General features: G+C 57.3%; 57 protein-coding genes and 1 tRNA gene (1 of these 58 running past the window's edge). 47 read left to right on the top strand and 11 right to left on the bottom strand.

From position 1 onward, the window contains the following. The 6 genes from EL26_RS15750 to EL26_RS15725 all read left to right on the top strand — a co-directional run. Positions 1 to 151: the end of a methionine ABC transporter permease gene (locus EL26_RS15750; protein WP_038090965.1), read on the top strand. The gene continues 521 nt to the left of window position 1, outside the view; the window shows 151 of its 672 coding nt (coding positions 522-672); the start codon falls outside the window, past its left edge; the stop codon is at positions 149 to 151. A 48-nt stretch (positions 152 to 199) separates the two neighbouring features. Beyond that, positions 200 to 1,039 (top strand): MetQ/NlpA family ABC transporter substrate-binding protein, encoded by an 840-nt coding sequence (locus tag EL26_RS15745; protein WP_038090963.1) that lies wholly within the window; start codon positions 200 to 202, stop codon positions 1,037 to 1,039. Between the two features lie 102 nt (positions 1,040 to 1,141). Then, entirely contained in the window at positions 1,142 to 2,014 is an 873-nt protein-coding gene (locus tag EL26_RS15740; RefSeq protein WP_038090960.1) for a DUF4097 family beta strand repeat-containing protein, read from the top strand. Positions 2,015 to 2,086: 72 nt separating this feature from the next. Next, positions 2,087 to 4,762, top strand: coding sequence for a DUF4855 domain-containing protein (locus tag EL26_RS15735; protein ID WP_038090958.1), 2,676 nt, complete (start codon positions 2,087 to 2,089; stop codon positions 4,760 to 4,762). 96 nt (positions 4,763 to 4,858) lie between these two features. Further along, positions 4,859 to 5,647, top strand: a complete 789-nt coding sequence (locus EL26_RS15730; protein ID WP_038090956.1) for an SDR family oxidoreductase — start codon at positions 4,859 to 4,861, stop codon at positions 5,645 to 5,647. Between the two features lie 95 nt (positions 5,648 to 5,742). Continuing rightward, positions 5,743 to 6,357 (top strand): TVP38/TMEM64 family protein, encoded by a 615-nt coding sequence (locus tag EL26_RS15725; RefSeq protein ID WP_038090954.1) that lies wholly within the window; start codon positions 5,743 to 5,745, stop codon positions 6,355 to 6,357. Here EL26_RS15725 and EL26_RS15720 read toward each other — a convergent pair. Then, positions 6,350 to 7,612 carry an MDR family MFS transporter gene (locus EL26_RS15720; protein WP_038090953.1) on the bottom strand — a complete coding sequence of 421 codons (1,263 nt, stop codon included), beginning with the start codon at positions 7,610 to 7,612 and terminating at the stop codon, positions 6,350 to 6,352. The two genes, EL26_RS15725 and EL26_RS15720, sit on opposite strands and share 8 nt — an antisense overlap. Positions 7,613 to 7,773: 161 nt before the next feature. On the opposite strand from EL26_RS15720, the gene EL26_RS15715 reads away from it, so the two are divergent. Next, the gene (locus EL26_RS15715; protein ID WP_038090951.1) at positions 7,774 to 8,838 is read left to right on the top strand and encodes a LysM peptidoglycan-binding domain-containing protein; all 1,065 of its coding nucleotides are present in this window, start codon (positions 7,774 to 7,776) and stop codon (positions 8,836 to 8,838) included. A 79-nt stretch (positions 8,839 to 8,917) separates the two neighbouring features. Continuing rightward, positions 8,918 to 9,844, top strand: coding sequence for a phosphotransferase (locus EL26_RS15710; RefSeq protein WP_038090946.1), 927 nt, complete (start codon positions 8,918 to 8,920; stop codon positions 9,842 to 9,844). Between the two features lie 295 nt (positions 9,845 to 10,139). On the opposite strand, the gene EL26_RS25560 is transcribed toward EL26_RS15710, so the two are convergent. Then, positions 10,140 to 10,316 (bottom strand): hypothetical protein, encoded by a 177-nt coding sequence (locus EL26_RS25560; RefSeq protein ID WP_161780742.1) that lies wholly within the window; start codon positions 10,314 to 10,316, stop codon positions 10,140 to 10,142. A gap of 103 nt (positions 10,317 to 10,419) precedes the next feature. Here EL26_RS25560 and EL26_RS15705 point away from each other — a divergent pair, with 103 nt between their 5' ends. The 7 genes from EL26_RS15705 (at position 10,420) to EL26_RS15675 (ending at position 18,381) form a co-directional block, all read left to right on the top strand. Continuing rightward, a complete protein-coding gene (locus EL26_RS15705; protein ID WP_161780741.1) occupies positions 10,420 to 11,457 on the top strand; it encodes a CobW family GTP-binding protein in 1,038 nt (345 codons plus the stop codon). A 147-nt stretch (positions 11,458 to 11,604) separates the two neighbouring features. Then, positions 11,605 to 12,108, top strand: coding sequence for a crossover junction endodeoxyribonuclease RuvC (gene ruvC / locus EL26_RS15700; RefSeq protein ID WP_038090933.1), 504 nt, complete (start codon positions 11,605 to 11,607; stop codon positions 12,106 to 12,108). Next, entirely contained in the window at positions 12,105 to 12,722 is a 618-nt protein-coding gene (ruvA, locus tag EL26_RS15695) for a Holliday junction branch migration protein RuvA (protein WP_038090927.1), read from the top strand. Before ruvC ends, ruvA begins: the two co-directional genes overlap by 4 nt. Positions 12,723 to 12,735: 13 nt before the next feature. Then, the gene (gene ruvB / locus EL26_RS15690; RefSeq protein WP_038090926.1) at positions 12,736 to 13,734 is read left to right on the top strand and encodes a Holliday junction branch migration DNA helicase RuvB; all 999 of its coding nucleotides are present in this window, start codon (positions 12,736 to 12,738) and stop codon (positions 13,732 to 13,734) included. Positions 13,735 to 13,819: 85 nt separating this feature from the next. Further along, positions 13,820 to 14,563 (top strand): RNA polymerase sigma factor SigI, encoded by a 744-nt coding sequence (sigI, locus tag EL26_RS15685; RefSeq protein WP_038090925.1) that lies wholly within the window; start codon positions 13,820 to 13,822, stop codon positions 14,561 to 14,563. Positions 14,564 to 14,595: 32 nt separating this feature from the next. Then, the gene (locus tag EL26_RS15680; protein WP_038090923.1) at positions 14,596 to 15,939 is read left to right on the top strand and encodes an anti-sigma factor domain-containing protein; all 1,344 of its coding nucleotides are present in this window, start codon (positions 14,596 to 14,598) and stop codon (positions 15,937 to 15,939) included. Positions 15,940 to 16,074: 135 nt separating this feature from the next. Next, on the top strand, positions 16,075 to 18,381 hold the full coding sequence (locus EL26_RS15675; RefSeq protein WP_038090919.1) for an extracellular catalytic domain type 1 short-chain-length polyhydroxyalkanoate depolymerase: 2,307 nt from the start codon (positions 16,075 to 16,077) through the stop codon (positions 18,379 to 18,381). 52 nt (positions 18,382 to 18,433) lie between these two features. On the opposite strand, the gene EL26_RS15670 is transcribed toward EL26_RS15675, so the two are convergent. Beyond that, positions 18,434 to 19,519 (bottom strand): HD-GYP domain-containing protein, encoded by a 1,086-nt coding sequence (locus EL26_RS15670; RefSeq protein ID WP_038090917.1) that lies wholly within the window; start codon positions 19,517 to 19,519, stop codon positions 18,434 to 18,436. Between the two features lie 220 nt (positions 19,520 to 19,739). Here EL26_RS15670 and EL26_RS15665 point away from each other — a divergent pair, with 220 nt between their 5' ends. The 4 genes from EL26_RS15665 to yajC are packed head-to-tail and all read left to right on the top strand — an operon-like array spanning position 19,740 to position 24,339. Then, entirely contained in the window at positions 19,740 to 21,848 is a 2,109-nt protein-coding gene (locus tag EL26_RS15665; RefSeq protein ID WP_038090915.1) for a SpoIID/LytB domain-containing protein, read from the top strand. Between the two features lie 30 nt (positions 21,849 to 21,878). Then, positions 21,879 to 22,907: a tRNA preQ1(34) S-adenosylmethionine ribosyltransferase-isomerase QueA gene (gene queA / locus EL26_RS15660; RefSeq protein ID WP_038090913.1), complete on the top strand. Its 1,029-nt coding sequence runs from the start codon at positions 21,879 to 21,881 to the stop codon at positions 22,905 to 22,907. Between the two features lie 19 nt (positions 22,908 to 22,926). Continuing rightward, positions 22,927 to 24,045 carry a tRNA guanosine(34) transglycosylase Tgt gene (gene tgt / locus EL26_RS15655; RefSeq protein ID WP_038090912.1) on the top strand — a complete coding sequence of 373 codons (1,119 nt, stop codon included), beginning with the start codon at positions 22,927 to 22,929 and terminating at the stop codon, positions 24,043 to 24,045. Positions 24,046 to 24,078: 33 nt separating this feature from the next. Then, positions 24,079 to 24,339: a preprotein translocase subunit YajC gene (gene yajC / locus EL26_RS15650; protein WP_038090910.1), complete on the top strand. Its 261-nt coding sequence runs from the start codon at positions 24,079 to 24,081 to the stop codon at positions 24,337 to 24,339. 64 nt (positions 24,340 to 24,403) lie between these two features. Here yajC and EL26_RS15645 read toward each other — a convergent pair whose 3' ends face one another. Further along, positions 24,404 to 24,802, bottom strand: a complete 399-nt coding sequence (locus tag EL26_RS15645; RefSeq protein WP_052036455.1) for a TIGR04086 family membrane protein — start codon at positions 24,800 to 24,802, stop codon at positions 24,404 to 24,406. A 315-nt stretch (positions 24,803 to 25,117) separates the two neighbouring features. On the opposite strand from EL26_RS15645, the gene EL26_RS15640 reads away from it, so the two are divergent. Continuing rightward, a complete protein-coding gene (locus tag EL26_RS15640; RefSeq protein ID WP_038090908.1) occupies positions 25,118 to 27,301 on the top strand; it encodes a diguanylate cyclase in 2,184 nt (727 codons plus the stop codon). 79 nt (positions 27,302 to 27,380) lie between these two features. Next, positions 27,381 to 28,067 carry a DUF421 domain-containing protein gene (locus tag EL26_RS15635; RefSeq protein WP_038090906.1) on the top strand — a complete coding sequence of 229 codons (687 nt, stop codon included), beginning with the start codon at positions 27,381 to 27,383 and terminating at the stop codon, positions 28,065 to 28,067. Between the two features lie 38 nt (positions 28,068 to 28,105). On the opposite strand, the gene spoVB is transcribed toward EL26_RS15635, so the two are convergent. After that, entirely contained in the window at positions 28,106 to 29,695 is a 1,590-nt protein-coding gene (spoVB, locus tag EL26_RS15630; protein WP_038090904.1) for a stage V sporulation protein B, read from the bottom strand. Positions 29,696 to 29,839: 144 nt separating this feature from the next. Between spoVB and EL26_RS15625 the strand changes: the two genes are divergently transcribed. The 16 genes from EL26_RS15625 to EL26_RS23935 all read left to right on the top strand — a co-directional run bounded on the left by EL26_RS15625 (position 29,840) and on the right by EL26_RS23935 (position 44,212). Continuing rightward, positions 29,840 to 30,250 carry a post-transcriptional regulator gene (locus EL26_RS15625; RefSeq protein WP_338010863.1) on the top strand — a complete coding sequence of 137 codons (411 nt, stop codon included), beginning with the start codon at positions 29,840 to 29,842 and terminating at the stop codon, positions 30,248 to 30,250. Positions 30,251 to 30,322: 72 nt separating this feature from the next. Continuing rightward, positions 30,323 to 31,006 carry an HD domain-containing protein gene (locus tag EL26_RS15620; protein WP_038090897.1) on the top strand — a complete coding sequence of 228 codons (684 nt, stop codon included), beginning with the start codon at positions 30,323 to 30,325 and terminating at the stop codon, positions 31,004 to 31,006. Between the two features lie 91 nt (positions 31,007 to 31,097). Next, entirely contained in the window at positions 31,098 to 32,354 is a 1,257-nt protein-coding gene (gene secD / locus EL26_RS15615) for a protein translocase subunit SecD (protein WP_038090896.1), read from the top strand. After that, entirely contained in the window at positions 32,351 to 33,253 is a 903-nt protein-coding gene (gene secF / locus EL26_RS15610) for a protein translocase subunit SecF (RefSeq protein ID WP_038090893.1), read from the top strand. The genes secD and secF overlap by 4 nt, the downstream gene beginning before the upstream one ends. 126 nt (positions 33,254 to 33,379) lie before the next feature. Beyond that, a complete protein-coding gene (recJ, locus tag EL26_RS15605; protein ID WP_038090886.1) occupies positions 33,380 to 35,764 on the top strand; it encodes a single-stranded-DNA-specific exonuclease RecJ in 2,385 nt (794 codons plus the stop codon). A gap of 20 nt (positions 35,765 to 35,784) precedes the next feature. Next, positions 35,785 to 36,297: an adenine phosphoribosyltransferase gene (locus EL26_RS15600; protein ID WP_038090994.1), complete on the top strand. Its 513-nt coding sequence runs from the start codon at positions 35,785 to 35,787 to the stop codon at positions 36,295 to 36,297. Between the two features lie 61 nt (positions 36,298 to 36,358). Next, complete coding sequence (locus EL26_RS15595) at positions 36,359 to 38,575, top strand: RelA/SpoT family protein (protein ID WP_238546131.1); 2,217 nt, start codon at positions 36,359 to 36,361, stop codon at positions 38,573 to 38,575. Positions 38,576 to 38,599: 24 nt separating this feature from the next. After that, complete coding sequence (gene dtd / locus EL26_RS15590) at positions 38,600 to 39,049, top strand: D-aminoacyl-tRNA deacylase (RefSeq protein ID WP_038090884.1); 450 nt, start codon at positions 38,600 to 38,602, stop codon at positions 39,047 to 39,049. Between the two features lie 102 nt (positions 39,050 to 39,151). Then, entirely contained in the window at positions 39,152 to 39,397 is a 246-nt protein-coding gene (locus tag EL26_RS15585; protein ID WP_038090883.1) for a hypothetical protein, read from the top strand. A gap of 218 nt (positions 39,398 to 39,615) precedes the next feature. Then, positions 39,616 to 40,041 carry a 3-hydroxyacyl-ACP dehydratase FabZ gene (gene fabZ, locus EL26_RS15580; RefSeq protein ID WP_038090881.1) on the top strand — a complete coding sequence of 142 codons (426 nt, stop codon included), beginning with the start codon at positions 39,616 to 39,618 and terminating at the stop codon, positions 40,039 to 40,041. Beyond that, positions 40,038 to 41,174 (top strand): beta-ketoacyl-[acyl-carrier-protein] synthase family protein, encoded by a 1,137-nt coding sequence (locus EL26_RS15575; protein WP_038090878.1) that lies wholly within the window; start codon positions 40,038 to 40,040, stop codon positions 41,172 to 41,174. Before fabZ ends, EL26_RS15575 begins: the two co-directional genes overlap by 4 nt. Positions 41,175 to 41,192: 18 nt before the next feature. Continuing rightward, positions 41,193 to 41,939, top strand: coding sequence for a 3-oxoacyl-ACP reductase family protein (locus EL26_RS15570; protein ID WP_038090876.1), 747 nt, complete (start codon positions 41,193 to 41,195; stop codon positions 41,937 to 41,939). 30 nt (positions 41,940 to 41,969) lie between these two features. Beyond that, positions 41,970 to 42,230 (top strand): phosphopantetheine-binding protein, encoded by a 261-nt coding sequence (locus EL26_RS15565; protein WP_038090875.1) that lies wholly within the window; start codon positions 41,970 to 41,972, stop codon positions 42,228 to 42,230. A gap of 15 nt (positions 42,231 to 42,245) precedes the next feature. After that, a complete protein-coding gene (locus tag EL26_RS15560) occupies positions 42,246 to 42,503 on the top strand; it encodes a phosphopantetheine-binding protein (RefSeq protein ID WP_038090873.1) in 258 nt (85 codons plus the stop codon). An 18-nt stretch (positions 42,504 to 42,521) separates the two neighbouring features. Beyond that, positions 42,522 to 43,730, top strand: a complete 1,209-nt coding sequence (locus tag EL26_RS15555) for a beta-ketoacyl-[acyl-carrier-protein] synthase family protein (protein ID WP_038090866.1) — start codon at positions 42,522 to 42,524, stop codon at positions 43,728 to 43,730. Continuing rightward, on the top strand, positions 43,730 to 44,212 hold the full coding sequence (locus tag EL26_RS23935; RefSeq protein ID WP_052036454.1) for an acyl-CoA thioesterase: 483 nt from the start codon (positions 43,730 to 43,732) through the stop codon (positions 44,210 to 44,212). The genes EL26_RS15555 and EL26_RS23935 overlap by 1 nt, the downstream gene beginning before the upstream one ends. A 64-nt stretch (positions 44,213 to 44,276) precedes the next feature. On the opposite strand, the gene EL26_RS15545 is transcribed toward EL26_RS23935, so the two are convergent. Genes EL26_RS15545 through phnD form a run of 3 tightly spaced genes read right to left on the bottom strand, consistent with a single transcriptional unit; the run spans position 44,277 to position 46,392 of the window. Further along, complete coding sequence (locus EL26_RS15545) at positions 44,277 to 44,678, bottom strand: DUF2203 domain-containing protein (RefSeq protein WP_038090864.1); 402 nt, start codon at positions 44,676 to 44,678, stop codon at positions 44,277 to 44,279. A 15-nt stretch (positions 44,679 to 44,693) separates the two neighbouring features. Beyond that, complete coding sequence (gene phnE, locus EL26_RS15540) at positions 44,694 to 45,464, bottom strand: phosphonate ABC transporter, permease protein PhnE (protein ID WP_038090862.1); 771 nt, start codon at positions 45,462 to 45,464, stop codon at positions 44,694 to 44,696. Between the two features lie 13 nt (positions 45,465 to 45,477). Then, positions 45,478 to 46,392 (bottom strand): phosphate/phosphite/phosphonate ABC transporter substrate-binding protein, encoded by a 915-nt coding sequence (gene phnD, locus EL26_RS15535; RefSeq protein ID WP_038090860.1) that lies wholly within the window; start codon positions 46,390 to 46,392, stop codon positions 45,478 to 45,480. A gap of 103 nt (positions 46,393 to 46,495) precedes the next feature. Between phnD and EL26_RS26255 the strand changes: the two genes are divergently transcribed. Continuing rightward, positions 46,496 to 46,678, top strand: a complete 183-nt coding sequence (locus tag EL26_RS26255) for a hypothetical protein (protein WP_038090854.1) — start codon at positions 46,496 to 46,498, stop codon at positions 46,676 to 46,678. 122 nt (positions 46,679 to 46,800) lie between these two features. Beyond that, positions 46,801 to 47,493 carry a TerC family protein gene (locus EL26_RS15525; RefSeq protein WP_038090848.1) on the top strand — a complete coding sequence of 231 codons (693 nt, stop codon included), beginning with the start codon at positions 46,801 to 46,803 and terminating at the stop codon, positions 47,491 to 47,493. Between the two features lie 4 nt (positions 47,494 to 47,497). Here the strand turns inward: EL26_RS15525 and EL26_RS15520 are convergent, their stop codons facing one another. After that, entirely contained in the window at positions 47,498 to 52,135 is a 4,638-nt protein-coding gene (locus EL26_RS15520; protein ID WP_038090839.1) for a cation-translocating P-type ATPase, read from the bottom strand. A gap of 123 nt (positions 52,136 to 52,258) precedes the next feature. On the opposite strand from EL26_RS15520, the gene EL26_RS15515 reads away from it, so the two are divergent. After that, positions 52,259 to 52,609 carry a hypothetical protein gene (locus tag EL26_RS15515; RefSeq protein ID WP_238546130.1) on the top strand — a complete coding sequence of 117 codons (351 nt, stop codon included), beginning with the start codon at positions 52,259 to 52,261 and terminating at the stop codon, positions 52,607 to 52,609. A 71-nt stretch (positions 52,610 to 52,680) separates the two neighbouring features. On the opposite strand, the gene EL26_RS15510 is transcribed toward EL26_RS15515, so the two are convergent. Further along, a complete protein-coding gene (locus EL26_RS15510) occupies positions 52,681 to 52,977 on the bottom strand; it encodes a YtxH domain-containing protein (RefSeq protein ID WP_052036453.1) in 297 nt (98 codons plus the stop codon). A gap of 138 nt (positions 52,978 to 53,115) precedes the next feature. On the opposite strand from EL26_RS15510, the gene EL26_RS15505 reads away from it, so the two are divergent. After that, positions 53,116 to 53,379, top strand: a complete 264-nt coding sequence (locus tag EL26_RS15505; RefSeq protein WP_038090838.1) for a hypothetical protein — start codon at positions 53,116 to 53,118, stop codon at positions 53,377 to 53,379. After that, positions 53,376 to 53,603 carry a hypothetical protein gene (locus EL26_RS15500; RefSeq protein ID WP_038090837.1) on the top strand — a complete coding sequence of 76 codons (228 nt, stop codon included), beginning with the start codon at positions 53,376 to 53,378 and terminating at the stop codon, positions 53,601 to 53,603. The genes EL26_RS15505 and EL26_RS15500 overlap by 4 nt, the downstream gene beginning before the upstream one ends. Before the next feature lie 102 nt (positions 53,604 to 53,705). On the opposite strand, the gene EL26_RS15495 is transcribed toward EL26_RS15500, so the two are convergent. Continuing rightward, positions 53,706 to 53,888 carry a hypothetical protein gene (locus tag EL26_RS15495; RefSeq protein ID WP_038090836.1) on the bottom strand — a complete coding sequence of 61 codons (183 nt, stop codon included), beginning with the start codon at positions 53,886 to 53,888 and terminating at the stop codon, positions 53,706 to 53,708. A gap of 78 nt (positions 53,889 to 53,966) precedes the next feature. On the opposite strand from EL26_RS15495, the gene EL26_RS25555 reads away from it, so the two are divergent. From EL26_RS25555 to EL26_RS15480, 5 genes are all read left to right on the top strand, one after another. Beyond that, positions 53,967 to 54,137 (top strand): hypothetical protein, encoded by a 171-nt coding sequence (locus EL26_RS25555; RefSeq protein WP_161780740.1) that lies wholly within the window; start codon positions 53,967 to 53,969, stop codon positions 54,135 to 54,137. Positions 54,138 to 54,228: 91 nt separating this feature from the next. Then, positions 54,229 to 54,325: transfer RNA gene (locus tag EL26_RS25015), tRNA-Sec, on the top strand. A gap of 198 nt (positions 54,326 to 54,523) precedes the next feature. Continuing rightward, positions 54,524 to 54,841 carry a phage integrase SAM-like domain-containing protein gene (locus EL26_RS15490; protein ID WP_038090835.1) on the top strand — a complete coding sequence of 106 codons (318 nt, stop codon included), beginning with the start codon at positions 54,524 to 54,526 and terminating at the stop codon, positions 54,839 to 54,841. 711 nt (positions 54,842 to 55,552) lie between these two features. Continuing rightward, complete coding sequence (locus EL26_RS23930) at positions 55,553 to 57,178, top strand: deaminase domain-containing protein (protein ID WP_081857246.1); 1,626 nt, start codon at positions 55,553 to 55,555, stop codon at positions 57,176 to 57,178. 18 nt (positions 57,179 to 57,196) lie between these two features. Beyond that, complete coding sequence (locus EL26_RS15480) at positions 57,197 to 57,556, top strand: Imm3 family immunity protein (RefSeq protein WP_038090832.1); 360 nt, start codon at positions 57,197 to 57,199, stop codon at positions 57,554 to 57,556. The last annotated feature ends 115 nt before the right edge of the window (positions 57,557 to 57,671 follow it).

The raw sequence follows: 57,671 nt of genomic DNA, 5'->3' as shown, positions 1-57,671 counted from the left end.
CGGCGGCGGTCTCGGAGACCTCGCGATCCGCTTCGGCTACCAACGCTTCCAAACGGATGTGATGATCGTGACCACCGTGATCATGATCGTGCTCGTCCAAGTGTTCCAAACGCTCGGCGACAAACTCGTTCGCCGCTTCAACCGCAAGTAAGGCAATCCAAACCATAGAATCCACCTACCGAAAGGAATGATCTTCATCATGAAAAAACTGATCCTTGGCGCTGCTTCGCTTCTGCTCTCCGTCTCCCTGATCGGGTGCGGTTCTTCTTCCACCAAAAACGAATCGGCAGGTTCCACCACCACCGAAGGCGGCAATAAAGTCGTCACCTTGAAAGTCGGCGCCTCTCCGGTTCCGCACGAAGAGATCCTCAAAGCGATCGAACCGCAACTGGAAAAAGAAGGCGTGAAGCTCGACATCGTGACCTTCAACGACTATGTACAACCGAACTTGAAACTGGCGGACGGCACGCTCGACGCGAACTTCTTCCAACACGTTCCGTACATGGAGAGCTTCGCCAAGGACCACAAGCTGGACCTGACCGCGCTGACGGCGGTGCATGTGGAACCGATCGGCGGCTACTCCAAGAAATACAAAAGCGTAGACGAACTTCCGGACGGGGCAACCATCGCGGTTCCGAACGACGTCACCAACGAAGGCCGCGTCCTCGTCCTGCTCCAGAAAAAAGGCCTGATCAAGCTCAAGGACGGCGTCGGCATCAACGGCACCCTGAAAGACATCACCGAAAACAAGAAAAACTTCAAGTTCAAAGAGCTGGAAGCGGCGATGCTTCCGCGCGTGCTGCCGGAAGTCGACCTCGACATGATCAACACGAACTACGCGCTGGAAGCAAAACTCGTTCCGACCAAAGACGCGCTGATCCTGGAAGACAAAGACTCCCCGTACGCAAACGTCCTGACCGTCAACACCAAGGACAAAGACAACGAAGCTCTGAAGAAGCTTGCGCAAGCGCTCAACTCTCCGGAAGCGAAGAAGTTTATTGAAGACAAATACCAAGGCTCGATCATCCCGGCGTTCTAAGCCTCGGGTAGAAGAAAGGTTCCGTCCCTGGACGGAGCCTTTTTTATTTGCCCGTTGGTACAATGAGGACAACAAGAACAGAACACGAAGGAGGCAACACACATGTTAAAAGCACTGCTCGGACTCGGCACCGCCCTTGATGAAACCAAAACCGTAGATTTCACGCCGGAGGGGGAAGTTTCCCGCCTGCAAGTCAAAGTTCACAGCGGCGACGTAACCGTTCGCCACTGGGATCAACCGCACGTGCAAGCGGACGTTCACGTTCGGGTGCGCGGCGATGAAAACAAGCCGATGGAAGCGTACTGGAACCTGCGCCAAGTCGGAACGGAAGTGCAATTTGAACAGGCGCCTCTGCACAATTGGATTTTCGGCCCGCATGTCTGCGTGGATGTCGTCCTGTACGTACCGGAGGCGATCACGAAGGGGAACTTGAAATCGAGCAACGGGTTTTTGGAAGTCGAAGGGTTTAACGGCGCGATCAACGCCCACACGTCGAACGGCGGGATTCGCGTCGTCGACGTCGAAGGCGATGTGCACGCGCATACGCACAACGGTCATGTGGAAATATCGCAGATCGACGGTGCGGTCGACGCCACGTCGCACAACGGGATTCTTGACGTGGGGAAAGTCACCTCCAACGTCAAAGCGCACACGCACAACGGCCAGATTCACTTGCAGGACTGCGGGGCGATCGTCAACATCTCCACGCACAACGGCAAGATCAAAATCCACCAAACCGTGCCGCTGCAAGGCGCTTGGTCGGTGGAGACCAGCAACGGCGGCATCGACCTGTTCGTACCGTCGAACACCGATGCGACGTACAACTTGCACACCAGCGCCGGGCGGATCACCGGCAGCGCGATTCCCGTGAAAACGTCCGGCTTCTCCCAGCATCTCAGCGTGACGACGGGGCAAGGCACGCATCCGGTCCACATCCGCACCAGCGCCGGCGGCATCGTGATCAACCACAACTGATCCAGCAGGAAACCTGACAAAAAACGTCGAAATCATCCCCAAGACATTTTGCAGAAATGCGGGGGATTCCACGTGCGATTGAAAACGAAAACCTGTCTGCCGCTCCTCCTCTCCGCAGCCCTGCTCTGGCCGATGTCTTCCGCGTCGGCCAGCGGGGCTTTTACCATCACCGGAATCGACATCGTGACCCGCCAAGGAAACGGATTCTACCACCCGCAGCAAGTGGCGCTGGAACGCTCGCTAGCATCCGGCGAGAAGCGCCCGGAGCGGATTCGCTATACCGATTTGTCGGCACAGAGCGTGTTTGGCATGGCACCCGTCGCGGGAACGAACCGCGTCTATGTCACCGACCGCGCGGACGGCACGATCTGGGAAGTGGACCCGGACAGCGGGCGCGAAGTGCGCCACTTTGCGCCGAGTTCGAAGCCGTCGAACAACCTCCAAGGCATTGCGACCGGAGCCGGCGACGATCTGTTTGTCTATTACAACGGAGAAGGACGCATCCAGCGTTTGCACAAGGACGGCACCGTCGTCGACAGTTGGGCAGCGCCGACGATCTACGGCCACAACATGACGTATGTGGACGGCTATCTGTACCTCTTGACCGACCGAGGCGAAATTTATGTGATCAACGCCGCGAATCACGGCACGGCGCGTCAAGTTCAGTTGAAAAAACCGGACGGCAGCGCGTTCTCCGTGAACGACACGTTTGGGATCATGTACGACGGGGCGTATTGGAACATCGTCGCCGCGGGCGACAACGACCTCGTGTACCGCTATGACGCAAATTGGAACTTCCACGACAAAGTCGATCTCAAGATGTGGACGATGACCGGTCTGGTTTGGAACGGGCGCGAGTATTACGCGCTGAACTTCGACAAGCGGGCGATCTTCACGATTCGCGTCCAAGACGACGATGTGAGCCCCGTCGAACAAGCAGAGACCGATCACTACCAATATCTCGGCAACCTGATGACGACGAAGCGCGCGTCGGAAGCGTATCCGCAGTACGACGACCGCAACGTCCTGCTCCTGTACAACGACCCGTTGAAAGTGACGGCCGACTACTTGAAACCGTACGCTTCTTACCTCGACAAATCCGGCAAGCGGGCCGGCAATTTGTTTGATTCGTTCCTCTTCCTGCCGAGCGGCCCGCGTTCGGAAGAACTCTCCGCTCACGTTGACCAATGGGGCGCGTACTTGAGCAAGTCGATCACCGACATGAAGGCGCTTGAACAGGAGTGGGGTAATCACAACGCTGATTTGAAACAGACCGGCAAAGCGAGAGTCTGGATCTCCGTGCCGTACCCGAACGAGGGGCTCGACCTCGCAACGCGGGAGAAAACTGTGCACAGCTACATGGACCAAGCCTACCAAGCAATCCACGACGCCGGGTTCAAAAACCTCGAATTCCGCGGCTTTTACTGGTACAACGAAACGGCGAACCACGGGGATCCGCTGGTGGTCGACTTCAACCAGTACGCCCATGCCAAGGGGCTTTTGACGATGTGGATTCCGTATCAGTCGGCGGGTGAAGCGGTCAACTTCAAGGAGTTCGGGTTTGACGAAGTGTTCCACCAGCCGAACTATTACCCGTTCAAGGACTACAATTTCGCCCCCAACCTCAACCGTTTCTACAACCTCGCGTGGACGGGAGCGCGCTTTGGCAAGGGCGTGGAGTTGGAAATGGACCCGGACATCCTCGGTTCCGACAGCAAGTACCGTGAGCGGTTCAACGAGTATCTGCACTACGGGCTGGAACAGGGCTGGCTGAATGCTTCCAAAGCGTTTTACGAAAACGGCGCGATCAAGGCGCTGCGTGACCGCCAAGATCCGCTGTACGACACGATCTACCAAGCGCTCAACGGCAAATACAGCGATTCGTCCGTCAATTTGTTGACGCCGACGGCGGGCAACTTGAGCGCGCACCGGACGTTGAGCTTGCCGGGCACAGCCAAACTGCGCCTCGATGTGTTGTCCGACCAGCCGACTTCGATTCAAAAAGTGATCGTGCACACGGATGACCGCTCGGCGGCGCCGATGACGTACATCGGCACGCTGCGTGCGGACGAGGAGCTCGCCGTGCAGGGCGGGAAACTGGTCAAGCAAGACCTCGGGGGCAATTCGGAATCGTTGCAGCTGGGCTTCAACCTCTCGCTGAACGATCCGGTGCAAGTGTCCGTCGTGCCGGACGGCCAGACTCCGTTTGTCGACGTCGCTTCCGACAACCCGGCGGTGCAGTCGATTCTCGACCTCACCAACCGAGGGGTTTTAAACGGGATGCTGGAAGACGGGCAGCTGAAATTCCAGCCGGACGGACAGATCACCCGTGCGCAGTTCGCCGTCATGCTGACCAACGCCTACGGGTTGAAAGCCGGCGCGCCCGTGACGTTCGGCGACTCCGTGAACTCGTGGTTCTCGCCGTATGTCGCGGCGGTGGCGGAGAACGGTTTCATGTCCGGGTATGACGCCGGCACGTTCGGCCCGGACGACCCGATTACGCAGGAGCAAGCGGCGGCGATTCTCGTGCGCGTGCTGCACCGGCAAAACCAGATCGGCAGCACCGACGGGGTGACGATCGCCAACCAAGAAAGCGTCAGCGATTGGGCGCTGCAACAGGTGTTGGAAGGCAAGCAGCTCGGGCTGTACTCCGACAACTTCGGCTACACGGGTTTTGACCCGCAGTTGCCGGCGACGCGGGCGGACGTGGCAGACGTTCTCTACCGTGCGCTTGCTGTACAGCAATAAAGTGTTCATGCTTACGAACGAAAAGCACTCGGTGCCGTCCGGGTGCTTTTTTTGTTACAATAGAAGACATACATAGGCACAGGAGGGGATTGGCAGATGGATCTCGGGTTGAAAGACAAAGTGGTGCTCGTCACGGCAGGCAGCCGCGGGTTGGGCCGTGCGGTGGCGACAGAATATGCGCGCGAAGGCGCGAAGGTGATGCTCGCCTCGCGCAACGAGCAAGAATTGGCGAAAACTGCAAGGGAAATCGCGGCGGAGACCGGATCGCAAGTGGAGTTTGTGGCGGCGGACCTGTCCAAGCGGGACGCGGTCGACGCGGTGTACGCGAAAGTCGGCGAGCGCTTCGGGCGGCTCGACGTGCTGGTCACGAACGCGGGCGGCCCGCCGGCGGGGACGTTTGACAACTTCGAGGACGACGTGTGGGAGCAGACGTTCCAAGCGAACTTGCTGAACGTCGTGCGCCTGGTGCGGGGCGCCCTGCCGTACTTCCGCCAAGTCGGCGGCGGTCGGATCGTCAACATCACGTCAACGTCGATCAAGCAGCCGATCGAAGGGCTGATCCTCTCGAACACGTTCCGCGCCGGGATCAACGCGCTGGCGAAGTCGCTCTCGGTGGAACTCGCACCGGAAGGCATCCTCGTGAACACCGTGGCACCGGGTCGCATCGCCACGGATCGGATCACCGAACTGGACGGTTTGCGTGCGGCGGCGACCGGTCTAACGCAAGACGATGTGCGCGTCGGCAATGAGCGCCAGATTCCGATCGGCCGCTACGGCACGCCGGACGAATTCGCCCGCACGGCGGTGTTCCTCGGGTCCTACGCCAACACCTACGTCACCGGCCAAGCCGTGCTCATCGACGGCGGCATGGTGCGCGCCCTCTAGTGCCCGCTCGGAAAAAAACGAACCCTCCGAACCCGCTAGGTGAAGCAAGGGGGACGCCCGCGTCTCCACGCAAACCCCGTTTTTCGAAAGGGTGGTTGTTGCTCGTATATGTTCTGGTGGGTGCAGTCGCATTCTCGTACAAAACCCCCCTCCTCGCATGGATTCAGGGCGGCGGGAGCAAGCACTTTTTCCTGCTCTATCTGATCGGGAGCTTCTTCGCTTTGGTTCCGGTCGTCCCGTTCGGGGTGATCGGCGGGGTGATGGGGGCGACGTACGGGGTGTGGAGTGGCGGGGTTTTTAACTGGTCGGTTTCCTTGACCGGCTCGGTGCTGATGTTCCTCTCGTTTCGCTACTTGTTCGCCGAACGGGGACGCCGCGCTCTGGAGAAGTTCTCCGCCGTGGAGCGCTTCAACGAGCGGCTGGAGCAGAACGCGTTTCTCGCCATCCTCTTTGCGCGGATGATTCCCATCGTGCCCGCGTATGTCGTCAACGTCTACGCGGCGCTGGTCGGCGTGCGGCTGGGTGTTTTTTTCACCGCCAGCGCGCTCGGCAAGATTCCGATCAACTTCCTGTTTGCCTACTTGGGCGAACAACTTTTCACCTCGTGGCGCAACAGCGGCATCGTCGTGCTTGCGTACCTGTTGTTCCTCATCGCGGTCTACCTGCTCTACCGAATCTGGACGGCCAGAAAAAAAGGATCTGTCAGCTGAGTGCTGGCAGATCCTTTTTTTCTTGTACCACTGGTTCTGGGGTGGAGCCGGTCAACGCGCGTTTGACGTTGCGCGACTGGGCAATTGCCGCGAGCACCAACAGCCCGGAGATGATCGTGTACCACCAATGTCCGCCGATGTGCATGAACGCATACGCCCCGATCAGCGGCCCGATCGCGCCGCAGATGGCCCAGTTCGTGCCGAACACCGCAAAGTAGCGGCCGATCCATTCCGGCGGCGCCATCACGGAGACGGCTTTCTGAATCTGCGGGCCGTTCATCATCTCGCCGAGCGTGAACAGAATTTCCGCCGCTACCAACAGCAAGAACGAATTCGACCACGCGTACCCGATGGCGGTGCCGGCGAGCAACAGATACGCGATCAGAATCACCCGCTGAATCGGGAACTTCTCCGCAAACCGCGCGACCAGAATCTGCCCGAGCACGACCATCACCCCGTTGATCGTCATCAGTGTGGCAAACACCGTCAAGTAATCGGTGGAGAACATCGTCTTGAGATGCTGCGGGAAGATCGATTCCACCTGCGTGTAGAGCAAGGAAACCGGAAGCGCCGCGCCCGCCATGTAAAACAGCAGTTTGTGCTCGCGAACTTTCAGCCGCGGCGCTTTGGCTGCCGGGTTGCGCTTCGCTCCGAGCGCCCGCTGCCGCACATCCGCCGGGAGCGTCTCCGGAATCTTCCAAAGAATCAAAACCGCATTCAGCAACAGCGCCCCTCCGCAGATCGCAAAGGCGATGGCGGGATTGACTTTATAGATGGCGACGCCAAGCAACGGCCCGCACGCGGCTCCCACGTTCAGCGCCGTGTGCAACAGCGCAAACACTTCGGCGCGCTTCTCTTCCGGCACCACGTCGGTGACTTGCGCGCTCGCCGCCGGGAAGAACAGCGACCCGCACAACCCGTTTAAGATCGTGATCAGCGCAAACGACAGAATCGAATCCGCCCAGATGTAACCGAACACCGAGATCGCTTCAAGCAACGCCGCCGCCACCATCACCGGTTTGCGTCCGTAGCGGTCGGCCAATCCGCCCGCGTACAGCCCGGCGATCAGGCCCGTCAACGGCTGCAACCCGATGATCAACGCCGTGATCAGCAGGTCGCCGTTCATCTTATCAAACAAATACAAGGACAGAAACGGCCGAATCATAAAGCCCGCCACTGTCGTCAACACCGTGCCAAGTACGCGAATCCAGACTGTGCGGTCATAACGAGCCGCCAGCCTTTGCCACCTGTTCATGTTTCCCCGTCCTCTCAAAGTAGACAATCATGCTGTTTGTTTTCAGACAGTATACAAGATCTGGAACTTCTCTGTCTAGAGCCCAATTTTCACTAGACAAGCGCACATGGACGCAGGGCGCATATACTGCCAGTGACATTTGACGAAGGAGGTCGAGCGGGTTGAAAGTCTACACCGTCCAGAAGGGCGACTCCATGTGGAAGATTTCCAAGATGTGGAACGTCCCCTTGGATCAGCTAGTCGCCGCCAATCCCCAGATTGCAAACCCCGATCAAATAGACGTCGGCATGCAAATCAACATCCCCGGCGCCGGAGCTCCTGTAGAGGAAATGACCAAGGAAGAACTTACCGCTCCGGTTGCTCCCCAAGCGGAAGTCGAGGAAGCGGTTCCGGCACCCGAGGCCCCCGCTGTTCCCGCTCCCGCTCCGGCACCTGCTCCTGCTCCTGTCGAGCAGGCTTACCCGTCCGTCCCGAAATGGGAAGGACTGTGGAAGTATGTGGTCAAACACGGCGACGACGTGATGAAAATTGCCAAACAAGTCGGCGTGACGATCGAAATGCTGAAAGCAGCCAACCCGCAGTTGGCACACACCCTGCACTTGGATAAGATCTACCCCGGCCAAGTGCTGAACATCCCGTCCAGCGGGATGAAACCGAAAAGCAATCCCGGCATGACCAAGGAGCAGATGACCGCACCGATGGTGCCGGTTGCCCCTGTCGCTCCCGTCGCGCCGTTGAGCACCAAAGAACAACTCACCTCACCGAAGGAGCTGGTCACAATGGAAAAAACGATCACCCCGCCGCCGATGCCGATTGAAATGCCGATGCCGACCCCGATTGCACCGCACATCGATTTGAATCTGCAATACGCGCCGCACAAGGACTCCCACAACCAAACCAACGTCAACTGGCAGCTGCAAAACATCAAAGCTGCCCAACAGCAGATGGCCGCTCCGCAGATGGTATCGCCGCAAGCGATCCAGCCGCACGAGCATCACTACATGGTGCACCATCCGATGGTCATGATGTACATCCCGGTCTCCACGAAGCATAAACACAAAAAGAAATGCCACAAGAAATGCCACAAATGCTCTTCCCACCACAAACACCACTACTACATGCATCCCCACGACGAGCACATCCACCATCAAATGCTGATGGCGTCCATGATCAACCAGCAAACGATCGGCATGCAGCCGAAAACGTTCTACCGCGACGAAGACTAAACAGGATGCTGCCAAAAACAGGGGGCCTCACAGGCTCCCTTTTTTCATAGAAGAGGGAGGGAGTTTCGATGGGGGAGAGTTGATTGCAAAGCTGGAGCAGGGCTTCGGACTCCGCATCCACCGCCGCGTGAAGCTGCGCACTGTCACCGGGATGCAGACGTCGGGCGGCGCGATGATTCTCAAACGCTACGACGGCGATGTGATGCGCAAGCGCTTGGAAGCGTTGTCGGACGCCTTGGATTCCGTGCTGCTGGCCGGCGTCGAAGTGGCTCCCTATCTGCGCACGGATGCCGGGCTTCCGTATGTCGCCGACCGGGGCGGGCTCTATACGCTGCAACCGTGGCTGCGCGGCCGTCACCTCTCGATGAAATCGCGGGAGGAGCGCATGGCGGCCGCCGGCGCCCTCGCGGCGTTGCACCGTGCGCCCGCCGGACGCACAAGTTCCAAATCGTTCTACTTGCGCGTTCCGCCCTTGTCGGAAAAGTACCGCCACCGCCTCGAACGGGCGCATCTCGCCACGCTGAAATCGCCGGAGTTGCGCGAGTCGTGGCGACCCTTCCAAGAACGGGCGCGGCAATCGGTGCTTCAATTGCAACAAGCCTCGTTGGAGCGGGCGCTCGACCGCGATGTGCGGTACGGCTCGCTGTGCCACCGCGACCCGGCTCCGCACAATTTCATCTGGCAAGAGGGAGGCGCGGCGCTGATCGACTTCGATCTGGCGGGTTATGACGTACGGGCGCACGATCTCTACCAACTGTTGAACCATGCGCTGTACTTGAACGGCTGGGAAGCGGGGTTGTTTTCGGAGATGGTGGAGGCGTACGAGCGGGTGTTTCCGCTGGATGCCGACAACCGTAGGATCTTGCAAGCGCTGATGCACTATCCGTCGCTGGTCATCCGCGAATGGTACGACTTCGGCAAGAGCGGCAACCGGGACACGTTGCGCGTGCGGCTGGCGTGGGCGCAGACGCAAGAGGAGAAGCGGCGTCTGGAAGTGCGGGTCTGAAGGGGCGGTTCCATAAAAAAAGGCACATCGCGCGGGCGGTGTGCCTTTTTGAATACCTAAGGGCGGGAGAGGAGCGGGTCAAGAGCCAAGCTGCCGTGAAGAAGCCGGTTGCTCCTCCCGTTGTTCCGCCCGCGCAAGTAAAACAAACCCTGTACTTAGAAACGCCAACAACAAAATGAGGGCCACAAGACTCGACAGCACCGCGTTCACCTTCCCTTTTCATTTAACAGAATGAGTGTTTCATTCATATAGACGCACGAAACACTCATAAGGTTTCAGGGAAGGATCAAAAAATTTAGGCGTTTTCAAATTTGCTGCGGGAAAATCCCTCCATGATCAGCAAACCGGCGATCCAACCGCCGAGGAACGGATAGAGTTTTTGCCCGCTCACTGCGTAGACGATCATCCCGGCACAGTACGCGACCACAGAGAGGATGAAGGAGAAGCGTGCTGTTTTTTTCAGTCGAACCACCCCGCTTTTTGTTTCGATTTACTCTTACATTATTAGGCTTTGATTGTCCAATATGTGCGCTTTCGGTATACTTGAGAAAGTTGAAAGGAACGGAGTGATGGAGATGGACCGACTCGATACGAGGCTGCCGGTGACCCTGTTGACGGGGGCGCTCGGCAGCGGCAAGACCACGCTGTTAAATCGAATTCTCACCGAGCAGCACGGCATCAAATTTGGGGTGATCGTCAACGAATTCGGTGAACTGTCGATCGACCATCATCTCGTCGTCGGAACGGACGAGCAGGTGGTGGAGCTCGCCAACGGGTGCGTGTGCTGCACCGTGCGCGAGGACCTCTTGGACGCGATGACGCGGATCTTGAAAAAGCCGGGCGGGGTGGAGTACCTGTTGGTCGAGACGACCGGACTTGCCGACCCGCGTCCGGTGGCGCAGACGTTTTTGCATGAGGATCTGTGCGACGATGTGCGGCTCGATGCGATTTTGACGGTGCTCGATGCGGCGAATTTCCATGACAACTTGCTGCGCTCGGGGACGACGATCGACCAGATTCTCGCGGGTGACATCTTGCTGTTGAACAAAGTCGATCTGGTCGGCGACGCGATGCGACAAAAAATTAAGGAAGAAATCGGGGATCTGAACCCGGCGGCCCGGCTCTTGGAGACGGTCAACGCGGAAGTGGACTTGCGTTTGATTTTAGATGTAGACGTGCATCGCGCGGCGACTCTCGATTCGAGCGTTGCGGGTCCTCAAAGCGGTGCGACTTCGAGCGAGGAGGCAGACGCCGAGGGCGGCGATTTCGTCTCGCTTGCGAAATTGTCGGCGACGGCGAAGACCGCCGGCTCGCACTTGAGCCGCGAAGAGATTTCCTCGGTGTCGTTCACGACCGAGCACCCGTTTGATTACGAGCGTTTGGGCGAATTTCTGGAAACTCTGCCCCAGAACATCTTCCGGGGCAAAGGGCTGCTCTGGATCGACGGCTACGACGACCAACTCCTGTTCCACTTGGTCGGCGACCGCTCGACGGCGACGCTGCATCATCCGTGGCCGGCGGGCGCACGCCGGTCGAAATTGGTGCTGATTGGCAAACAGCTCGACCAAGAGCTGCTCCTCGCCCAACTGGACGCCTGCTTGCTGAAAAAGTAATGAAAAAAGCGCCGCTCCGCCTCGGGGAGAGGCGCTTTTTGCTGAAATTACCATCGTTTTTTCTGCGTTTCTATGTTAAAAAAGGAAATGTATGTTCGGCTATGGAATACATTTATCCTCAGGCTGTCTTTTTTTGAGGAGGTACACATGCGAATTTTAGGAATTGACCCCGGCTACGGGCGCACGGGTTACGGTGTCGTGGACTCGATTGGCAACCGGATCAAGTCGGTCGAATATGGCTGCATCGAAACCAAACCGAACACCCCGATCCCCGATCGGCTGGTGGACATCTACGGAGCGGTTTGCGAAGTGATCGCCCGCCTCAAGCCGGAAGCGGTCGCGGTGGAGCAGATCTTTTTCTCGAAATCTGTGACCACGGCGCTCGATGTGGCGCAAGCGCGCGGCGTCGTGTTGTTGGCGGCGCGCGAAGCAGGGCTCCCGGTCGCCGAATATACTCCGATGCAAGTGAAGCAATCGGTCGCCGGGTACGGCAAAGCAGACAAAAAACAAATGCAGGAGATGGTGCGGATGTTCCTCGGGCTCGCCAACATCCCGAAGCCGGACGATGCCGCCGATGCGCTCGCCGTCGCGATCACGCACGCGCACAACGCCCCGTTCTTGGATCGGGTGGAAAGGATGAAGCTCAAGTGATCGCATTCGTCGAAGGAATTCTCGACTACCAAGAGCTCGATCAGCTCGTCATCAACGTAGGCGGTGTCGGCTACCAAGTCTACACCACCGGCACCACCGCGTACCAAGCGGCGGTCGGCGAGCGCATTCGCCTCTACACGCACCATCACATCCGCGAAGACGCGCATCTGTTGTTCGGGTTTAAAACCCGCGAAGAGCGCGAACTGTTCGGACGTTTGAACAATGTGTCCGGAATTGGGCCCAAAGTCGCAATGGCGATCATCGGAGCCGGGTCTCCGGACCAAGTCGTGTTTGCGGTGCGCAACGAGGACGTGAACTTTTTGACAAAGTTGCCGGGAGTCGGCAAAAAGACCGCCCAACGCTTGATTCTTGATCTCAAAGACAAGTTGGATGACTTGGCGGCGGTTTTCCCCGCACCACCTATGTCTCAGACACAAAAAACGCCGCCTAAGTCCAAAGGTCTAGGCACAGAGCTATTTGAGGCACTTTTGGCCCTCGGGTATAATGAGAAGGAAGCGCACGGGGCTGTCCGCGACATTGCGGGCGATGTGGAGCCGGGCATGAAGCTGGAAGACCAGATCAAGCTCGCCCTCAAACAGCTGATGCGCATGTAGAGGAGAGACAGCCTTGGAAGAGCGAGTCCTGTCGTCTGATTATCAAAACGAAGATGGTGACCAAGAGACGTTGCGCCCCCGGTTTTTGCACGAGATGATCGGGCAACGCCAGGTGCGCGACAACTTGAAAGTGTATATCGAAGCGGCCAAGATGCGTCGCGAGGCGCTCGACCACGTGTTGTTCTACGGCCCGCCGGGCTTGGGCAAAACCACGCTGTCGAACGTGATCGCCAACGAAATGGGTGTCAGCATACGCACCACCTCGGGGCCGGCGATCGAACGCCCCGGCGATTTGGCCGCGCTGCTCACAAACCTCCAAGCGGGGGATGTGCTGTTCATTGACGAAATACACCGGATCAACCGAAGTGTCGAAGAAGTGCTGTACCCGGCGATGGAAGATTTCGCCTTGGATATTATCATCGGCAAAGGACCGGGCGCGCGCTCGGTTCGGCTGGACCTGCCGCCCTTCACGCTGATCGGGGCGACGACGAGAGCGGGGATGCTTTCGTTGCCGCTGCGGGATCGTTTTGGAGTGGTCAGCCACTTGGAATATTATGACGTTGCGGATTTGCAAAAAATCATCGTGCGCTCGGCGGAGATCTTTCAAGTTCCGATCTTGCCGGACGGAGCGTTGGAGATGGCGAAGCGGTCCCGGGGAACTCCGCGGATCGCGATCCGCCTGCTCAAGCGCGTGCGCGACTTTGCGATGGTGCAGGGAGACGGCGTGATCACGCAAGAATTGGCCGATCACGCCTTGAAGCTGATTCAGGTCGACTCGATCGGCCTCGATGCGGTGGACCACAAACTCCTGCTCACGATCATCGACAAGTTCGGCGGCGGTCCGGTAGGGCTTGATACGATCGCGGCGACGATCGGCGAAGAGTCCGACACGATCGAAGACGTGTATGAGCCGTATCTCTTGCAAATCGGATTTTTACAGCGAACCCCGCGAGGTCGCATCGTCACCCCTCATGGGTACAAACACTTCGGACGGACGCCGAAAACCACATAAGCGACAAAAATTTTGGCGAACCCCGTTGAATGCCCCACAAAGGTAACAACGTATGCGAAATCCTATAGCAAGCGAGGTGGAATCGGTGGGAATCTTACCGTTCCGACGCAAAAAGGCGGACGAAACGACTGACCTCCATCAGTTGCTGACCCGCACACGAAGCGGAGATGAGGAAGCACGCAACCAGATCCTGAGAGACTACATTCCGTTTGTGGCCAAAAGCGCCTCCCAAGCTACGGGACGGTACATCCGCCGGGGGCAAGACGATGAATTCAGTGTTGCTCTCACCGCTTTCAACGAAGCGATTGAACGTTATGATTTGGACCGCGGCACGAGTTTCTTAGCGTTTGCCGACACGGTGATCAAGCGCCGCCTGATCGACTATTTCCGCTCGAAACAGGCGAACCGCCGCGATCTGCCGTTTTCCGATTTCGAAGTGGAAGATGAAGAGGACAACGTCATCAACTACGTCGAAGTGCAGAAGTCGGTCGAACTGCACCACAAGCAAGTGGAGTCCGATGCAAGGCGGGAAGAGATCATGCGTTTTACGATGATGCTCTCCGACTTTGAGATCTCCATGGAAGAACTGGTCGACATCTCGCCCAAACATCAAGACGCCCGCGAGAACGCCATTGACGTCGCGAAGGCGCTGGTCAGCCAGCCCGAACTCCGGGACTATCTGATCACCAAAAAGTCACTACCCCTGAAAGCACTGATGAATCATGTGGCAGTTTCCCGCAAGACGATCGAGAGACAGCGCAAGTACATCATCGCTGTCTCGTTGATTTTGATCGGAGACTTCGACATGCTGCAAGATTACATCACGTAGCAACACGGCACGAGAGGAGAGGGGGGTTGTCGATGCAAAGCAAAGGGATCGTCATGCAGATCGCCGGTGAACAGGCGATCGTCATGACCAAAGACTGTCAATTTCGTAAAATACCTTTCCTCGACGGGATGGCCATCGGAGCCGAAGTCGAACTTCCGGCGGACGTGACGGTGGTTCCTTCCGTGAAAAAATCCAAGCGCTCTTGGTACTCCAAACCTTGGCGCAAGACCGGCTTGGCGGCAGCATCCGTGCTGCTGGCGATTGGCTTATGGGGAAGCCAATCGTTCTTGGGCGAGAAACCGGCGTATGCGTATGTCACAGTGGACATCAATCCGAGCGTGGAACTGTCCATCGACAAGGACAGCCATGTGCTGCAAGCGGTCGCGCTGAACGACGAGGCGAATTCGGTGCTGAACTCCGTGAAGCTCAAGGGCCTCACGGTGGATCAAGCGGTGGAGCAGCTGGCGCAGACGGCAGGTCAGCAGGGCTATTTCCAAAACCAAACCGAAGTGATCATCACCGCTTCGGCGGCGGTGGATGAAGCCAAGCTCAAGCAGGGTAACATCGACCTCATTCAATTGGAAGACAACTTGGTGTCCAAAGTGAAAACGGTGGCGGCAACGCAAAGCCCGGGCGTGGAGGTTGAAGGACTCCTCGTTTCAAAGGACGTGCGTGAAGCCGCCAAACAAGAGGGAGTGTCTCCGGGCAAGTACGCGCTGTACTTGAACGCGACCTCCAACGGAATCGATGTCGATCTGGAAGACCTCAAGAAACAGCCGATCCACAAAGTTGTTGATCAGCAGCCGCAGATCGCGGAAGTCGTGCACCAGATGCAAGGCGGCCAAGAGCTCGACACGCTGCTCAAAACGTTGAAGGAGCAAGGCAAGCCCCAACTCTTGAACCAAGGCAAGAATCGCGGCATCCTCCCGTCCGGTCAAAGCAACGAGACCGGCAAGAAGCCGGACGAAGGCCAGCAGATTCCGCCGGGTCAAGCGAAGAAAGAAGATGCCGAGCAGAAGGACGACAAGCAGAAAGTCCAACCGCAGTCTACCACGAAGCCGTCCGACCGCGAATCGGGCAGCAAGCCCGGCAACGGAAACGGCAACAATGGCAAGAGTTCGAAGAAGGACGATGACAGCCATTCAAACGGGAAAGACAACGGCAACGGCAAGAACAAAGACAACAACAAGAACAACAACGAGGACGGCAAGAATAACAAAAACGGCAAAGACAACGAGCCGAAAGTCAAACCGCAGTCCAATCCGTCCAACAACGGGAAGTCCCAATCCAGCAAGAAGAAGGACGACAATTGGGACGATCAAAGCCAAAGCAGAGGGCAGTATGATCTCCATATCCGATTTGCGAATTGGCACTAATTGAACCACGGCCACTGCTTGAAAGACACTCAACCTGCACAGATGCGGGTTGGGTGTTTTTTGTTACTCGAATGTAACCGCTTTCCGATAGATTGAAACCGTAAGAATATTCTTATAAAAAGGGAGGATTTCGAAATGAACCTGCGCAAGAAATGGTTTCTCTGGAGCGTCGTCTGGATGATGCTTTTGGCGCTGGTCGTGCCCGGTCTGACCGTCCAGAAAGCGGCGGCTGCGGCAGGCGTGTGGGAGCAGTTCACCTACAGCGGCTCGGCCGGTTCGCGTCCGTACTTTGTGTACACCCCGGCGAACTACTCGACGGCAACGGCCGTGCCGCTGATCGTCATGCTTCATGGGTGCACGCAGACACCGGCAGACTTTGCCGCCGGGACGCAGATGAACGCGCTGGCAGACACCAACCAGTTTGTGGTGGTGTACCCGCAGCAGACCAGCACCTACAACCAGAACCAATGTTGGAACTGGTATGATCCGTCTCACCAATCCCGCGGGGGCGGAGAACCGGCGATCATCGCCGAAATCACCAAGACCGTCATGAACAACTCTTCGAAGTGGAAGATCGACCCGTCCCGCATCTATGTGACCGGTCTGTCCGCAGGCGCTGCGATGTCGGCGATCATGGGGGCAACGTACCCCGATCTCTACGCGGCGATCGGCGTGCACTCCGGACTGGAGTACAAGTCGGCGACCAACCAAACGGACGCGTTCACCGCGATGCGCCAAGGCGGGCCGAACCCGACGACGCAAGGGAAAGCCGCCTACAACGCGGCGGGCTCAGCGGCACGCGTCGTGCCGACGATCATCTTCCAAGGCACGAGCGACTATACCGTCTACCCGGTCAACGGGGATCAAGTGATCCAACAGTTCATGGAGACCGACCGTCTCGCGTCGAACAACGCGTACAACGCGAGCTTCAACTCGCCGTCCAAAACGACGACCGGCACCGTCTCCGGCACCAGCGGGAAATCATACACGACGCTGCAATGGAATGACAACAACGGCAACGTTGTGGAGGAATATTGGAAGGTCAACTCGATGGGCCATGCCTGGTCGGGCGGGAGCACGAACGGCTCGTACACCGACAACACCGGCCCGAATGCGTCACAAGCGATGTACACGTTTTTCATGAACCATCCGCAAGGGCCGAGCGTCAGCGCAACGCCTGCCGGGGGCACGTACAACAACTCCGTGCAAGTGACGCTGACGGCAACTCCTGCTAGCGCTTCCATCTACTACACCACCGACGGCAGCACGCCGACGACCGCTTCCACGAAGTATGCGTCGCCGTTTACGCTAAGCCAATCGGCGACAGTGAATTTTTTTGCGGTGGATTCGACGGGCAAGAAGAGCGCCGTGCAAACTCAAGTGTACACGGTGAACACGCCGGCACCGGTAATCACGCCTTCGCTTGCGGGCAACACGTTCGGCGGGCCGGTGACCGTCACGCTGTCGTCGAACGATCCGACGACGACGATCTACTATACCACCAACGGCTCCACCCCGACGACCGATTCGGCGAAGTACAGCGGCGCGTTGACGTTCTCGGCGACGACCGTGCTGAAGTACTACGGCGTGAACGGGTCGGGCTACAGCTCGCAAGTGCAGACGCAAACGTACACGATTTCGCCGTTCTCGCTGACGGCAAACCCGGCGGGCGGAACGTACGCCGGAGCGCAGAGCGTGTCGCTGGCGATGAACATGCCGGGTTCCATCTACTACACGACCGACGGCAGCACGCCGACGACCGCGTCCACGAAGTACAGCGGACCGATCTCGGTGACGACAACTCAAACTCTGAAGTACATCGGCGTGGACAGCGCGGGGAACCAAAGCTCCCTGCAAACGCAAGCGTACACGATCACCACGCCGCCGCCTGTGCAGACGTTGACGCTGAAGTCGATTGCGGCCGAGGACGGGTACGTGTACCAATATTCGACCGACGGGATTCCGAACTCCACCAATCCGTACATCGAAGTGGGCTCGACCAGTTTGAACCACGGGGAGGACGGGATTCTCTCGTTTGACACATCAACGCTTCCGGCGGGCGCAACGATCGTCAGCGCGTCGCTGACGTTGTACCGCTATGATGCCACCGTGTTCAACTACGACCTGGGGCCGCTGACGGCCGACATCGCGCCGACCTCCGGGTTTAACGCGAACTACGCGCTGGAGAGCGCCGACTACGGGGCGGCGGCGGCGGTGACGAACATCGGCAACTTCGATGCGCTGCCGACCGCGCAGTACCAAGCGATTTCCGACTCGATATCCACCAGCGCCCTCGCGTACGTCAACCGCACCGGCAAAACCCAGTTCCGCTTGCATTTCCAAAAACCGACGAACAACGCGTACATGATCGACGTGTTGCGCTTCGTCTCCGGCAACGGCACGGCCGCCTACGCGCCGACGCTGACGATCACTTATCAATAACCGCACAAAGACCATGAAAAAAAAGACTCAGTGCCTCAAGGGGCACTGAGTCTTATTCGCTGTAGGAGACGATCATCATCGTCAGTTCCTTGGTCAAGTCGATGTCATACGGCATGTCGAGCCGGTTGCCGCGCTCGTCGGTGAGCAAGCGGACGACCGGACGCTGCGGGTACTCCGGGTTGAGCGAAACGACGACCGCCGTTTCGTTCGTGTTCAACCGCACGGTCATCCCCACCGGGTAGATCGCCACGTTCTTGGCAAACAAGCGCACCAAGTTCAAGTCGAACATCGTCGTCCCGCCGCCCATGATGAACTCCAACGCTTCATGCGGCAGATGGGCGTCGCGGTGCAAACGCTTCGATGTCAGCGCTTCGTACACGTCGCAGATCGCCACGATGCGGGCATACTCCGAAATTTCCGTTCCTTTGAGGTTGCGGGGGTATCCTGTGCCGTTCATGCGCTCGTGGTGTTGCAGCGCGACGTGCGCGGAGAGCAGGGAAATGCCGTCTTGCGTGCGCAAAATGTCATAGCCGTGCTCACAGTGTTTCTTGACGATTTCAAACTCCAGATCACTGTAAACGCCGGGTTTGTTCATGATCTCCGGCGGAATTTTTGTGCACCCGATGTCATGGAGCAGGGCACCGATCCCAAGTTCGGTGATTTCCTTCTGTCCATACCCTTTCGCCAAACCAATCGCTGTCGCCAAGACCGCCACGTTGACCGAGTGGTGGTAGAGATATCCGTCAACGGTGAAGATGCTGGCAAGCGAGATCAAGCCGCTCTTGTTTCCTTTGAGGTCTGCGAGTATGTCTTGGAAGACCTTGGAGAGTTCGCGACCAATCTGCGGACGGGAAGCCCGGCGGGAACCGCGCTCCGAATCAATCATCTGCAGCATCGAGTTGTACACGGTGTTAACAGCCGTGCGACGGGTCTCGTCGGAAATGGCATCGACGATGAGGATGTCCTCGGTTCGCTTATCTTCGATGTAAAGGCTGGAGACACCGAGTTGTTTCAGCCGCGTGATCATCCGTTCTGACAGTTTGACGCCGGAACCGACCAGAACCATGCCTTTCTCGTCGAGAACGGGACGCGCCAAAATCGCATCAACCAGACTAAGAGTTACAGGGACTAATCTCATGTACTACCGCTCCCAGTTTCTAATAAGGAATATCTTCCTATTATTATAGACCTAGATAAGGGGTAGTGTCTATCATCTTACAAAGGATTGCAGTCCTATTCCGAGCTGGCAGTATCAGGCATTGATTCGACATCAAGACGAGAATTGGAAGGATTACAAAGAACTTTGTCGAAAGGGTAGTTCTTGGAACCAAAGAACCCAAACGACAAAGGAGATTCCCATGCGCAACTCCAACTTGCGGTGGCGGACTTCAAGCGTCCGTTGCCTGGCTTTGACGTTGATTGCCGGGCTCGTGCCCGCCGTGTACACTCCAGACGCCGGGGCGGCAGTCTCCGTCAGCGGCACCACGCCGGTCCGCATCGGCCTCATGCTCAACTCCAATTCCATTCAGACAGCCGTTGATACAGTCACGCTGCAAGGGCGCGGCGGGCTGAAGATCGGCTTTTACCAAAACGGCGCGTTTCAAGCGCTGCAGTCATCGACAACCGCCGTCCAGACATCGCTTGACAACTACTATGTGCAAGTCGGCGAATACGACAAGTTGGAAGCAGCCCAAGGGATGGCCGACCGCATCGACCAATTGGGTCTGTCGTATGACATCTACGCGGAATCGAGAAACGGCAAGACGGTCTACCAAGTGGTCAACGGCTACTACGAGTACCGCTCGGAAGCCGATGCGGCACTTGCACGCCTCAAAGCGTCGCTCGGAGCCGGCGTCGTGCGCGGCTACAACCGCTTGACGACCGGTGTGCTGCCGTCCAAGGAAGCGGCCGATCAGAAAGCGGCGAGCTACCGGAGTCAGGGCTTTGACGCGTATCCGGTGGTGCGCAAAAACGGCTCGTGGGAAGTTTGGGTCGGCAACGAAGGCTCGAAGGCCGAACTGGACGCCCTCAACCAGAAAATCGCCGCGAAGTTGGGCGGTCCGCTTGCAAACGCCGATTACAATCCGGCCGACTACATGATCTTCAAGACCAGCGTGCTTGGCGCAACTTCCATTCCGCACGTCATCATCAACTCCACCGTCGAAGAAGCGGCGTTCGTTCCGAACGGCTCTCCCGCTGTGACCAAAGTGTTCGAAAAAAGCAACCGCGAGTACCGCGGCGCGATTCTCGTGCAAGGGTACAACAAAAAGCCGAACGTGATCAACTACGTCGGGTTGGATGATTATCTATATGGCGTACTTCCGCAAGAAATGGCGACCGGATGGCCGCTTGAATCGTTGAAAGCTCAAGCGGTCGCCGCCCGCACGTACGCAGCGCGCCTGATCGGAAAAAGCAAGTGGGGCGTCGCCGACCTTTCCGACGATGTGTACGACCAAGCGTATCGCGGTTTCTCGCGGGAAGCAGAAGACACGAACGCGGCGGTCGACGGCACCAAGGGCCAAGTGCTCACGTACAACGGGTCGCTGATCGAAGCGCTTTTTTCATCGAACAACGGCGGGCACAACGGCGACGTCAAGGAAATCTGGGGCAGTCAGGGCTATCCGTACCTCACCGCCGTCGACGGCCCGTTCGACTCGGCGGCCGCCGCGCGTGAACCGCTCTACTACCGCGTGCAACTGCCGTCCGGCATGATCGGCTGGATGAAGGCGGCGTACGTGACCAAGAACGGCAAGAACGCCGCCGGGCTTGAAACCGGCACCGTAAGCGAATCCGGCCAGCCGATTCGGATCATCCCGGACGCGTACGCCGACGTGCTGGTCAACTCCACCTCCGGTTCCCGCGTCGTGATTCTTGGGGAAGAGAAAGAATACAACCCGTACAACTGGCAACGCGGCCCGTACAGCCCTGCTCAGATCGCCGACATGATCAACAGCAACCAGATCAACGGCTATCCGACCGTCGGCGGTCCGGTGTACGATCTCAGGGTCTCCAAAGTTCTGCAAGGCGACCGCATGGGTGAAATCACGGCGGACGGCAAGCCGATCACCGTCAAAAACGCCGATTACTACCGCGCGCTGTTTAACGACATGTGGTCGACGAAAGTTTCGATTGAGCAACAGGGGACGTACACCGTCCTCGGCGCAAACGGAGCGAAGTCGGAATACCCGAACGCCAAACTCCAAGGCCAAACGCTGAACGTGATCTCCGGCAGCGGCACCGTCACGAAAGCGATCAACGGCGGGAACTCGTCGTTTGTCGTCGTGAACGCCGCGGGGCAAAACCGCGTCGTCACCCAAGATCAGTCCTACATCTTCCACGGCAACGGGTACGGACACGGTCTCGGGATGTCGCAATGGGGCGCGCGCGGCATGGCGGAGAGCGGGTATACCTATGACCAGATTCTGGCACACTACTACACAGGGGTGACGTTAACCCCCAAGCAGTAGACGTTTCTGTTGAAAGAAGGAACTCACATCATGCGCTTAGACCAATTTGATTTTCAGCTTCCGGAAGAACTGATCGCCCAACACCCGCTCGAAGAGCGCACCGCTTCGCGGTTGATGACGCTCAACAAGCGCACGGGCGAAACGGGAAATCATATGTTTTCTGACCTGATCGACTATCTCGAGGAAGGAGATACGTTGATCTTGAACGATACGCGCGTCATTCCGGCCCGCCTCTACGGGATGAAGCCTGACACCGGCGCGAAAGTGGAATTCCTGCTGCTCAAGGAAAAAGAGTCCGCGCCCGACACGTGGGAAGTGCTCGTCCGTCCGGGGAAAAAAGTCCGCCCCGGCACCACCGTGTCGTTTGGCGACGGTCTGCTGACGGCAGAAGTTCTCGATTCGACGGAAGAGGGCGGACGCATCGTCCGCTTTTCCTATGACGGCATCTTCTACGAAGTGCTGGAGCGCCTCGGCGAGATGCCGCTTCCGCCGTACATCACGGAGCAGCTCGAAGACGATGAGCGCTACCAGACGGTGTTCTCCAAACACCGGGGTTCGGTCGCCGCTCCGACCGCCGGATTGCACTTCACGCAAGACTACTTGGCGAAGATTCAAGCCAAGGGCATCCGCATCGGCTATGTCACGCTCCACGTGGGTCTCGGCACGTTCCGTCCCGTCTCCGTGGAAGACATCAACGAACACAAGATGCACTCCGAATGGTACGACATGCCCCAATCCACCGCCGATCTGATCCGGGAAACCAAAGCGAACGGCAAACGCGTGGTCTGTGTCGGCACCACGGCTTGCCGCACCGTTGAAACGGTGGGGAACAAAGGCGAAATCGCGGCGTCGTCCGGCTGGACGGACATCTTCATCTATCCGGGCTACGAGTTCAAAGTGGTGGATGCGCTGTTGACGAACTTCCACCTGCCGAAATCGTCGCTGATGATGTTGATTTCGGCGCTGGCCGGCTTGGAGAACGTCATGCGGGCTTATGAAGAAGCGGTGCGCGAGCGCTACCGGTTCTTCTCGTTTGGCGACGCGATGTTTATCTACTAATTAGGAGGCTGTACCTCGGATGGCTGTACGCTACGAATTGCTGAAAACTGAAAAACACACCGGCGCGCGCCGCGGGCGGTTGCACACCCCGCACGGCGTCATCGAAACGCCGATCTTCATGCCGGTCGGGACGCTTGCCACCGTCAAGACGCTCTCGCCGGAAGAACTCAAGGACAACGGAGCGCAGATCATCCTCTCCAACACGTATCACCTCTGGCTGCGTCCGGGGCATGAGATCGTGAAGGAAGCGGGCGGTTTGCACAAGTTCATGAACTGGGACCGCCCGATCCTCACCGACTCGGGCGGCTTCCAAGTGTTCTCGCTTTCCGACCTGCGCAAGATCACCGAAGAGGGCGTGCAATTTCGCAACCACTTGAGCGGCGAGAAGCTGTTTCTCTCTCCGGAGAAAGCGATCGAGATCGAGAACGCGCTCGGTGCCGACATCATCATGGCGTTTGACGAGTGCCCGCCGTTCCCGGCCGACCGTCAATATCTCAAAAACTCCCTGGAGCGCACCACCCGCTGGGCGAAGCGCTGCAAGGAAGCGCACGCCCGCCCGCACGACCAAGCGCTGTTTGGCATCATCCAAGGCGGCATGGACAAAGAACTGCGCAAGCAGAGCGCCGAAGAGCTGATCGAGCTCGACTTCCCGGGTTACGCGGTCGGCGGTCTCTCTGTCGGCGAGCCCAAGGACATCATGAACGAAGTGCTGGAGTTCACCACGCCGCTGATGCCCAAAGACAAGCCGCGCTATCTGATGGGCGTCGGCTCTCCGGACGACCTGTTTGAAGGCGTGGAGCGCGGCATCGACATGTTCGACTGCGTGCTGCCGACCCGCATCGCGCGAAACGGCACCTGCATGACGTCGGTCGGCAAAGTGGTCATCCGCAACGCGACGTACCAGCGCGACTTCGGCCCGCTCGATCCGAACTGCGATTGCTACACCTGCAAAAACTACAGCCGCGCCTACATCCGCCACTTGATTAAGTGCGATGAAGTGTTCGGCATCCGCTTGACGACGATCCACAACGTGCACTTCCTGATCAAGCTGATGGACGACATTCGCAAGGCAATTGAAGAAGATCGTTTTGTCGAGCTAAAAAAATCATTTTATGAATCGTACGGGTATACGCTATAATAGACAAGCAAGTAGTTAGGAGGGATTCCAACAATGCAAATGCTCTACCAAATCGGCCCGTTTCTGCTCGTGTTCGTCGTGTTCTACTTCCTGCTGATCCGCCCGCAACAAAAGCGTCAGAAGGAACGTCTGGGCATGCTGAACGAACTCAAAGCTGGCGATAAGATCGTCACCATCGGCGGTCTGCATGGCACGATCGACAGCATCGACGACAAGACTGTGGTTCTGAAGACTTCGGAAACCAACAAGCTGACGTTCGAGCGCTCGGCGATCTCCCAAGTCAAGAAAGACTAGATACATAGCCGTCCGCAACAGAAAGACCCGGCTCCAGACTGCGAGCCGGGTCTTTTTTTTCGATTCATTTGCGGAGGTTGACGCCGATGATGCCGCCAAACGCGCCGATCAAGCCCATCAAGACCGTTTGGAACAGGTTGTTCAAGTTGAACAGCGGGCCGTCGACCATCAAGAGGCCGAGCAGCGTGATCAACACCGCGTAGCAAAGCCCGGTCAGCATGCCGTAGTACCAGCCCTTGGTGCCCGCTTGACGGGCCGACAGCATCGAACCGACCACCACCGCCACCATGTTCAAGACGTAGGTGATGCTGGAGAGCTTGGCTTCCGCAATCGACGTCCAGCCCATCAACAACGTCGTGATCAGTATGGAAATAAGTGCTGTACCAAAAGCCGCCACCAACCCGTAGAGAACGGGGGTGCCGCCGAAATTCGGCGCGTAATCTGACAACGGATTGTTTTTCACCCTATTCTGACACCTCCATTGCGAATTGTCGTTCTATGTATATTCGCTTGTACCAGCGGACATGATGATTGTGCCGGGATCGCAGCAAACAACTTGTAAACGTCGCCGCAGACATCGCAGCACCCGGCTTTCTCAAACAAATTTTCAAAAAGACCTTTTCGCCCTCTGGCGGAAAGGTCTTTTTTCAGATATCATGTGAATGGTTTGTAAGTCTGTTTTATTGTGCCATAACGATGGAAGAAGGAATTGTGTTTCGAAAGTGGAAGTATAGAAGACCATCTGTTACATATTCTTTGGAGGAAACGGGGTGAAGGTGTGAATCAGTCGAAAGATAAGGTGTATATCTACGCAATCATCCTCATCGCCTGCTATTACTTGAGCGGCGTCTATCACCATCTCGACTCCTACACCCACATTTCCATCATTCCTCTGTTCTTGCTCGGCATCTTGGTGGAGATCATCCAGATCCCGATTGGCAACGCATACGGAACTCTGACGTTCGGCGTCGTGCTCGGCACGTTGATTCTCGACGGTCCCTATGTGGCCGCCCCGTTGGCGGCTGTGTCGGTGCTGTTTCAGGCCTTTTTGAACAACAAGATCCTCAAGAAACATCAGAAAGGCATGCTGGTCGCCTACTTCAACGCCGCTCAGTACTCGTTGTGCGTATTTGCCGCATACGGCGTGTTCACATGGCTTGGCGGGCGCGATGTGCCGGTCTCCGAGTTGCTCAGTACCGTCCGGCTGTTGATTCTCTTGCCGGTGGCGCTGACGTACATGGTGATGAACCACTTGTTTGTGTATACGTTGTTCTATTTGCGCGACGACACGATGCTTGCGTCGAACTACCGCGAGTTGTTCATATCCGACGCGATGAACTACGTGATTTGCACACCGTTCGCCGTGTTCATGCTGGTGTTCAGCAACTATTTGCCGTTTATTTTCTTGACGTTCTTGCCGTTGATGCTGTTCGGGCAGGTGATGAAGCTCTACCAGAAGATCTCCCGCCTCAACGAAGTGCACCAAGTGTCGGCGCAATTGCAAAGCGAGTTCGACCTCGATAAGATCTACAATTCGATCGTCGAGGCGGCGGGCAAACTGACCAACTGTGCGGCGGGCGTGCTTTGGGTGCTCAAGGGCGACCGCATCTTTCCGGTTTGCTCCAGCGACGAGGCTGTCGCGGCGCAGCTGCCGCAAGAAGGCATGACGCTCGATCAGACAGGCATCGTCGTCAATTGCGTGAACAACAAGCGCGTGGAACTTGTGGACGACGTTTGGAAAGACCGCCGCGTGAAGTCGATCAAAGGCAAGGCGCACTTTGAATCGGTGCTGGTTGTGCCGCTGCTCTCTCGCGACAAGGTCGTCGGAGTGATCACGTGTTACGGCACGCGTCCCTACGTGTTCTCCAAAGAGCAGACAGAGTGGGTGACGGTTCTCGCCACGCAGGTGGGCGTCATCATCGAGAACGCGCACTTGTACCAAGAGTTGCAGGAAGCGACGTTGCGCGACCCCGGAACGGGCTTGTACAACTATCGCTACTTCTACCAAGAACTCAAGAACCGCATGGAAATGGCCAAGTCGAAGAACAACTCGCTGTCGATTGTCATCATCGACATCGACCATTTCAAAAAATACAACGACACCTACGGCCACGTGGTCGGCGATGAAGTGTTGCGCCAAACGGGTCAGGTGATTCAGAAGACGGTCGGTACGCGCGGCGTCGTCGCCCGCTACGGCGGCGAGGAGTTCGCCGTGCTGCTCGACGAATCGCTCGAAGACGCGAAGCAGAGCGTCGAGCACTTGCGCCGCGCCGTCGCGCACAACAAGTTTGAGTACCAAGGCTATGTCGTGCAGGGCGTCACCGTATCGGTCGGTCTTGCCACATACCCCGATCACGACCAAGACGAGAAAGAGCTGCTGGAGAAGGCCGATCAAGCGATGTATTGGGGCGCGAAGCAGCGCGGGCGCAACAAAGTCGCCGTCTACACGCCGGACTTTGACGCGCACCTGTTCGTCGACCAGTTGACCGGCCTCTACACGTATCACTATCTGCACATGAAGATGATGGACGAATTCACTTCGCTCTCCAAGGAGGGCGGCGTGCAGTTCGGGTTGATCTTCTTCAACGTGATCGAGTTTGACAACATCAACCGCACGTTCGGCTTTGAGGTCGGCAACCATGTGTTGCGCGAAATCTCGGTGTTGATCAAGCAAAACGTCCGTCACGGCGAGATCGCCTCCCGCTACGGCGGAGACGAATTCCTCCTGCTGGTGCCGTCCGTCGACCGCATCGAGGCGGACCGCATCCGCGAGCGGATCGTCAAAGCGATTACGTCGCATCCGTTCCGCGTGCGCGATCATGTGATCGTGCGGGTGATGATGCGCTCCGATGTGTTGATCTACCCGGACGAAGTGGCGGAAGAGCCGCAGTTGATCTCGATGATCCCGGAGACTTTCCTCCATCTGTCCACCGAGTGGATTGAGAAGAAATCGAACGTCTAAGACACTCCCGTCATAACGGGGGTGTTTTTTTTCCATACTAGACGATACAGAGAGTCTGGTGCGGGAGGCGGAACGTTTGATGGTGGGCGAAAGTTTGAGTTTGTTGTTGTTGCGCGTGGTGTTGTTTTACTTCGTGATCTTGGCTTCCATGCGGCTGATGGGCAAGCGGGAGATCGGCCAGCTGTCGGTGTTCGACCTCGTCGTCTCCGTCATGATCGCCGAAGTCGCGGCGATGACGCTGGAAAGCGAGAAGATGCCGATCATGCGCGGCGTGGTGATCGTCGCGCTGCTGGTGGTGTTGCAGATCTCGATGTCGTGGTTGACGCTGAAGTCGGTCACGCTGCGCTCCATCGTCGAGGGCAAGCCGACCTTGTTGATCGCAAACGGCAAAATTCGTGACGACGAGATGCGCCGCACGCGCTATTCGCTGAGCGACTTGATGACACAACTTCGGGAGAAAGACATCGCGACGGTGAGCGACGTGGAGTTTGCGATCTTGGAGACGACGGGTAAACTCAGCGTGTTTCCCAAAGCGGAGAAACGTCCGGTGACGCCGGAGGACTTGGGATTGACCGTGCCGCGCACCGGGCTGCCGTTGCCGCTGATCGTCGACGGCACCGTGATGGACGGGAACTTGGAGAAGATCGGGCAGACGCGTTTTTGGCTGAAAAATGAACTGCAGAAGTACGGCCACTCGGAGTTTCGCAAGATCTTCTACTGTTCGATTGACAACCAAGGTTCGCTGTTCATCGATCCCAAAGAATAAGCCCAGCGCGAGGCTGGGCCTTTTTGGAGACGTTGGAATCAGCGGACGAAGGGAACGAAGCGCAGGAAGCCGGCAAGCACCGGACCGATGCGCGGGATGCGGCTTACGGAGTGCAGCGGAATGATGCGCAAGAGGTTCAAGATGAAAAAGTACAGCGCGAATCCGGCGAGCGTGCAGAGTGTGACCAGCCACGCATCGGAAACTCCCCGGCCCAACAGATGCTGAACTTGCATCATCCCCGCGCTCATGATGATCGTGGTGGCGATGATCTTGCCAAGCTCCGGGAAGTTCAAATAGAACCCGACGTGGCGGGAGACGGAGAGGAAGTGCAAGATCGTCGTCAGCGACGCGGAGATCACGACCGACCATGCGACGCCGTAGATGCCGATTTCCGGTTTGGCGCAGAGGTAGTAGATGATGCCGAGCTTCACGATGCTGCCGATGATCGAGTTGAACATCGCTTCGCCCGCGCGGTTGATGCCTTGCAAGATCCCGGCGAGCGGTGCCTGCAGGTAAAGCAGAAATCCGCACGGTGCCATCGTGGCGAGAATCGGGCCGACTGCGCGGTCGTTGAAGACGGCGTGGCTCAGTTCCGTCGCAAACATCGTGAGCACGGCGGACGTCGGGAATCCGATCATCGCGGTCATGCGCACCGCTTGGTAGAGGCGGCGTTGCACCAGTCGATGCTCCTTGGCGGCGACGGCTTCCGAAATCGCCGGGACGAGCGTCGTCTGCAGCGACCATGTGAAGACGGTCGGCAGCAAGAGCAGCGAGACCGCCATCCCGGAGTATTGCCCGTAGAGCGTCGTGGCGACGGCCGCCGTGACGCCGGTGGCGACGAGGCAGCGGGTGACGAGAATCGGCTCGATCGCAAACGTGACCGACGAGACGATGCGGGAGAGGGTGACGGGCACGGCGATTTCAAGGAGTGCCCGCAGCATCTGCCGGAACGGCTCTTGGGCTTTTTTTATTTCCTGCTGTTGCAGGCGGCGCAGCGGATACTTGCTGTAGTACGTGTAGACGAGGTAGAGCAGGCCGACCAGTTCGCCCGCCACCATCCCGAGCATCGCGCCTGCAGCGGCGTATTGCAAGCCGTAGGGGAGCAGGTACGACGCGAACAGGAGGACGGTGACGATGCGGGCCGACTGTTCGAAGATCGAGGCGATCGCGTTGGGCGACATGTTCTGCAAGCCTTGGAAGTAGCCGCGCAGAATCGACGAGATCGCGATGATGATCACGATCGGCGTCATCGCCAGCAGTGTTTGGTAGGCGCGCGGGTCGGTCAGCACGTGGGTGCTCAGCCACGGCGCCAAGAACAGCATCAGCAGGCTGAAGACGATCGAGAGCGACAGCACGGCGGTGAACGACACCGCCATGATCCGGCGCACGCGGCGGTAGTCCTCTTGGACCAACGCTTCGGCGATCAGCTTGGAGAGCGCGACGGGCAGGCCCGCCGTCGTGATGGTCATGACGAACATGAGGATCGGAAAGACGGTTTGAAACAGGCCGATGCCCTCGGCTCCGATCATGCGTGAGAGAAAGATCTTGTAGACGAAGCCCAAGACCCGGGTGACGAGACTCGCCGCGACGAGAATCACAGCGCCTTTTAAAAAGGATTGCTTGCTCACAAGCGGTTCTCCTCCTTTGTCCGAGACGATCCTTGCTGTCCCAAGCCTATGCGGGACGGGCGGAGGTTAGTCCCGCGACCTCTCTCGCTTTCGCCACGAATCGACAGCGGTTTGCAGGAGATTGCAGGCGGGAACGCGAATCTTTTGGATAAGAAGCAAGAACTGGAAGGCGGGGAGTGGAAGATGACCGAAGAGCAGAAGCCCGAGGACGCTCAGACCTTGGACGCAGAGCAGGTGGAAGAAGCGGTGCAAGCCGTCGTCGAGCAGCCGGATGACGCGCTGCACTCGGAGGCGGCGCTGACCGCAGCGATCGAGGAAGTCTGCAAGAGCAAAGCGGAAGAGTTTCGGATGCTTGGGTATGAGCAGGTCACGGGCGTGGACATTTGGATGTGCGTCTCGCAGAAATACAAGCAGATTCCGCCGTTGCACCGGGTGATCAACGACGTGCTGACGTTGAAGACCAACGTGTTCATGAATTGGTTGATGATCCGCGCGTACACGGAAAGCGGGCCGGACGACGATCAACTCCCCTCGTCGAAACCGAAACGCGGGTGACCGTCCGCATAACGCCTTCAACGCCTAGAGATACTAAGCAGGTATTCTCACAGCGAAGGGGGCGTTTTTTTCATGGCGATCACGACGTTGAAGAAACCGATCACCTTGGCGGAGATCAAAGACCTGCCGCAGGTGCACCAGTACATCGTATCGGCTGACATGCACCTCAAAGCGATGGGGTTCACCGAACACGGCTTCCGTCATGTGACGGTGGTTAAAGACCGTGCGGAGATGGTGATGCAAAAGCTCGGGTTCCCCAAGCGCGAGCAGGAACTTGCCGAGATCGCGGGCTACATCCACGACATCGGCAACATCACCGGCCGGCATGACCACGGCAAAGCGGGCGCGATCATCTGCCTGCGCATCCTCGAAGACCTCGGCATGGAGTACGACGAGGTCGCGAAGATCGTCGGGGCGATCGGCAACCATGAGGAACAGTACGGAGAAGCGGTCAACGACATCTCCGCCGCTTTGATCCTCGCCGACAAGTCGGACGTGCACCGCTCACGGGTCAGACGCCGCGACGTCTCCACGTTTGACATCCATGACCGCGTCAACTATTCGGCGACCTGCTCGAACTTGGACATCGATCCGGATTCGCGCATGGCGACGCTTCAGTTGACGATCGACAACGAAGTTTCGTCGGTCATGGAGTACTTTGAGATCTTCATGGACCGCATGCTGATGTGCCAGCGCGCGGCCAAGATGCTCAAGTTGGAATTTGCAATGATGATCAACGGGGCCAAGATTTTGTAAGGCCCCCTTTTTATTGCCCACCCGTTCTCAATTGCCATTTAATAGAGTTGACGATATACTAAGAACATTGAACTTCGCGAGGAGGATTGTCATGAAGGTAAGCCGATTACTGGCCTTCTTGATGATCGTAGCCTTGTTTTTTGCGCTCGCTGTTCCTACCTACTCGAAGATTTGGAATGGCATTACGCTGGGCCTCGATCTCAAGGGCGGTTTTGACGTCTTGTACCAGGTGAAAGACTCACCTGACGAAAAAGTAACATCCGAAGGGATGATCGCGGTTAAGAACGCGATCGAGCACCGTGTCGACGCGGCGGGGATTACGGAACCGGTGATTCAAATCGAGTCCGGAAACCGCATTCGTGTCCAGATTGCCGGCCTGTTCTCCCAAGAGGAAGCCAAGAAGCTCCTCGTGCAATCCGCAAAGCTGGAATTCAAAGCTCCGGACGGAACGGTTCTGGCGACCGGTAAGGACATCAAGTCCAACGCCAAGTATGTCCTCGACCAACAGACGAACTCCCCGGAAGTTTCCATTGAGTTCAAAGACCCGAAGCTCTTCCAAAGCATCACGGAGAAGTACGTCGGGCAGAACGTCTCGATCTGGCTGGATGACAAGCAACTGCAAAACCCGCGCATCCAAGTCGTCATCTACGACGGCAAAGCGGTGATCAACGGGCAAGAGAGCGCCGAATCGGCAACCGCGATGGCGAACTACTTGAACGCGGGCGCGCTGCCGTACCCGCTGGAAGAAATTTCGTCGTTCTCCGTTTCGCCGACGCTCGGCGACGAAGCGCTGCATGACACGCTGTACGCAGGCGTGGTGGCGTTTGTGTTGATTTTTGTGTTTATGGTGTTCTACTACCGTCTGCCGGGTCTGGTCGCGATGATCGCCCTGCTGATGTACGCGTACTTGCTGTTTGCGGTCTTCCGTTACATGCACATCACGCTGACCCTGCCGGGTCTCGCGGCGCTCGTCCTCGGCATCGGGATGGCGGTCGACGTCAACATCATCGCCGCCGAGCGGATCAAGGACGAATTCCGTCACGGCAAATCTCTGCTCTCCGCTCTGATCATGGGCCAGAAGCGCTCGATGCCGACGATTATCGACGCCAACATCACCTCGATGATCGCAGGCTTCCTGATGTACTGGTTCGGCACCGGCGCGATCAAGAGCTTCGCGGTGGCGCACATCATCTCCATCTTGGCGACGTTCTTGACGGCGGTGTTGATCTCCCGCCTCATGCTGCAATTGCTCGTCCGCTCCAACATCGTCCGCAACACCTGGTGGTACGGCGCTCCGCGCTCCATCGCCACCAAGGGCGTTGTGCGCAAGGGAGGGGCTAAGAAATGAAGTTCGACATCGTAAAACACCGCAAGTGGTACTTCATCATCTCCGCGATCATCGCGGTCGTCGGGATCGTGATCATGTCGACGATGGGTCTGAACCTCGGCACCGACTTTGAAGCCGGTTCCCGCGTGCAGTTCACCGTCGGACATGCGTTCAACACGCAAGACGTGCAGAACGACTTCAGCAAGCAGTTCCCCGACCTCAAAGTCACGCAAGCACAAGGCATCGGCAACGACGGCATCGTGCTGCGCATGGATACGAAGTTTACGCCCGATCAAGAAGCGGCGGTCAAAGCGTACTTGGACAAGACGTACACGAACTCCGCTCCGCAGATTTCCTCGGTCGACCCGATTGTCGCCCGCGAACTGGCGCAGAAAGCGATCTACGCGATCCTGTATGCGTCGATCGGGATCATCCTCTACATGGCGGTTCGCTTTGAGTATCGCTTTGCGATCTCCGGCGTCATCTCCGTTCTGCAAGTCGTGCTCGTCGTCGTTTCGCTGTTTGCGCTCTTCCGCTTGGAGATCGACATCAACTTCATCGCGGCCGTCCTGACGATCGTCGGGTACTCGATCCACGATACGATCGTCATCTTCGACCGGATTCGCGACAACTTGAAACACACCAAGATCAAGACGACCGAAGACCTCGAACAGATGGTCAACGAATCGATCTGGGCGACGATGGCGCGCTCGCTCAACACCGTCTTGACCGTTGTGCTCTCGGCAGGCGCGCTGTTCCTGTTCGGCGGCTCGCCGATTCAACACTTCGCGCTGGCGCTGTTGATCGGTCTGGTCACCGGTGCGTACTCCTCGATTTTCATCGCGTCCCAATTGTGGGTTGCCTGGAAATCCCGCGAGTTGAAAAAACCGAAAAAAGCTTCGGCACAATCGCAATCCTAAGAGGAAAAACCGCCGGACTCTGCTCCGGCGGTTTTTTGCGTGTTGCGGGCTGTTGTTGCGAGTCAACCTGTCAAGAAGTATAATGAAATTATTCTATGTTATTTATCGTAGAGAGGATTTTTCGATATGCAAACACCCAAGCGCTGGGTTGTCCTCGAAGCCGATGAGTTGGAAGTCCACGCCTTGGCGGATAAAGTGGGAGTTTCTCCGATTTTGGCCCGCCTGTTGTGGCGAAGGGGCTTGCGCACGGCAGAAGATGCTCAGCGTTTTCTGTACCCCGGGCGGGAGGGTTTTTCCGACCCGTTTCTGATGCGTGACATGGACAAGGCGGTGGCGAGAATTCGCCAAGCGATCGACCGCCGCGAACGGATCATGATCTATGGCGACTATGACGCGGACGGCGCGACGTCTACCGCTTTGCTGTTCTTGGCTTTGCAAGGAATTGACGCAGATGTGGAGTATTACATTCCCGACCGTTTCTCCGAGGGCTACGGCCTGAACGGACCGGCGTTGCAAGAAGCCAAGGAGCGCGGGTTTGACCTCGTGATTACGGTGGACAACGGGATTTCAGCTGTCGAGGAAGCGAGGTTGGCGGCCGAGATCGGGCTTGACCTGATCGTCACCGACCACCACACCCCGCCGGAAGTGTTGCCGGATGCGTACGCGATTCTCAATCCGAAGCAACCGGGCTGCAACTATCCGGAGAAGATGCTTGCCGGCGTCGGCGTGGCGTGGAAATTGGTGCAGGCGCTCTACGAGCGCGTGCCGGACGAGTTTCTCGATCTCGCCGCGATCGGCACGGTCGCCGACTTGGCGCCGCTCACGGGCGAGAACCGCTTGATCACGATGTTTGGCTTGGACGCGATCAACGTGGTGCCGCGTCCGGGCGTGCGTGCGCTGGTGGAAGTCGCCGGATTGACCGGTAAAAAAGTCACCGCCGGGCACATCGGTTTTTCTTTCGGCCCGCGCATCAACGCCGCGGGTCGCTTGGACTCCGCGACGTACGCGGTGGAGCTGTTGACGACGATCGACCCGGACAAAGCCCGAGAGCTCGCCGAGTTCTTGGACGCCCGCAACCGGGAGCGTCAAGAAATCGGCGAGAGCATCTTCGAGCAAGCGGTTGCGCTGATCGAGGCCAACCCCGACTGGCTGGACGGCCGCGTGCTGGTCGTGCCGTCGAAGGGTTGGAACGAGGGCGTGATCGGCATCGTGGCGTCGCGCATCGTCGAGCGCTATTACCGGCCGACGCTGATGATCGCGCTAAACGGCGAGGGCGGCGGCAAATCTTCGGCACGAAGCATTCACGGGTTTGACCTCTACGCGGCGCTATCTCAATGCGCGGACCTGCTCGGCCATTACGGCGGGCATAAGATGGCGGCGGGCTTCTCGATCGCCGAGGAGCGCATTGACGAGTTGCGGCGTAGGATGAATGACATCGCCCAGGAAGTCCTGACCCCGGAGGACATGCAGCCCAAGATCGACGTGGACATGGTGTTGGATCTGAACGATCTGAATTTCGACCTCGTCGAGCAGATGGAACGGCTGGCTCCGTACGGGTTTGGCAACCCGAGCCCGCGGTTCTCCTTCCAAGGGCTTGATCTGGAGCAGATCCGCGTCGTCGGCAAGGACGCCGCGCACTTGCAGATGCGGGTGAAGCGGGCGAACCGACAGCTGGACTGCATCGCGTTTCGGCGCAGCGCCGACCAGCCGCTCTTGGAGAGCTTGGCGTCGATCGACCTCGTCGGCGAACTTTCCATCAACGAGTGGAACGGCCGCCGCTCTCTGCAACTGCAGGTGGGCGACTGGCGGGCCAACGGCGTGCAATGCTTTGACAAGCGGGGCTGCGGCGACAAAGCGGTGTGGCTGGAGACGCGCAAGGAACCGCTGACGGTGCTTTTTTTCCAAGAGGCGAACTTGCGGGAGATCGAAAAGCGGCTGTTTGGGTATCCTTGGAATGAAGGCAAGTACCGCTTGGTGCTCGCCGACGCCGAAGGAGGCACCCGACTGCTCGCAGGCTCCGAGGAGCCGACCGACCATCTCGTGCTCTACGACTTGCCCGCGACGCTCTCGCAGTTGGAGAGCGCGTTGCGGCAGATGGAGCCGCACGGGAACGTATACGTGATTTACGGCGAGGCGGACGAGAACTACTTCCGCCACGCGCAGGTGAACTGGCTGCCGGTGCGCGATGCGTTTACGTACGCCTACCGCTACCTGAAACGGATGGGCACCGTCACGCACGAACAGATGCTGACGGAGATGCGCCCGTTGACGGCGGAGGGCGTGGAGACGATCCTCTCGGTGTTCACCGAATTGGAATTTGTGTTGCCGGAGGGTGACGACGGCAAACGTTACACCGGGAATCCGAACGCGGGACGTCGCGAGCTCTCAGAGGCTCCGACGTATCAGCGGCAGGCCGAGCGCTTCCGGCATCTGACGGACGTGCGCGGGAAACTGCTGGCCGCGTCAACCGATACACTTCGAGAATGGCTTGTCCCGCAACTGTTGCGGTGAGCGTAGGAGGAACTTACATGATGGACTTCAAAGACAAAATTCGCGTGATCCCCGATTTCCCGTCTCCGGGAATTCGTTTCAAAGACATCACCACTCTGCTCAAGGACGGCCCGGCTTTCCGCGCCGCGATCGAGCAGTTCAAGGACTTTGCCGTCGAGCGCCGCGCCGACATCATCGCAGGTCCGGAATCCCGCGGGTTCCTGCTGGCAGCACCCATGGCGTACGCGATGGAAAAAGGCTTCGTGCCGATCCGCAAACCGGGCAAATTGCCGCATGAGACGATCTCTCAAGACTACTCGCTGGAATACGGCAAGGACTCTTTGGAAATTCACACCGACGCGATCCAACCGGGTCAGCGCGTTATCATTGCCGACGACCTGCTCGCGACAGGGGGGACGATCGGTTCCACGATTCAGCTCGTCGAGAAGCTCGGCGGTATTGTCGTCGGGGTCTGCTTCTTGATCGAACTGACCTACCTCAACGGTCGGGAGAAGCTCCAAGGGTATGATGTCTTCTCACTCATCCAGTACTGATCGACCGGACACGTCCGGCACCCCGGAGCCGGACATTTTGGAGAAAAAAGACCCGGTGGGGATGGAGCGCCTGATTGAAAAAGTCAGCCGGTACAGCACGCCCGAAGACGTGGCGATGCTGCGCCGCGCGTTTGAAGTGGCTGACGAAGCGCATCGGGGCCAAACCCGCCGTTCCGGGGAACCGTACATCATGCATCCGGTTGCTGTCGCCGAGATCCTTGCGGGTCTTGAACTGGATGCGGTTACACTGTCTGCAGCCCTTCTGCACGACGTCGTCGAAGATTGCGACATCACCTCGCAGCAGATGGCTGAGAAGTTCGGCCCGGAGGTGGCCGCGCTCGTCGACGGCGTGACGAAGCTCGAGAGGATCAAGTTTGAAACCAAGGAAGAAGCGCAAGCGGAAAACCTCCGCAAGATGTTCATGGCGATGGCCAAGGACATCCGCGTCATCTTGATCAAACTGGCGGACCGCCTGCACAACATGCGGACGCTAAAACACCAACCGACGGAGAAGCAGGTTCGCATCGCGACCGAAACGTTGGAGATCTACGCGCCGCTTGCACATCGTCTGGGGATTTCCACGATCAAGTGGGAGCTCGAAGACATTTCGCTTCGCTATTTGAACCCGCAGCAGTACTACCGCATCGTCAACCTCATGGCGAAGAAACGCCGTGAGCGCGAAGAATACGTCCAAGAAGTCATCGACTCGATCAAGGAAAAAATGGGCGAGCTCGACATCAAGGCCGACGTCTCCGGACGCGCCAAACATCTCTACTCGATCTACCGCAAGATGACGAATTACAACAAGCAGTTCAACGAAATCTACGACCTGCTGGCTGTGCGCGTCATCGTCAACAACATCAAGGATTGCTATGCGATCTTGGGCATCGTACACACGATGTGGAAGCCGATGCCGGGCCGTTTCAAGGACTACATCGCCATGCCCAAGGCGAACATGTACCAATCGCTCCACACCACCGTCGTCGGCCCGCGCGGCGAACCGCTGGAGATCCAGATTCGCACGTGGGAGATGCACCGCACGGCGGAGTACGGCATTGCCGCGCACTGGCTGTACAAGGAAAGCGCCGAGAAGGGCAAGGACACCAAGGAACCGAAGGACGCGAAGGAAGGCCAAACGACGCAACCGGGCGTCAAGGACGCGTCGTTCACGCAGAAACTCGCTTGGTTCCGCGAAATTCTCGAATGGCAGCAGGACTTCAAGGACGCCCAAGAATTCATGGAGACCTTGAAATTCGACTTGTTCGCCGACGAAGTGTTCGTGTTTACGCCCAAGGGCGACGTGATCAACTTGCCGGCGGGCTCCGTGCCGATCGACTTCTCGTACCGCATCCACACCGACATCGGCAACCGCACGATCGGCGCCAAAGTCAACGGCAAGATCGTGCCGCTCGACTACAAGCTGAAAACGGGCGACATCGTGGAAGTGCTGACGTCGAAGCATTCCTACGGCCCGTCGCAGGACTGGATCAAAGTCGTCAAGTCCTCGCAGGCAAAGTCGAAGATCCGCCAGTGGTTCAAGCGGGAAAAACGCGAAGAGAACGTCCAGAAAGGCCGCGAGTCGATCGAGCGCGAAGTGAAAAAGCACGGCATCGACGCGACGTTCATGACGGATAAGAACTTGGAGGAGATCGCGCTCAAGTTCAACTTCACAAAAGTCGACGACATGATGGCAGCCGTCGGGTACGGCGGTTTTTCCGCGCATCAAGTCGTCACCCGCTTGGTCGACAAGATCAAGAAGGAAGCTCCGCCCGTCGACCTCCCGAAGATTCCCGAGGTCAAGCAAGAGCCCAAGAAGAACAAGAAAAGCAAGCTCGGCGTCCGCGTCAAGGGCATCGACAACATGCTGGTGCGCTTCTCCCGCTGCTGCAACCCGGTGCCGGGCGATGAGATCAGAGGCTTCATCACCCGCGGACGCGGCGTATCGATTCACCGCGACAACTGCCCGAACCTCGAAGCGGTGATGGCGGACGAAGAGAACCGCTTGATCGATGTCGAATGGGACATGGACAACACAGCGCAGTACAACGTCGAAATCGAAGTGACCGGCCTCGACCGCAGAGGTCTGATGACAGAGGTCATGATGATGGTCTCCGAGACCAAGACCGACATCACCGCTGTGTCCGCCCGCGCCGACAAGCGCAAGATGGCGACGATCCTGCTCTCGATCAACATCCGCAACGTCGACCACCTGCACTCGGTCGTCGAGAAGATCAAGCGCGTGAAGGACATCTATGCGGTCCGCCGGATCATGCAATAAGCAAGCCAGAAGGAGTTTTGTACGATGAGAATCGTAGTCCAACGAGCCCGCTCCGGCCGCGTCACGGTCGACGGCGCCGTGACGGGCGAGATCGGTCAAGGGTTTGTGTTGCTCATCGGCGTCACCCACGAAGACACGCGGGAGGACGCCGATACTCTCGTGGACAAGGTGCTCAACCTGCGCGTCTTCGAAGATGAGGACGGCAAGATGAACCACTCCTTGCTCGACGTCGGAGGGTCGCTGCTCTCCGTGTCGCAGTTCACGCTCTACGGCGACTGCCGCAAGGGACGCCGCCCGAACTTCATGGAGGCCGCCAAGCCGGACGCAGCGAGAGAACTGTACGAATACTTCAACGAGCGGGCCAGGGCGCAAGGCGTGCGCGTGGAGACCGGCGTGTTCGGCGCGATGATGGATGTCGAGTTGATCAACGACGGCCCCGTGACGCTGCTGCTGGAGTCCAAGCGCACGTTCTAACCGATTTGCCGTTTCAACCCGTTTTGCCAAAAAGTCCGCGTCGCGTACGCGGTCTTTTTTTTGTCCCGTCGGAGTAGGTGTAAGAAGAAGGGGGGACGGCGTATGGCGGAAGGTGCGGGCAAGACCCGGATCAAGGAACTCAAACTGGAGTTGCATGTCGACGACGAGATCCGTGCCGCGCTGCAGGCGATCGTCGACGGCACGAAAGACACCTTGGAATTGCACTACGTCTACTTCCGGCATCTCGTGGTGGACGATTTGAAACACGAAGGCTACCGCGTCGCGCAGCTCAAAATTCCCTTGGGGCGGATCACCAAAGTCAAACTCAAAGCCATCAACCGCTCCTGAGGGGGTTCACCGGACACCTTGTTCGCAATTGCGAACGAGGTGTTTTTTAGTTCATTTCTCATTGTAAAATTAGTATAGTTAATGTTTAATCCTCTATCATTGACATAGCGAAGCGAACTGCGGATAATTGTATTCAGCAGTCATGTAAATTAAATGTATTTTTCATTTGGTGTACTCAAATGTAAAGTACATAGCTCTACTTGGGGAAGGGTGAAAGAATGGACATCTTGGAGATTCAAGAGCGTATCAATCAACGATATCCGTTCCTGTTGGTCGACCGTGTATTGGAAGTGGAGCCTCTGACGCGCGCCGTCGCGTACAAAAACGTGACGATCAACGAAGCGTTTTTCATGGGTCACTTTCCGAACAATCCGGTCATGCCGGGGGTGTTGATCATCGAAGCCATGTCACAAGCAGGGGCGATGATGTACCCCAAGGCGAAAAACGGATACATCGCCGGCATCGACAAAGTGAAGTTCCTGGGGTTTGTGCGCCCGGGCGACCAGTTGGTGACGGAAGCGGTCAATCTTCAAAAAGCAGGAGCGTTTGCAAAAGTGCAGGTCACCGCGCGCGTGGACGGCAAGGAAGTCGCCCGGGCGCAGATCACGTATTACATGGAATTTGAGGAGGCGTTAGCAGAATGAGCAAGCGGGTTGTTCTCACCGGCCTCGGAGTGGTCTCTTCCATCGGCATGGGCAAGCAAGCATTTCTCGAAGGCCTGAACAGCGGCCGGAACGGGATTTTGAAAGTGAGCCGTTTCACCACGGAAGACGGAGAAGACGTCTATGCGGGCGAAGTGGCAGATTCCCTTTTCACCGGCATCTTGGAAAAAAGCGCGGTGCGCCGCATGGACCGTTTTACCAAGTTGAACATCGCAGGTGTGCAATTGGTGGTCGAGGACGCAGGTCTGACCCGTGAGCAGTTGGCGGAAGTCGGCGAACAAGTCGGTCTGATCCTCAACACATCGTTTGGCTCGTGGCACTCCACGAACGTGTTCACCCAACAGATCATCGACGATGGTCCGGCGGAAGCGTCTCCGCTGGTGTTCCCGAACACCGTGTTGAACGCGGCGCAAGGACAAGTCGCGATTCGCTTCCAAACCAAAGGCCCGACGACGACGTTGACCGGGATTCCGGGCATCACCTACGGCCTCGACCTGATCCGTTCCGGACGCGTCGAGCAGTTGATTGCAGGCGGTGTGGACGAGCTCCACGCCAATGCAGCCAAAGCGTATGCGGTGGCCGGCATGGCGGTGATCGACGAAAACGGCGCGGGCATGCGCCTTGGCGAAGGCATCGGCGGCATGTTCATGGAGACTTTGGAATCGGCGCAAGCGCGCGGGGCGCACGTCTACGCGGAAGTGCTCTCCTACGGGATCGCCTGCGACCCGAATTTGAGCCAAGAGTTCACCAAAGCGGACACGTCCGGCGAATCGTTCGCCTACGCGATGAACCAAGCGCTGACGGAGGCGGGACTCGCGCCGGCCGACATCGACGCGATCCTCGTCGCCGCCAACGGCAACGCGCCGTTTGACCAAGCGGAAGCGAGCGCGATTGGAGCGGTGTTCGGCGATGCAGCGGCGAACATCCCGCAGTTCAACTTGAAAAACCAAATCGGCGAAACGTTCGGCGCATCGCACGCGATCGCCACGGTCGCGGGCGCGCTGTTCTTGGAAAACCAACAGTTGCCCAGCGGTGCAAAAGAGCTGAACCACGTGCTGGTCAACGGCGTGGAAATCGGCGGGAACCAAGTTTCCGTCGTATTGAAGAGAGCGTAGAGGGGAGGACGAAACCACATGTTGCTTCAAGGTAAAACGGCGATCATCACCGGTTCGTCCCGCGGCATCGGGCGGCAAATCGCCATCTCGATGGCGGAAGCGGGCGCGAACGTCGTGATCAACTACCGCAGCGGAACCGAAGCGGCGGAAGAAGTGAAGTCCCTGCTGGAAGCGAAGGGCCTGACCAACGTCCTGCTCTTCCAAGGCTCCGTCGACGACAAAGAAGCGATGGAAGCGATGGCGAAAGCGACCGTCGAGCGCTTCGGCGGCATCGACATCCTCGTCAACAACGCCGGCATCCTCTTGCCGAAGTTCCTGATGATGACGAAGCCGGACGAGTGGGACCAGTCGCTCAACGTCAACTTGACGGGCGTGTACAACTGCATCAAAGCGTCGCTCCGTCCGATGATTGAGAGAAAGTGCGGCCGCATCGTCAACGTTTCCTCCGTCGCATCGCTCTCCGGCATCCCCGGACAAGCGGCGTACGCGACGACCAAAGCGGGCCTGAACGGTTTGACCCGCGTGCTCTCCAAAGAGCTGGCCGGGTTTGGCATCACCGTAAACGCCTTGGCGCCGGGCTTTATCGAAACGGATATGACGGCGATCTTCAACGAGAAGAAAACCAAGGAATATTACGACATGATCCCGCTCAAGAAATTCGGCAAGCCGGAAGACATCGCCAACATGGCGGTATTCCTGGCATCCGACCAAGGTCAGTACATCACCGGCCAGATCATCGCCATCGACGGCGGCCTGTCTGTGTAACCCCTACATCCCCCAAGGAGGCTCTATTACATGGAAACCACGAAAACCCTTGAGCAACAAGTCAAACAGTGTATCATCGACCGTTTGGACCTCGACGTCACCGTCGACGAAATCGAAGACGCAGCGCCGCTGTTCGGCGAAGGTCTCGGCCTCGACTCCATCGACGCGCTGGAATTGGTCATCGCGATCGGCAAGCAATTTGACGTGACCATCGGCGACGACGACATGGACATCTTCCAATCCGTCAACCGCATCTGCGAATTCATCCGTTCCGCACGTCCGGAACTGTAAGGGAGGAGCCCACACATGACCGCAGCAACTCTCGAAACCCAAGTTAAGGAATGCATCATCGCCCGCCTCGACCTCGACGTCACGGCGGACGAAATCGAAGACGCGGCGCCGCTGTTCGGCGAAGGCCTCGGCCTCGACTCCATCGACGCGCTGGAATTGGTCATCGCAATCGGCAAGCAATTTGATGTGACCATCGGCGACGACGACATGGACATCTTCCAATCGGTCAACCGCATTTGCGAGTTCATCCGGGCCAACCGTCCGGAACTGTAAATCCAGGGGGTGCAGACAGTGAGACGAATTGTGATCACCGGGATCGGCGTCCTTTCCGCGATCGGCAACGGCAAAGAAGAGTTCCTCGACGGGCTCTTGACCGGCCGTTGCGGCACCGCACCGCTGAAATCCCTCGTGGACATCGAGCGCTACCCGTTCCAATCGGGCGCAGAGATCAAGGACTTCTCCCCGGAGAAATTCGACGTGACGGAGTGGAGTTCGTATGACGAAACCACCCAAACCGCCGTCGCAGCCGCGAAGATGGCCGTCGTGGACGCAGGGCTGTCCAAGGACCAACTGAACCGTTTCCGCACCGGCGTGTCGATCGCGACTTCGCTTGGCGGCGTCAATGCCCGCGAGCGCTTCTACCGGGAGAAAAAAGCGACCGGCGTCGCGCGCCACGAATACATCCTCAACGTCCCGACGTCGGCGATCGCCGGCAACGTCGCCAAGGAATTTGACGTGCGCGGCCCGCTCTCGACGGTCGTTACCGCGTGTGCGGCAGGCGGCAACGCGATCGGATGCGCAACCGACTACATCCGTGACGGAAAAGCGGACGTGATGATCGCAGGGGGCGTGGACCCGTACTCCGCGATTTCCTTCAGCGGCTTCACCGTTCTGAAATCCCTCTCCAAGTCGACCTGCCGCCCGTTCAACGAAGACCGCGACGGCCTGACGCTCGGCGAAGCGTCGGCGATCGTGATCGTCGAAGAACTGGAGCACGCGCTCGCCCGCGGCGCGCGCATCTACGCGGAAGTGCTCGGCTACGGCATCTCCAACGACGCGTACCATGCGACTTCGCCGGACCCGAAAGGCGGCGGCGCGATCCGTTCGATGCTGGCAGCGCTGCGCGACGCAGGTCTGAAGCCGGAAGACATCGACTACATCAACGCGCACGGCACCGGCACGCCGTACAACGACTCGATGGAGTTGCACGCGATCGAGGAAGTGTTCGGCGAACGCGCCAAGCAAGTGCCGATCTCCTCGTCCAAGTCGCAGCTCGGTCACACGCTGGGGACGGCTGGTGCGGTCGAATTCGTCACCTCCGTGTTGGCGCTCTACCACCACTTCCTCCCGGCGACGATCAACTTCTCGAACCCGATGGGAGAGGGGTATGACTTCGTGCCGAACGAAGTTCGAAAGATGGCGGTCAAGACGATCCTCTCCAACTCGTTTGCGTTTGGCGGCAACACGGCGTCTGTCGTGGTCGGAGCGTACGAAGCGTAATGAGTCAACTTGCGCAGGAGAGCGGATTCCGCCACACCCTGAGAGTGCGGTTTCATGAAGTCGACTCGATGCAGGTCGTGCATCACAGCATGTACCTGCAATGGCTGGAAGCGTGCCGCTGGGAATTTGCCCGCGACGTGCTGGATTTGGGCCCGAGTGATTTCAACGAACTGGGCTTTGCGCTCCCTGTCGTGCGGGCGCAACTGGATTACGTGGAACCGGCAACGCTTGATTCGGACATCTTGATCGTCATGCACTATCTCTTGCAGGAGAAAGTGATGGTCTCGTTTCGATACCGCGTGTACGACCAAGCGACGGGCAAGCTGATCATGCGCGCCCGCACCGACCACGCGATGATGTCGGTCGAAACGCGGAAGTTGCTGATTCAATGGCCGGAAGCTTGGGTGTCCCGCACGGGACGAGCGGTCGAACAGCATCCGAACTACTTCCTCCCCGACGAGAAGAAATCGACCCGCCGCTAATGCCGACATACGTATGCAAAAAACACCCCTGCTCCACGGCTCATCCTGTGGACAGGGGTGTTTTTTACTCAAATTTCTTGCGCCCGATAAATCCTTCGTAGATGCCGTGCCAATGGGTGATCTCCGGCTCGCCCTGCTTCCAGCAGAGGTAGATCTCTTGGCCGCCCATGACGGCATAGAAATCGCACAGCCCGGTGTCGATGTCCTTGACTTCCACGCCGGTGTCCAAGATCTGCTGCAACATCGAATTGGCGCTCCACATCAGAAACTCCAACTCCGCTTCTTCTTGGAAGAACGCGTCGCGTTGCAACGTCGAAGCTTCGGAGTACGCTTTCTTGATCTCTTGCAATTGGTGGTACTTGCGCTGCAGGTCGCGTTTCAGCCCTTGCAGTTGACCGAGCATGGTTTCCAAGCGCGGCACGAGGGCGTTTGCCTCCGCCAAAGTAAAGTACTTTTTCTTCCCCATGGTTCTCGCCTCCCGTCAGATGGTGCGTTTGCGTACATACCCGCCGAGCGTGTCGATGACGATGACGAGCAGCATGATGACGAGCACTTCCACTGCGACGGCCTGGTAGTCGAACACTTTGAAATCGAGGAACAGCATGTTGCCAAGCCCGCCCGCGCCAATGAACCCGAGCACCAGCGACGTGCGGATGGCGACTTCCAATCGGTAAAAATACTGTGAGTAGATGTTGGGCAGAATCTCCGGCAATACGGCCAACCGCAACACATGCAGGCGGTTGCCGCCCGTCGCGAGAATCGCTTCCTGCGGGCCGACTTCCGACGCTTCGATCAGTTCGGCGATCAACTTGCCGAGCACGCCGATGTTATGCAGCAAAATCGCCGCCACGCCCGCGAACGGACCGAGGCCGAACGTCGGCACAAACAGCAGGCCCCAGACGATTTCCGGCACGGAGCGGATAAAACTCAGCAGCGTGCGAAGCCCGGTGTGGATGAAGCGCGGCACCGGCGTGGTGCGGGCGGCCGCAAAGGAGAGCAGCAGCCCGAACACCAAGCCGAACGTCGTACCGACGAACGCGATTTGCAGCGTCAGCCACGAGTTGGTGAGCGCTTTGTTCAGCACCGACCAGTCCGGCGGGAACCAGTTTTGCGAGACGAACGAGAACGTGCTGCCGAGATTCAGCAGTTGGGTGAGGTCCGTTCCCGTCGACTTCATGCTCCAGACCAAGAGCGCGAGCAGAGCGAGCCAGAGCAGCCAGCGCCCGACCTTGCTCGACGGTTTCGGAGACATCTGTGCGAGCTCCTTACTTCAAGCGACCGTCAGCTTCGGCGACGGCGCGGATGGAGGCATAGTCTTGGTCGCTGGCTTTGACGAACCCGTCGGCTGCGAACGCGTCGAGGACTTCCTTGTCCTTCAAGTTGACGAGCGCGTCTTGGAGCTTTTGCGCCGTCGCGTCGTTGACCGATTTGGAGACGGCAAACGGGTATTGGAACAGCCGGTCCGATTGCCAGATCTTCTTGAACTGCGTCGGATCGACTTTCTTCTGCTCGACGAGTTTGTCGTAGTAAGAGGAGTCGATGGCACCGGCGGTCACTTTTTTGTTCTGGATCGAGAGGGCGGTGACGTCGTGCGCTCCGGTGTAGACCACGCTCTTGAAGTCGGAGTCGTCCTTGGAGCGGAACACGCCGCGTTTCTTCAATTCGACGCCCGGCACCAGCGAACCGGAGGTGGAGTTGATGTCGCCGAACGCGAAGTCGACGTTCTTGCTGTCTTTGAGCAGGTCGTCAAGCGTGTTGTACGGCGCGCCTTGATGTACGAGGATGTAAGAGTAGTAGTAGGGAACTCCCTTGGAAGTTTTGGCGGCGATGGCGCGCGCTCCGCCTTTGTGATGGGCGATCACGTAGGTCAGCGGACCGAGAAACGCCATGTCGAGCTTGCCGGCGTTCATCGCTTCGACGACGCCGTTGTAGTCCGGGTAGTTGCCCATCGTGACTTTCGCCCCGGTCTGTTGTTCCAAATAGGTGCGGAATTTCTCCAGCGCTTGGTCGGACACTTTCGCTTCAGCCGGGATCAAGCCGACGGAAATCTGCTTCGCCACTTCGTTTGCGGCGGGCGCTTCTTGCTTCGGCTGTGCGGAGTTGTTGCCGCAACCGACGGCGGCAAGCGACAGCACCAGCGTCATGAGGAGCGTGAACAGGCTGCGTTTTTTTCGTTTCATGGTGTTTTGAATCCTCCTCTATGTACCTATGGCAGATTATACCGAATAACAGACGGGAGAATCAAACAGAATAGAGAGGAATGGACAAAGGAGGTCATGATTCTTGAACGACAACAAAAGCCCGCACGATCCGAACTTTATCGGGGACCACGAACCCGTCCCGTACGACATGACGACAGCAGGAGACGAAGACACGACGCTGTGGGAGAACATGATTCAAGCCTTCAAACCGGATCTCTTGCATCTGAACAAACACCACAACATCAAAACCAAAGGCGACGAATAAGAGTGGAGAAAAAACCGACCCGGTACGCGCAGGGTCGGTTTTTTCATCGGACGAGACCGCCTGTCACGCATATAGGGTATGCCAAGCCCCATACTATTATAGCGGACAAGGGAGGTGCAAATGTGGAACCGACGACTCTCTATGCGATCATTCTTTTTAAGATCATACTGATCAATTTGGTGCTGTCTGGCGACAACGCGGTCGTCATCGCCTTGGCATGCCGGAATTTACCTGCCAAGCAGAGACGAGTCGCGTTTCTCTGGGGTTCCTTGGGCGCGGTCGTCTGCATGGTCTTGCTGACGTTCGTGGCGCTTCGGCTGTTGCAGATCCCCATGCTGCAAGCGCTCGGCGGACTCTTGCTGATCTGGATCGCGTTGAAGCTTTTGAAGAGCGAAGACGACGGAGGACACATCCGCCAGCATGACAGCTTGTGGCGGGCGGTGCGGACGATCATCGTCGCCGACCTCGTGATGAGTCTCGACAACACCGTGGCGGTCGCCGCGACGGCGCAGGGCAACTTGGTGCTGATCGGGATCGGACTTGCCGTCTCGATTCCCCTGATCATCTGGGGCGCAAATTTACTGGCGAAGTTGATGGCCCGCTTTCCGGTCATCGTGTGGGCAGGGGCGTTGTTGCTCGGGTACACGGCGGGGGAGATGATCCTCGAAGACCGCGTGACGGGCACGTATCTGACGGCGTACTTCCCGCGGACGGCGTGGTTGTTTCCCTGGTTGGTGTCCGTGTTTGTCTTGATCATCGGCCTCCTTCTCTCGCGTCGGGAGGTCAAAGTGGTTCGCAAGTTGGGTCGTACCTAACGCCTCAGAATAAAACGCACAGGCAACGAAAAAAAGCCTTCGACTCGGAGTCGAAGGCTTTTTCGTGCAGCAACGTGTTGGAGATTTTCGAGACCGATCCGGCGACGGCGACGGAAACGCCCCAATGCAGCGGATGGAGCGGTGCCGTGGCAAAGATGCGTTGCAGGCCGGGGATGTAGATCGAAGCACCCAACGCGAGCCAAGAGACGCCCATCGCGGCGTACAGCAGGCGGTCGTTTTGCCACGTGGATTTCCGGTTCGATCCCATCTGCCGCCAGGAGACGGTTTGGATGAGCTGTCCGGCGACGAGCGTGGCAAACGCCATCGTTTGAGCGACCGGCAAGGCGATGCCCGTCGAGAGGCTGCCCGCAAACACGCCGAGTGCGCCGATGCCCAGCACCACACCGCGCGTGAGGACGCGGCGGTAGAGCGATTTGTCCACGACATCTTGGCGCGGAGCTCCTTCTTCGGCAGAAGAGGTGGAGTTGGTGGCGAGCACCATCGCGGGAAGAGCGTCGGTCAGCAAGTTCATCAAGAGCACTTGCAGCGGGATGAGCGGCATCGGCAGTCCGATGATCACCGAAGTCGCCGTCACCAACACTTCCGCCAAGTTGCCGGTCAAGAGACAGCCGATCGCTTTGCGGATGTTGCCGATGATCGTGCGCCCTTCCTTGATGCCTTCCACGATCGCTTGGAAGTGGTCTTGGAGGAGGACGATGCCGGCGGTGTTTTTGGTGATGTCCGTGCCCTTTTCGCCCATCGCGATCCCGACGTCCGCTTTGCGAACGGCGGGCGCGTCGTTGACGCCGTCGCCCGTCATCGCGACCACTTCACCGTTGGCTTGGTACGCTTCGACGATGCGCAGTTTGTGTTCGGGGGAGACGCGGGCGAACACAGATGTTTTTTGCACGATCGCTTTGAGCTCGGCGGGGGGGAGTTGGTCCAAGTCGGCGCCGGTGAGAATGGAATCGCCCTCTTGGTAGATGCCGAGCTGCAGACCGATCGCTTTGGCGGTGATCGGGTGGTCGCCGGTAATCATCACCGGCTTGATGCCAAGCGCCCGGGCTTCGGCAATCGAGACGGCGACGTCCGCTTTCGGCGGGTCGATCATGCCCATGAGACCGACGTAGATCAGACCGCTGTCTTCCGCCGTGTGCGGGTCTTCGTCGTCGCAGAGTTCGCGGTACGCAAAGCCCAGCACGCGGAGGGCAAGTTCTGCCATCTCGTGGTTGTCGCGGGTGATCTGCTCGCGAATCTCGTCGGTCAGTTCCTTGGGCTTGCCGTCGAGCAGGTAGTGCGTGCATTTGCCGAGGATCGCTTCGGGAGAGCCCTTGGTGAACAGGAGGCAGTTTTGCTCCTCTTGGCAGACGACGCTCATGCTGCCGGTGTTGGAATCAAAGGGAATCTCCCGGTGGCGGGTCCAGGTTTCCTTGGAGAGACCTGCTTTGAGACCGACGGTGAGCAGCGCGGCTTCCGTCGGGTCGCCGATCGCTTTGCAGGAGGAGTTGTCCGTGTCCTCTCGTTCGATCGACGCGTTGTTGCAGAGCAGACCGATCGTCAGCATCTGACGAACATCAGGCGGCAGATCGGAGAGCGCGTCGGTCTCGGCTACGGTTTCGGACGTTGCCGCCGCTTCGGCGTCGGCGAACGGGAGGAAGCGTCCCGTCGGATCGTAGCCCTCTCCGGTGACGGTGAGTTTTTGCGAGACGGTGGCGATTCGCTTGACCGTCATCTCGTTGCGGGTGAGCGTGCCGGTTTTGTCGGAGCAGATCACGGTGACGCGGCCGAGCGATTCCAGCGACGCGAGTTTGCGGACGACCGCTTTGCGTTTCGCCATGCGTGTCACGCCCGCTGTCAAAGCGATGGTGATCGTCAACGGCAACCCTTCCGGAATCGCGGACGCCGCCAGAGTGACGGAGGACAGCAGCAATTGCAGTGGCGGCATCCCGCGCATCCATCCGGCGATGCCGAGCACGACTCCGGCTGCCAATGCGCCCAGCACGAAACGCTTGCCGATGGAGTCCACGCGCTGTTGCAACGGTGTCGGCGCATGATCCTCCGTGTGCAGAAGCGACTGCAACGCCCCGATCTGCGTGGCAAGCCCCGTCGCGATGACGACCGCTTTGACGCGTCCGGTGGTGAGGTTGGTTCCCATGTACAGCAAGTTGGTGCGGTCGGCAAGTCCTGTTTCCAGCGGCAGTTCGCCTGCTCGTTTCTTCGCGGGGACGGATTCGCCGGTGAGGATCGATTCGTTGACTTCCAAGTTCCACGACTCCAGCACGCGCAAGTCGGCGGGCGCGGAATCTCCCGCTTCCAGCAACACGATGTCACCCGGCACGAGGTCGCGCACGGAAATCATGCTTTCGCTGTTGTCGCGCACGACCTTCGTCTGCATCGTGTCGCGGGCTTGCAGCGCTTGGAGGACGGAAGCGGAGCGGATTTCCTGCATCGTTCCGATCACCGCGTTGACGACGAGGATGCCGCCCATGCACAGCGCGTTAAACCGCTCGCCCATCAGGAGCGAAACCGCGGTTGCCCCAAGCAAGATCACGGTGGAAAACTCCTTAAACTGCCCGAAAAAAATCCCCAGCGGATGAGGGGGTTGCGGCGCTTCCAACTCATTGACGCCGAAACGGTCTTGGAGAGCACGCACTTCGGCGGCTGTCAAACCGGAGTCGCGGCTGTTCCATTTTTTCAACACGTCGGCAGCCGGGATCGCGTGCCAGTTGTGATCGGTGTTCGGGTTGGCGCGCAGCAGTTTGTTGGTTGGCGTTTGTGCGTGTGCTTGCTTGCCCGCAACGGTTGCGGTCGCGTGCCGCGAGCGGAATTGGCGCGAGAGCAGCGCGACGCTGACGAAGTCGCCGAGCAAGTTGATCAGCGGCGCGCTCCTCGGAGCGAGCAAGGCGACGCCGATGCCGACTTTGTTCCACGCTTTGACCAGTTGCAGGTCGCGTTCGATCTGCTCGCCCGCTTCTGCGCAGGTTTGGAGCAGCTCGTCAAACCGCTCGATCTCGTCCAACGAGAGCGTGGCGAGCAAGGGGTTTGCAGTTGGCAAATCGTGATCGCCGAAGATGACGACCGGACGTCCGGAGTCGAGTTCCGCCTGGATTTCGTGCGGCGTCATCATCTCCAACTCGCACGGCACCCGTTCGCCGCGCTGGAGGCAGCGGACGTCGTAGCCCCGCTCTTGCCAAGCGGCGACCCGTTCGCTCCAGGTGGAGTTCAGTTGTTGCTTGGAGCCGATCAGCGCGAGCAGTTCGCCGTCTTGGACGAGCAGGTACGGTTTGTAGCCGTCTCGGCGCAGGCGGCGTTCTTGGAAGACAAAAGGGCTCAGGTCGAACGGGAGGTTCAGCGATTGTATGTAGTCCTTGGTTCCGAAAAAAGTCTCATGCCCGTTGATCGTGCCGCGCACGCCGTCTTCGTGGCCTTCCACATGGAACGCGGTGCGGTGCGTGCGTTTTTCATGGACGGCAGATTTCAGCAGGGCGCCGCGCAGAGGATGTGCGTCGAGTTTCTCCAGAAGTGATGCGGCGAGGGAGATCGTTTTTTCCGTGTTCATGTCTTCGCGCACGGTTTGGACTTTCAGGTCTTGCGTGTGTTCCGTCAGTGTGGTGCCGTCTGCGAGGACGATGGATTTGGCAGAGCCGAGCGCTTCCAGATTTCCGGTGCGGGGCAGCGGCAAGCCGTTGTCGTGCGCATGGCGTTCCGCTTGCGCCCATGCGTGTTTGTGGGAAACCATCGCCGGGCGCGGGTTCGCCGCCAGCAAGACCGCCAGCGCTGCCATCGGGTTTCCGGTGAGCAACCACGCCGCCGGAGCGAGCCACACGGCGGCGCGCGTCATCGTGCGCCCGTGGCGTTCCAACTCCGGGTGCAGCATCGTCGGTTCGCAGGGGCTCAGCCGTTCGTGGCGGCGGTACATCGCGACGTTCAGCAGGGTGATGGAGCTGAGCGCCAACAAGTTTTCGCGCAACGCGGCAAGCCCCAGCGCGGCGGCTCCGAGCCACAGGTCGGGGTTGCGGCGGCGTTGCTTGATCGCTTGCTCGGTGCCTCTGCGCAATGCGGGGTATCCCGCCGCAATCGACATCGCCGCCGCCGCGAGAAACGGCCCCGGCGCGGACGCCAATGCCGAACGCCCGATGAACAGCCGTTTCAGCGCAAACAAACCGAGCAGCCCGGCGGAAACGGTTAACGGGATGCGATAGGGGTTGGCGGCGGAGGGGCTGGATTTCGAGTCTGAAGGTTCTGTTGCAGGAAGAAGACCTGTCCGCGACGTGAGCGATTGGATCGCGGAGGTCGTTTTTTCTGCGAGCGTGGAGAGGCTTTGTGCCAGTTCGTTTTTTGGCAAGATGTGAGGTGAGGATTCGGCTTGCCTCTCGCTTGTAGCCGCGACGGCGGAACGGGTGTCCGTTTGGGCACCTCGTTTCATCCGCTCCAACACCCGGACGAGAGCTTCTGCTTGGATGCGGCGGTCGTCCAGCCGAACCAGAGCGCGGCCCGTCTCGGTGTTGCAACGGACGTCGAGCACCCCCGGCAGAGCGCGCAACGCTTGCTCGATTCGATAGGCGAGCACCGGACTTCGTTGCATCTCTACGATTTCAAGGCGCACACGACCCGGCAGACGATGAGCAATCCTGACGTTCAAGAGAACCCCTCCTTTCCCAGTTTTCGAGAGATGATTGTCAGTGTGTGTTACGGCGGGCGGTTTTATGTACGCATGAATCCACTCCGTACGGGAATCCTGAGAGCAGGCAAGGAGGGATGACACATGATACAGGAAATGTTTCGCGGCGGTTCGCTGTGGGCGGGCATCATTTCAGGCGGTATGCAGCAATTGCAACACACCAAAGCCCTGCAAAACGGTGCGATGGACCGCAAAACGTACGCCGTTCACACCACCGGCAACGTGTCCAGCGCGCTCGGCACGATGGCGGGGATTGAGTACGGCGCGATGCTTGGGTCTGCCGTGATGCCGGGCATCGGGACGATCGCCGGTTCCATCGTGGGCGGTATCGTCGGCGACCGTGTGGGCCGCTATGTCGGACACAATACAGGGCGCATGATGTTCAACACCGCAAACCAAGTGGTGGACACGGTGAACGATCAGATCCTTCATTAAGTTGCGGAAAAGCGGATAGAAAAAAGCCACTGTCCCGTTGGGGGCTGTGGCTTTTTTGGCAGGGGTATTTGTTAGTGGGGGGCAGCGTCCGAAACCGATTCGGTGTTGTTCCACGCGGTGTCGGCGACTGTGTCTCCGATGTTTTCTGCGGAGTCCGCCAAGTAACGGGTGGTGTTGGACGCGGATTCTGCGGCGGTGTCGGTGACATCGACGGCGGATTGTTTGACTCCGTCGACCGCGCCGAGGAGAGAAGCGGTGCCTTTGACGAGCAAGCGGCGGGTCGCTTTTCTGGCTTCCGGGGAGAGGGCCAGCACGACCCCGGCCACGGTCAGCGCGATGCCGACGGGAGAATTGAGACGAAATTTCACGGGTCGACCTCCTTCGGAACTGTCTTCGTTTTAGTATGCCACCCGCTTTTTCCCATAAACGTGACGCATAAAAAAACGACGGAGGGAAAGACTTAGCACCAGACCAACTTATCGGCAGAGGGACAGGAGGAGAATCGCGTGAAATGGAACCCCACACCTGAGGGCATCGTCACCGGCATCGGCCTGACGCTGGCGACCGCCGTGCTTTTCCCCGTGTTGCGCGAGATCGCCAAACCGATCGCCGCTGCCGGGGTGCAGAGCGCGTCGTCGTTGAGCCACCAGTTGAAAAGCGGCGTGGCGTATGTTCGGGAAGAGATCGAGGACATCGTGGCGGAAGCGCAATGGGAACGGATGAAGAAGAGCATCGATTTGGAGATTGCAGAAGGGGAGGGGACGGTATGAGCGGGGAGATCAAAAGCCACTTGGATGAGGCGTTTAAGCATCTCAATGAAGCGTTGAATTTGAGCATCCAGTCGGTGAAGCAGGACAAGAGTCTGGAGAAGCCGATTGCAAGCCAGTGGGAGACGTTCCTCGGCGGGTTCTTTCGGAATTTGAAGACGAAGGGGAAAGAGCATAAGTTGAACCTGCTGTCGATCGTGTCGTTTACGAAGATGTTGAAGGGGTAGGGAGCTCTCGGGAAGCCGGGGGCTTTTTTCTTGGGGGAGGGGTTGGTTTTAGAGGGAAGAGGAAACAAAAAAACCTCCTCATCGCGAGAAGGTTGGCAGCAGTCACAAGCTGGCGGCGACCGTGTGGGAACGGGTGGACGCCATGCGTTTACGGGCTTGGTTGTAGAGGCGTTCAAACTTCGCCTTGGCAATCCGGCGTTCACCGGGAGATTTGGTTTTGTCTTGGACGATGTTGAGGAGTTGTTTCAGTTCGGCATACTCAGCAGGTGTCAGTTTAGGTTGCACAACAAGACCCCCTTTGGTTCAGGTTACACTTTTATTATACAGAATGTGAGTCGAAAATGCTAATCCGGCTTGGTTACCATGTCCAATGCCGGAGCTGCTTCGGACACGAGTTTTGGCGAGAATCCCCGTGCCGTTCCCGACGAGCAGGTCGCCGAGGAACACCAGTTCGAAGAGAATCGGGCCGCTGGTGCGTTCGGAGATGCGAATGCCGAAGAGGAAGAGTATCCGTATTTCCGAGGGTATTTCTAATGACGAATGGATTGAAATGCGGGGAAAGTTGGGTATAATGGGGGTATTGGTTTTTTGGTTTTGCTACGCTGATCTGCGCGTTCTTCCATATGGGGGTGGATGGGGTACTGGTGTCCTTCCCGGTCTTCAAAACCGAGTGCGGGCTATGGTGTAGCCTGGGTGGGTTCGATTCCCACGCACTCCCGCCAAACATGTTAGGTGTGGCAAGGGGTCGTTGGACTTTTCCACAGGTAGATCAATGTTGAACTGAGAAGTCAGAAGTCACACGGTTTCGTGATGGAAAATGACGTGTCCGAGTGAGTCCGATTTGGTGTGACCGAGTGCGTCAAACGGGCAGTACGGGTCGATGGTAACTCTCTACAAGACTTGTAGGGGGTTTTTTGTTTATGTACAGAGCAACGGCAGCCAAACGAAAAGGAACGCGCTTGAACACCGCTCAGAGTAAGCAAAGGAAGCATATCGAGGTGCTGACACTAGTGGAGATCTTCGAGAGATTCATGGTTCAAAAGCGTACAGAAGGGCTGGCAATTCGAACTGTCGAGGAGTATCACCAACATTTCGGGTATCTGTTGGATTATTTGACACAAGACATTTCCTGTGAGGAAGTTACACCAGACATGTTTCGGGGGTATATCGAATGGATGCTTCATGATCGCGGTCTTTCTCCTGTAACAATCAATGTTCGAATTCGCTTTTTTGTGTAGTAAGTTCCCTTTTTGCGCAAAGTTTTTGGGAGATGGTGTTTTGTTCATGTGGAATACTGAACAAATGCATAGAACTGCAATAGCTAATATCGTTGTAACATTGCGTGAAATTTGTGTAAACTTTGTGTAAAATATGTGAATGACTTCCTTCCCAAGGCTCAGTCGAAATTTTCATTGGTTCCTTCGAAATTAAGATGTGGGATTGCACGGGGACAAGTGGTAGCGCTTGGGGATGGAAGAGATTTTGTCGGACCTTCTATTAATTTAGCAGCAAGATTGCAGAAAGTTGGTTCATTAGGTTTTGCGTTTTCAAACAGAGGTTTTATAAAAGAGGTTTTGATCCTGGTGAATATGAAATTTACAAATTGGTCAAGACATCAATCAGGGGAATTGGGAATGAGGAGTTGATTTATGTATTGAAATCAGAATTTGATGCATTATCGAAAAATGAGAGGAAACTATTCACATCTTTCGATGACTAATGGATAGCAATTGTTTAAAAGGAGTGTCCTTTTTTGACTAGTTGTGGCGTATTCAATACAAGACCATCATAAAACTATAATTTCATTGGAAGAGTGTTGGAGTGGCAAACGCCACTCCTTTTCTGTTTGGATATGGAAATCGTAACTGAAGATGTTTCCTAATTAAATGTGGAATTGCGAAAGTGGCGTAATAAATATAAAATAAAAATAACTGAAACGAGGTGAATTGATGCTACACGTAGAACCTTATGCACTTCGCTATGCGGCCTCACGATTTTCTGCAGGGGCAAATGAACTTCGAACTCAAGCAACTCGACTTCTAGGACGAAAATCGGAACTTGTCGCAAACGGATGGAAAGGAACAGCCTCACAATCGTTTGGGTCACAAGTTGAATCCCATGTAACTCACTTGAGAAAAAATGCCGAAGTATTGGAGAATGCCGCTACGGTGTTAAACAGCCTTGCTACCCAGATGGATCATATCCTGGAACTTCAAAGGCAAGCACAACAGTATGAGATGGCAAGCTGGGAGTATAGCGGGGATACACCTGACGACTTGCACCACCGACAAAACTTAGCTCGACAAGCTGCTCGTCTGCACCAACAGGCTGAATGGGAAGCAAATCAAGCGGATTTTCATGCAGCTGATAAGTTGCATCTACTTCTGTCGATGATACCTGATGTATCGACTCACGGAAGTCATATGGGTGGAAGTTCTGATAACCTTGACGAACTACCTGAGCCGATGAGAAGCTATTACAGAAGGCATCCTGAACTCCGAGAGGATGATGGATCTTCGACTATCACTGACAATGATCTTCATCTTACACCCGAACAGAAACGTAGAGCGCAGAAGGAAGAAACTCTTCAGAAGCAAATGGAAGAAGAGCAAAAGCCGCAATCCATTGAGAGCCTTTTAGCATTGTATTACATTACGAAGCGAGATTTTAACGACAATGTTCCTGCGAATGAAATCATCAAGCAGAACTTGGCGCTTGACAATATCACCACAGAAGAACAACTTCGAAAACACATAGACATGCAACTCAGAATTATCCAAGAGAATGACGAGGTAGATAAATACTGTAGCATAGTTGAGAATCAACGCGATCCGTTTTGTACAATGTACCACTATAATCAAGCGGGAGGTCTCGATCCTGCATCTGCTGTGGGGACAAGTTATGCAATCTCACAGATTCTCTCTCCGGCGATACTAAAGGGAATCAGCTATATCAAAGAGAAGATCGTCCCGAGTTCTAATTCGACACAAGTGGCGTTACCCGGTGGCGGGTCGATCAAGGTAGATATGATACAAGCCAGTGGGGAGCATACGGAGGGATACACAAAATCTTCCAATCAGGTAGCTAGTCCCAATGGTGAAATTCTTAATGTTTCTCCTAATATAATTAATAGAGTAAAAGAACTCAGGTCACAATTGCCGAGTAAATTAAAAAAGTCAGGTAATTTTGGCTATGCTGAAGTTGATATTCAGGGAATCGATAAGAAGGAGTTTTTCGCACATAGTTCAGTAAATACATTTGAGGATAATGGTGCACTTTCAGGAATATCAATAAAACCTCAAGATAAACCATTATTCGAAGCAAAAAAGGTTGATCCAGATAACGCAAGAATTGACACACCTGAAGCATATCTTAGAGACTATGATACGGAGTACAAGATATTAAACGACATTGTATCAAAACTCGGGAATAACAAAGATGCTCGAGGAACTATCAAACTTTTTACAGAAAGATTGACTTGCCAGAGCTGCTCCGACATAATATTGCAATTCAGGAATATGTACCCTAATGTGAAATTAATTGTTCTTACGAATGACGGAAAAATTGTAAAATAATCAAAGGGGCTAAACGATATGGAAGAATGGGATTACAATGAGTTAAGAGAATATGTATGTGAGGTGTTTACTGATTCCGTAGATGATGGTTTGAATTCTCTTCAGGCAGGTGGGAGGTGTCTGTATGAATTTGCAAATGTTATTGAAGAAGGGGAGACAGAACGGTCAGTTTTCTATCTTAGTTTACTTGAGTTACAACTGAAAAATGGCATGATTTCTTCTAGAGTTTATGATGTGGCAAAAAATATAATTGATAATTTTGCAGTCGAACAGTACGCAAGTGAGTTGAATAGTGAAGAAATTCTTGATTTAATGGAACTTGTGAATTTATTGAAGAATAATATCCTCAAAATAGAGGCGTGTATAATTGGGGAGTAAAATAATAGTACCTTTTTTACTGTGTTGGAGTGGCAATTGCCGCTCCTTTTTCTTGTGCGCCCAGCATGGGCGCTGTCTCTAGGGTGCAAGTCCCGAATGGCGAAGGCAACAGTAG

Source organism: Tumebacillus flagellatus, from assembly GCF_000714935.1.
GTDB lineage: Bacteria > Bacillota > Bacilli > Tumebacillales > Tumebacillaceae > Tumebacillus > Tumebacillus flagellatus.
Note: the sequence above shows the minus strand (reverse complement) of the source record. Positions and strands in the feature narration are given on the sequence as shown.

What these genes read in the sequence shown, in the direction of transcription:
- EL26_RS15745 (WP_038090963.1), top strand. Translation starts at nt 200, where the DNA reads ATGAAAAAACTGATCCTTGGCGCTGCTTCGCTTCTGCTCTCCGTCTCC.
- EL26_RS15740 (WP_038090960.1), top strand. Translation starts at nt 1,142, where the DNA reads ATGTTAAAAGCACTGCTCGGACTCGGCACCGCCCTTGATGAAACCAAA.
- EL26_RS15730 (WP_038090956.1), top strand. Translation starts at nt 4,859, where the DNA reads ATGGATCTCGGGTTGAAAGACAAAGTGGTGCTCGTCACGGCAGGCAGC.
- EL26_RS15720 (WP_038090953.1), bottom strand. Translation starts at nt 7,612, where the DNA reads ATGAACAGGTGGCAAAGGCTGGCGGCTCGTTATGACCGCACAGTCTGG.
- EL26_RS15705 (WP_161780741.1), top strand. Translation starts at nt 10,420, where the DNA reads ATGGACCGACTCGATACGAGGCTGCCGGTGACCCTGTTGACGGGGGCG.
- ruvC (WP_038090933.1), top strand. Translation starts at nt 11,605, where the DNA reads ATGCGAATTTTAGGAATTGACCCCGGCTACGGGCGCACGGGTTACGGT.
- EL26_RS15680 (WP_038090923.1), top strand. Translation starts at nt 14,596, where the DNA reads ATGCAAAGCAAAGGGATCGTCATGCAGATCGCCGGTGAACAGGCGATC.
- EL26_RS15675 (WP_038090919.1), top strand. Translation starts at nt 16,075, where the DNA reads ATGAACCTGCGCAAGAAATGGTTTCTCTGGAGCGTCGTCTGGATGATG.
- EL26_RS15670 (WP_038090917.1), bottom strand. Translation starts at nt 19,519, where the DNA reads ATGAGATTAGTCCCTGTAACTCTTAGTCTGGTTGATGCGATTTTGGCG.
- EL26_RS15665 (WP_038090915.1), top strand. Translation starts at nt 19,740, where the DNA reads ATGCGCAACTCCAACTTGCGGTGGCGGACTTCAAGCGTCCGTTGCCTG.
- queA (WP_038090913.1), top strand. Translation starts at nt 21,879, where the DNA reads ATGCGCTTAGACCAATTTGATTTTCAGCTTCCGGAAGAACTGATCGCC.
- tgt (WP_038090912.1), top strand. Translation starts at nt 22,927, where the DNA reads ATGGCTGTACGCTACGAATTGCTGAAAACTGAAAAACACACCGGCGCG.
- yajC (WP_038090910.1), top strand. Translation starts at nt 24,079, where the DNA reads ATGCAAATGCTCTACCAAATCGGCCCGTTTCTGCTCGTGTTCGTCGTG.
- EL26_RS15635 (WP_038090906.1), top strand. Translation starts at nt 27,381, where the DNA reads ATGGTGGGCGAAAGTTTGAGTTTGTTGTTGTTGCGCGTGGTGTTGTTT.
- EL26_RS15620 (WP_038090897.1), top strand. Translation starts at nt 30,323, where the DNA reads ATGGCGATCACGACGTTGAAGAAACCGATCACCTTGGCGGAGATCAAA.
- secD (WP_038090896.1), top strand. Translation starts at nt 31,098, where the DNA reads ATGAAGGTAAGCCGATTACTGGCCTTCTTGATGATCGTAGCCTTGTTT.
- secF (WP_038090893.1), top strand. Translation starts at nt 32,351, where the DNA reads ATGAAGTTCGACATCGTAAAACACCGCAAGTGGTACTTCATCATCTCC.
- recJ (WP_038090886.1), top strand. Translation starts at nt 33,380, where the DNA reads ATGCAAACACCCAAGCGCTGGGTTGTCCTCGAAGCCGATGAGTTGGAA.
- EL26_RS15600 (WP_038090994.1), top strand. Translation starts at nt 35,785, where the DNA reads ATGGACTTCAAAGACAAAATTCGCGTGATCCCCGATTTCCCGTCTCCG.
- EL26_RS15595 (WP_238546131.1), top strand. Translation starts at nt 36,359, where the DNA reads ATGGAGCGCCTGATTGAAAAAGTCAGCCGGTACAGCACGCCCGAAGAC.
- dtd (WP_038090884.1), top strand. Translation starts at nt 38,600, where the DNA reads ATGAGAATCGTAGTCCAACGAGCCCGCTCCGGCCGCGTCACGGTCGAC.
- EL26_RS15585 (WP_038090883.1), top strand. Translation starts at nt 39,152, where the DNA reads ATGGCGGAAGGTGCGGGCAAGACCCGGATCAAGGAACTCAAACTGGAG.
- fabZ (WP_038090881.1), top strand. Translation starts at nt 39,616, where the DNA reads ATGGACATCTTGGAGATTCAAGAGCGTATCAATCAACGATATCCGTTC.
- EL26_RS15575 (WP_038090878.1), top strand. Translation starts at nt 40,038, where the DNA reads ATGAGCAAGCGGGTTGTTCTCACCGGCCTCGGAGTGGTCTCTTCCATC.
- EL26_RS15570 (WP_038090876.1), top strand. Translation starts at nt 41,193, where the DNA reads ATGTTGCTTCAAGGTAAAACGGCGATCATCACCGGTTCGTCCCGCGGC.
- EL26_RS15565 (WP_038090875.1), top strand. Translation starts at nt 41,970, where the DNA reads ATGGAAACCACGAAAACCCTTGAGCAACAAGTCAAACAGTGTATCATC.
- EL26_RS15560 (WP_038090873.1), top strand. Translation starts at nt 42,246, where the DNA reads ATGACCGCAGCAACTCTCGAAACCCAAGTTAAGGAATGCATCATCGCC.
- EL26_RS23935 (WP_052036454.1), top strand. Translation starts at nt 43,730, where the DNA reads ATGAGTCAACTTGCGCAGGAGAGCGGATTCCGCCACACCCTGAGAGTG.
- EL26_RS15545 (WP_038090864.1), bottom strand. Translation starts at nt 44,678, where the DNA reads ATGGGGAAGAAAAAGTACTTTACTTTGGCGGAGGCAAACGCCCTCGTG.
- phnE (WP_038090862.1), bottom strand. Translation starts at nt 45,464, where the DNA reads ATGTCTCCGAAACCGTCGAGCAAGGTCGGGCGCTGGCTGCTCTGGCTC.
- phnD (WP_038090860.1), bottom strand. Translation starts at nt 46,392, where the DNA reads ATGAAACGAAAAAAACGCAGCCTGTTCACGCTCCTCATGACGCTGGTG.
- EL26_RS15515 (WP_238546130.1), top strand. Translation starts at nt 52,259, where the DNA reads ATGATACAGGAAATGTTTCGCGGCGGTTCGCTGTGGGCGGGCATCATT.
- EL26_RS15500 (WP_038090837.1), top strand. Translation starts at nt 53,376, where the DNA reads ATGAGCGGGGAGATCAAAAGCCACTTGGATGAGGCGTTTAAGCATCTC.
- EL26_RS25555 (WP_161780740.1), top strand. Translation starts at nt 53,967, where the DNA reads ATGTCCAATGCCGGAGCTGCTTCGGACACGAGTTTTGGCGAGAATCCC.
- EL26_RS15490 (WP_038090835.1), top strand. Translation starts at nt 54,524, where the DNA reads ATGTACAGAGCAACGGCAGCCAAACGAAAAGGAACGCGCTTGAACACC.
- EL26_RS23930 (WP_081857246.1), top strand. Translation starts at nt 55,553, where the DNA reads ATGCTACACGTAGAACCTTATGCACTTCGCTATGCGGCCTCACGATTT.
- EL26_RS15480 (WP_038090832.1), top strand. Translation starts at nt 57,197, where the DNA reads ATGGAAGAATGGGATTACAATGAGTTAAGAGAATATGTATGTGAGGTG.